44 protein-coding genes and 1 tRNA gene (2 of these 45 cut by a window edge) are annotated in these 57,671 nt (G+C 37.5%); 22 read left to right on the top strand and 23 right to left on the bottom strand.

All coding sequences use genetic code 11. The features are described from left to right. The 5 genes from uvrA to WH188_RS22175 all read left to right on the top strand — a co-directional run. A protein-coding gene (uvrA, locus tag WH188_RS22195) for an excinuclease ABC subunit UvrA (RefSeq protein WP_339424665.1) crosses the window boundary here: on the top strand, positions 1-1,937 show its 3' portion. Its footprint begins 865 nt before the window's first position; only the last 1,937 of its 2,802 coding nucleotides appear in the window; its start codon lies off the left edge, out of view; it ends in the stop codon at positions 1,935-1,937. Positions 1,938-1,970: 33 nt separating this feature from the next. Continuing rightward, the gene (pafA, locus tag WH188_RS22190; RefSeq protein ID WP_339424664.1) at positions 1,971-3,611 is read left to right on the top strand and encodes an alkaline phosphatase PafA; all 1,641 of its coding nucleotides are present in this window, start codon (positions 1,971-1,973) and stop codon (positions 3,609-3,611) included. Positions 3,612-3,775: 164 nt separating this feature from the next. Then, a complete protein-coding gene (locus WH188_RS22185) occupies positions 3,776-4,225 on the top strand; it encodes an RrF2 family transcriptional regulator (RefSeq protein ID WP_021190852.1) in 450 nt (149 codons plus the stop codon). Between the two features lie 145 nt (positions 4,226-4,370). Next, positions 4,371-7,151, top strand: a complete 2,781-nt coding sequence (locus tag WH188_RS22180; RefSeq protein WP_315400095.1) for an outer membrane beta-barrel protein — start codon at positions 4,371-4,373, stop codon at positions 7,149-7,151. 1 nt (position 7,152) lies between these two features. After that, entirely contained in the window at positions 7,153-7,944 is a 792-nt protein-coding gene (locus tag WH188_RS22175; RefSeq protein WP_339424663.1) for a GLPGLI family protein, read from the top strand. 47 nt (positions 7,945-7,991) lie between these two features. On the opposite strand, the gene metG is transcribed toward WH188_RS22175, so the two are convergent. Further along, entirely contained in the window at positions 7,992-10,061 is a 2,070-nt protein-coding gene (gene metG / locus WH188_RS22170) for a methionine--tRNA ligase (RefSeq protein ID WP_339424662.1), read from the bottom strand. Positions 10,062-10,160: 99 nt separating this feature from the next. Between metG and WH188_RS22165 the strand changes: the two genes are divergently transcribed. Both WH188_RS22165 and WH188_RS22160 read left to right on the top strand, forming a co-directional pair. Continuing rightward, positions 10,161-11,066 (top strand): S66 peptidase family protein, encoded by a 906-nt coding sequence (locus WH188_RS22165; protein ID WP_339424661.1) that lies wholly within the window; start codon positions 10,161-10,163, stop codon positions 11,064-11,066. 5 nt (positions 11,067-11,071) lie between these two features. Next, on the top strand, positions 11,072-11,479 hold the full coding sequence (locus WH188_RS22160; RefSeq protein ID WP_208700623.1) for a DoxX family protein: 408 nt from the start codon (positions 11,072-11,074) through the stop codon (positions 11,477-11,479). A gap of 83 nt (positions 11,480-11,562) precedes the next feature. Here the strand turns inward: WH188_RS22160 and WH188_RS22155 are convergent, their stop codons facing one another. Next, positions 11,563-14,073 (bottom strand): family 20 glycosylhydrolase, encoded by a 2,511-nt coding sequence (locus WH188_RS22155; protein ID WP_339424660.1) that lies wholly within the window; start codon positions 14,071-14,073, stop codon positions 11,563-11,565. Between the two features lie 126 nt (positions 14,074-14,199). Between WH188_RS22155 and WH188_RS22150 the strand changes: the two genes are divergently transcribed. From WH188_RS22150 to WH188_RS22140, 3 genes are all read left to right on the top strand, one after another. Then, positions 14,200-14,271, top strand: a tRNA-Glu gene (locus WH188_RS22150). Positions 14,272-14,602: 331 nt separating this feature from the next. After that, complete coding sequence (locus tag WH188_RS22145; RefSeq protein ID WP_339424659.1) at positions 14,603-16,573, top strand: beta-N-acetylhexosaminidase family protein; 1,971 nt, start codon at positions 14,603-14,605, stop codon at positions 16,571-16,573. A gap of 379 nt (positions 16,574-16,952) precedes the next feature. After that, positions 16,953-17,141, top strand: coding sequence for a hypothetical protein (locus tag WH188_RS22140; protein WP_132843451.1), 189 nt, complete (start codon positions 16,953-16,955; stop codon positions 17,139-17,141). A gap of 487 nt (positions 17,142-17,628) precedes the next feature. On the opposite strand, the gene WH188_RS22135 is transcribed toward WH188_RS22140, so the two are convergent. From WH188_RS22135 to WH188_RS22100, 8 genes are all read right to left on the bottom strand, one after another. After that, complete coding sequence (locus WH188_RS22135; protein ID WP_243656052.1) at positions 17,629-18,867, bottom strand: thioredoxin family protein; 1,239 nt, start codon at positions 18,865-18,867, stop codon at positions 17,629-17,631. Positions 18,868-19,333: 466 nt separating this feature from the next. Further along, a complete protein-coding gene (locus tag WH188_RS22130) occupies positions 19,334-20,695 on the bottom strand; it encodes a Gfo/Idh/MocA family protein (protein WP_339424658.1) in 1,362 nt (453 codons plus the stop codon). Positions 20,696-21,042: 347 nt separating this feature from the next. Then, positions 21,043-22,008 carry a SphA family protein gene (locus WH188_RS22125; RefSeq protein WP_339424657.1) on the bottom strand — a complete coding sequence of 322 codons (966 nt, stop codon included), beginning with the start codon at positions 22,006-22,008 and terminating at the stop codon, positions 21,043-21,045. 27 nt (positions 22,009-22,035) lie between these two features. Then, positions 22,036-23,760: an amidohydrolase gene (locus WH188_RS22120; protein ID WP_339424656.1), complete on the bottom strand. Its 1,725-nt coding sequence runs from the start codon at positions 23,758-23,760 to the stop codon at positions 22,036-22,038. Positions 23,761-24,001: 241 nt separating this feature from the next. Next, positions 24,002-25,447 carry a TolC family protein gene (locus WH188_RS22115; RefSeq protein ID WP_339424655.1) on the bottom strand — a complete coding sequence of 482 codons (1,446 nt, stop codon included), beginning with the start codon at positions 25,445-25,447 and terminating at the stop codon, positions 24,002-24,004. Continuing rightward, the gene (locus WH188_RS22110; RefSeq protein ID WP_132843457.1) at positions 25,440-28,607 is read right to left on the bottom strand and encodes an efflux RND transporter permease subunit; all 3,168 of its coding nucleotides are present in this window, start codon (positions 28,605-28,607) and stop codon (positions 25,440-25,442) included. Before WH188_RS22110 ends, WH188_RS22115 begins: the two co-directional genes overlap by 8 nt. Positions 28,608-28,628: 21 nt before the next feature. Continuing rightward, entirely contained in the window at positions 28,629-29,717 is a 1,089-nt protein-coding gene (locus tag WH188_RS22105) for an efflux RND transporter periplasmic adaptor subunit (protein WP_132771647.1), read from the bottom strand. A 165-nt stretch (positions 29,718-29,882) separates the two neighbouring features. Continuing rightward, positions 29,883-30,278 carry a hypothetical protein gene (locus tag WH188_RS22100; protein ID WP_168127929.1) on the bottom strand — a complete coding sequence of 132 codons (396 nt, stop codon included), beginning with the start codon at positions 30,276-30,278 and terminating at the stop codon, positions 29,883-29,885. Positions 30,279-30,615: 337 nt separating this feature from the next. On the opposite strand from WH188_RS22100, the gene WH188_RS22095 reads away from it, so the two are divergent. Beyond that, positions 30,616-31,728, top strand: coding sequence for an MBL fold metallo-hydrolase (locus WH188_RS22095; RefSeq protein ID WP_339424654.1), 1,113 nt, complete (start codon positions 30,616-30,618; stop codon positions 31,726-31,728). A gap of 2 nt (positions 31,729-31,730) precedes the next feature. Here the strand turns inward: WH188_RS22095 and WH188_RS22090 are convergent, their stop codons facing one another. Then, on the bottom strand, positions 31,731-32,969 hold the full coding sequence (locus WH188_RS22090; protein WP_339424653.1) for a glycosyltransferase: 1,239 nt from the start codon (positions 32,967-32,969) through the stop codon (positions 31,731-31,733). A gap of 282 nt (positions 32,970-33,251) precedes the next feature. Between WH188_RS22090 and WH188_RS22085 the strand changes: the two genes are divergently transcribed. The 4 genes from WH188_RS22085 to WH188_RS22070 all read left to right on the top strand — a co-directional run bounded on the left by WH188_RS22085 (position 33,252) and on the right by WH188_RS22070 (position 38,540). Continuing rightward, the gene (locus WH188_RS22085; protein WP_339424652.1) at positions 33,252-35,846 is read left to right on the top strand and encodes a phosphatidylglycerol lysyltransferase domain-containing protein; all 2,595 of its coding nucleotides are present in this window, start codon (positions 33,252-33,254) and stop codon (positions 35,844-35,846) included. 64 nt (positions 35,847-35,910) lie between these two features. Then, positions 35,911-36,537: an AcvB/VirJ family lysyl-phosphatidylglycerol hydrolase gene (locus WH188_RS22080; protein WP_339424651.1), complete on the top strand. Its 627-nt coding sequence runs from the start codon at positions 35,911-35,913 to the stop codon at positions 36,535-36,537. Positions 36,538-36,836: 299 nt separating this feature from the next. Continuing rightward, positions 36,837-37,874 carry an LLM class flavin-dependent oxidoreductase gene (locus WH188_RS22075; RefSeq protein WP_339424650.1) on the top strand — a complete coding sequence of 346 codons (1,038 nt, stop codon included), beginning with the start codon at positions 36,837-36,839 and terminating at the stop codon, positions 37,872-37,874. A gap of 84 nt (positions 37,875-37,958) precedes the next feature. Continuing rightward, positions 37,959-38,540 (top strand): tRNA-(ms[2]io[6]A)-hydroxylase, encoded by a 582-nt coding sequence (locus tag WH188_RS22070; protein ID WP_021189384.1) that lies wholly within the window; start codon positions 37,959-37,961, stop codon positions 38,538-38,540. A 58-nt stretch (positions 38,541-38,598) separates the two neighbouring features. Here WH188_RS22070 and WH188_RS22065 read toward each other — a convergent pair whose 3' ends face one another. Beyond that, positions 38,599-39,081: a GNAT family N-acetyltransferase gene (locus WH188_RS22065; protein ID WP_132771642.1), complete on the bottom strand. Its 483-nt coding sequence runs from the start codon at positions 39,079-39,081 to the stop codon at positions 38,599-38,601. A gap of 323 nt (positions 39,082-39,404) precedes the next feature. On the opposite strand from WH188_RS22065, the gene rlmN reads away from it, so the two are divergent. Both rlmN and WH188_RS22055 read left to right on the top strand, forming a co-directional pair. After that, positions 39,405-40,469, top strand: coding sequence for a 23S rRNA (adenine(2503)-C(2))-methyltransferase RlmN (rlmN, locus tag WH188_RS22060; protein WP_021189386.1), 1,065 nt, complete (start codon positions 39,405-39,407; stop codon positions 40,467-40,469). 131 nt (positions 40,470-40,600) lie between these two features. Next, positions 40,601-41,296, top strand: a complete 696-nt coding sequence (locus tag WH188_RS22055) for a ComF family protein (protein ID WP_208700529.1) — start codon at positions 40,601-40,603, stop codon at positions 41,294-41,296. A gap of 72 nt (positions 41,297-41,368) precedes the next feature. Here the strand turns inward: WH188_RS22055 and WH188_RS22050 are convergent, their stop codons facing one another. After that, positions 41,369-41,752, bottom strand: a complete 384-nt coding sequence (locus tag WH188_RS22050) for a VanZ family protein (RefSeq protein WP_132771640.1) — start codon at positions 41,750-41,752, stop codon at positions 41,369-41,371. A 180-nt stretch (positions 41,753-41,932) separates the two neighbouring features. On the opposite strand from WH188_RS22050, the gene WH188_RS22045 reads away from it, so the two are divergent. The 3 genes from WH188_RS22045 (at position 41,933) to WH188_RS22035 (ending at position 46,510) form a co-directional block, all read left to right on the top strand. After that, positions 41,933-42,286 (top strand): PadR family transcriptional regulator, encoded by a 354-nt coding sequence (locus tag WH188_RS22045; protein WP_132771639.1) that lies wholly within the window; start codon positions 41,933-41,935, stop codon positions 42,284-42,286. Between the two features lie 12 nt (positions 42,287-42,298). After that, positions 42,299-43,987, top strand: coding sequence for a PspC domain-containing protein (locus tag WH188_RS22040; protein ID WP_339424649.1), 1,689 nt, complete (start codon positions 42,299-42,301; stop codon positions 43,985-43,987). A 123-nt stretch (positions 43,988-44,110) separates the two neighbouring features. Beyond that, a complete protein-coding gene (locus tag WH188_RS22035; protein ID WP_339424648.1) occupies positions 44,111-46,510 on the top strand; it encodes a TonB-dependent receptor domain-containing protein in 2,400 nt (799 codons plus the stop codon). A 353-nt stretch (positions 46,511-46,863) separates the two neighbouring features. Here WH188_RS22035 and WH188_RS22030 read toward each other — a convergent pair whose 3' ends face one another. Continuing rightward, positions 46,864-48,300 carry an MFS transporter gene (locus tag WH188_RS22030; RefSeq protein WP_132771636.1) on the bottom strand — a complete coding sequence of 479 codons (1,437 nt, stop codon included), beginning with the start codon at positions 48,298-48,300 and terminating at the stop codon, positions 46,864-46,866. 596 nt (positions 48,301-48,896) lie between these two features. Between WH188_RS22030 and WH188_RS22025 the strand changes: the two genes are divergently transcribed. Then, the gene (locus tag WH188_RS22025; RefSeq protein WP_339424647.1) at positions 48,897-50,198 is read left to right on the top strand and encodes a UDP-N-acetylmuramoyl-tripeptide--D-alanyl-D-alanine ligase; all 1,302 of its coding nucleotides are present in this window, start codon (positions 48,897-48,899) and stop codon (positions 50,196-50,198) included. A 67-nt stretch (positions 50,199-50,265) separates the two neighbouring features. Here the strand turns inward: WH188_RS22025 and folP are convergent, their stop codons facing one another. The 4 genes from folP to WH188_RS22005 all read right to left on the bottom strand — a co-directional run bounded on the left by folP (position 50,266) and on the right by WH188_RS22005 (position 53,041). Then, positions 50,266-51,111 carry a dihydropteroate synthase gene (gene folP, locus WH188_RS22020; protein WP_339424646.1) on the bottom strand — a complete coding sequence of 282 codons (846 nt, stop codon included), beginning with the start codon at positions 51,109-51,111 and terminating at the stop codon, positions 50,266-50,268. Between the two features lie 97 nt (positions 51,112-51,208). Continuing rightward, positions 51,209-51,616: a DUF4920 domain-containing protein gene (locus tag WH188_RS22015; RefSeq protein ID WP_339424645.1), complete on the bottom strand. Its 408-nt coding sequence runs from the start codon at positions 51,614-51,616 to the stop codon at positions 51,209-51,211. 7 nt (positions 51,617-51,623) lie between these two features. After that, a complete protein-coding gene (locus WH188_RS22010) occupies positions 51,624-52,202 on the bottom strand; it encodes an L-threonylcarbamoyladenylate synthase (protein WP_132771632.1) in 579 nt (192 codons plus the stop codon). Positions 52,203-52,222: 20 nt separating this feature from the next. Continuing rightward, positions 52,223-53,041: a 2,3,4,5-tetrahydropyridine-2,6-dicarboxylate N-succinyltransferase gene (locus WH188_RS22005; protein WP_132771631.1), complete on the bottom strand. Its 819-nt coding sequence runs from the start codon at positions 53,039-53,041 to the stop codon at positions 52,223-52,225. A gap of 115 nt (positions 53,042-53,156) precedes the next feature. Between WH188_RS22005 and WH188_RS22000 the strand changes: the two genes are divergently transcribed. After that, complete coding sequence (locus tag WH188_RS22000; RefSeq protein ID WP_021191880.1) at positions 53,157-53,570, top strand: RNA-binding S4 domain-containing protein; 414 nt, start codon at positions 53,157-53,159, stop codon at positions 53,568-53,570. A gap of 38 nt (positions 53,571-53,608) precedes the next feature. On the opposite strand, the gene ytxJ is transcribed toward WH188_RS22000, so the two are convergent. From ytxJ to WH188_RS21975, 5 genes are all read right to left on the bottom strand, one after another. Then, on the bottom strand, positions 53,609-53,941 hold the full coding sequence (gene ytxJ / locus WH188_RS21995) for a bacillithiol system redox-active protein YtxJ (protein WP_132771630.1): 333 nt from the start codon (positions 53,939-53,941) through the stop codon (positions 53,609-53,611). A 1-nt stretch (position 53,942) separates the two neighbouring features. After that, the gene (locus WH188_RS21990; RefSeq protein ID WP_208700514.1) at positions 53,943-54,686 is read right to left on the bottom strand and encodes a hypothetical protein; all 744 of its coding nucleotides are present in this window, start codon (positions 54,684-54,686) and stop codon (positions 53,943-53,945) included. Between the two features lie 200 nt (positions 54,687-54,886). Further along, positions 54,887-55,375, bottom strand: a complete 489-nt coding sequence (gene ribH / locus WH188_RS21985) for a 6,7-dimethyl-8-ribityllumazine synthase (protein WP_021191877.1) — start codon at positions 55,373-55,375, stop codon at positions 54,887-54,889. A gap of 235 nt (positions 55,376-55,610) precedes the next feature. Continuing rightward, positions 55,611-56,288 carry a tetratricopeptide repeat protein gene (locus WH188_RS21980; protein WP_132843478.1) on the bottom strand — a complete coding sequence of 226 codons (678 nt, stop codon included), beginning with the start codon at positions 56,286-56,288 and terminating at the stop codon, positions 55,611-55,613. 79 nt (positions 56,289-56,367) lie between these two features. Next, positions 56,368-57,671, bottom strand: partial view of a polysaccharide biosynthesis protein gene (locus tag WH188_RS21975; RefSeq protein ID WP_132771627.1) — the 3' portion only. It continues 622 nt past the right edge of the window; 1,304 of the gene's 1,926 nt are visible here — the last part of the coding sequence; its start codon lies off the right edge, out of view; the stop codon is at positions 56,368-56,370.

Genomic DNA, 57,671 nt, shown 5'->3' with positions numbered 1-57,671 from the left:
GTTGTGAAGGATATGGGAAAGTGATTGGTATTGATCCAGATCTTGTTATTCCTGATAAAAGCCGATCGGTATATGATGGTGCTATCGCACCTTGGCGAGGTGAGAAAATGGGCGAATGGTTACAGGCACTGATCAAAGTTTCGTTAAAGTTTGACTTTCCTATCCATCGTTCCTATTCTGATCTAACAGCGGCACAAAAGAAATTGCTGTGGACGGGTAATAAGTATTTTTCAGGTTTAAATCAATTTTTTCAAGAGCTTGAAGAACAGACCTACAAAATCCAATATCGGGTCATGTTATCCCGCTATCGTGGTAAGACAGATTGTCCAGAATGTCACGGTTCCCGTCTTCGTCAGGATGCAACCTACGTAAAAGTTGGTGATAGATCCATTACAGATATCGTACTGATGCCTTTGGATAAAGCATTGGAGTTTTTCAAAGGATTAGAACTAAAAGGGAATGATCTTTTAATTGCGAAGCGGTTATTATCTGAAATTGAAAGCCGGTTACAGTTTTTATGTGATGTAGGATTGAGCTATTTAACTTTAAATCGCTTATCCAACTCTCTTTCTGGTGGTGAATCGCAACGTATCAATTTAGCGACTTCTTTAGGAAGTTCTTTGGTTGGGTCAATTTATGTCTTGGACGAACCGAGTATTGGTTTACACCCTCGCGATACACAAAGGCTTATAGGTGTTTTAAAATCGCTAAGGGATATTGGTAATACAGTCATTGTGGTCGAGCATGAACAGGAAATGATGGAGGCTGCCGATTATCTGATCGATATAGGTCCGGAAGCAGGAATAAATGGAGGTGAATTGGTATTTGCTGGTCACTACGATGATATCATTAAAGATAAAAAAAGTTTAACAGGACGTTATTTAAGCGGACAAGATCAGATCGTCATTCCGGCTCAACGTCGTACATGGAACAATTCCATTACCGTTAAAGGAGCGCATGAAAATAACCTGCAGGGTATCGATGTGACTTTTCCACTCAATAATTTTACTGTTGTCACCGGTGTTTCCGGTTCTGGGAAAACATCACTTGTAAAACGGATTTTATATCCGGCTCTGCAAAAAGCGATCGGGAATTATTCCGGTGAGCAGACAGGAGTTTACGATGGAATTGAAGGAGATATTGATCGCGTTGAACAAATTGAAATGGTTGATCAGAATCCGATCGGTCGTTCTTCACGATCCAATCCGGTTACCTATGTAAAAGCTTGGGATGAAGTTAGAGCTTTATATTCAAATTTACCGGCTGCTAAAGCTGCAGGACTAAAACCCGCCGCCTTTTCATTTAATGTGGAGGGTGGTCGATGTGACGTATGCCAAGGCGAGGGAGAGGTCAAGATTGAGATGCAATTTATGGCCGATATTGTGCTGCCTTGTGAAGCGTGTGAAGGCAAACGATTTAAACAGCATGTACTTGATGTCCAGTATAAAAGTAAGTCGGTTTCAGATGTTTTGGAATTGAGTGTTGATGAGGCTATTGTTTTCTTTGCTGATCAACCTAAAATCTTATCTAAACTTCAACCTTTACAAGATGTTGGACTAGGTTATGTGAAATTGGGACAATCATCGAGTACACTATCTGGTGGAGAAGCACAGCGTATCAAACTGGCTTCATTCTTAATTAAAGGAAATAATAGTAAGAAAACCCTTTTTATATTTGATGAACCAACAACAGGTCTCCATTTTCATGATATTAAGAAGCTCTTGAAATCGTTTGAGGCACTGATCAATTTAGGGAATAGTATTTTGGTTATCGAACATAATATGGATATGATCAAATCGGCAGATTGGGTGATAGATATCGGTCCTGAAGGGGGAGATAAAGGAGGGAAATTAGTTTTTGCAGGACTTCCTGAAGATTTGGTCAAATGTAAAGATTCTTATACAGGGCAATATTTACAGACTCATTTAACGAATTAATTTTACATTTATAGCCTAAACAAAATAAAAGACATGATTAAAAAAATGTTAATAATGATGTGCGTAGGGTTGAGTAGTTTGACAACCTTTGCACAGTCGCCAGAACGTCCGAAATTAGTCGTGGGTCTTATGGTTGACCAGATGCGCTGGGATTACCTGTACCGATTCGCTGAACGTTATGGCGAAGGTGGTTTCAAAAGATTGTTGAATGAGGGATTTTCATGCGAAAATACGCTGATCAATTACATTCCAACCTATACTGCTATCGGCCATAGCTCTGTTTACACAGGATCAGTACCTGCTATACATGGTATTTCAGGCAATGATTGGATTATGGAGCAAACTGGTAAACCAATGTATTGTACTCAGGATGACAATGTTGTTGGGGTAGGTACAACAGAGGCTGAAGGAAAGCAGTCTCCACGCAATTTACTTGCTTCTACGATTACAGATCAATTGAAATTAGCAACCAATTTTCAATCAAAGGTTATCGGTATTGCAATTAAAGATCGTGGCGGGATTCTACCTGCTGGTCATTTTGCTGATGCAGCCTACTGGTTTGAATCTAAGTCCGGTAATTGGATTACGAGCAATTTCTACATGGATAAATTACCAAACTGGGTAACAGATTTTAATAAGAAAAAACTTGCTGAAAAATATTTAAAACAAGATTGGAAACCATCTTACCCGTTATCGACCTATACTTCAAGTATTGCTGATGATAATATTTATGAAGGAAAATTTGCTGGAGAGGCAAGTCCAACTTTACCAAGAGCAACTTCCAAATTGATGGCTACTGAAGGGTACGAGTTGATTAAGACGACGCCTATGGGAAATACCTTGACTTTAGATTTAGCTAAAGCGGCTATAGAAAATGAAAAACTTGGAAATAACCCAACGAAAAGTACTGACTTTCTTTGTGTAAGTTTATCTGCTACTGACTATGTGGGCCATCGTTATTCCCTTTCTTCTGTAGAAATTGAAGATATCTATTTAAAGCTGGATCATGAACTTGCGGATCTCTTCAACTATTTGGATAAATCAGTTGGTAAAGGTAATTACACATTCTTTTTAACAGCAGATCATGCCGCATCTTATAATTCACGTTATTTCATGGACATGAAAGGGAATGGGGGATATTTTCCAGGCAGACAGATCTTAACAGCATTGAATGATAATTTGAAAACTAAGTTTGGTCAAGAAAAATTGGTTAAGAGTCTAATGAACTATCAAGTACATTTAGACAATGAGAAGATTGAAACTTTAAAACTAGATGAAGAAGCCATCAAAACGGATATCATCAAGTATTTGAAAAAACAGGATGGTGTTGCATTTGTTTTTGATATGTCCAAAGGTGATGTTCTTCAAGCTCCTCTAGCGATCCGCGAAAAAGCAATTAACGGATATCATATGAAGCGAAGTGGTGTTATTCAGATTGTTGTTGAGCCACAATGGTATGAGGGATCTCCTCGTTCTACAGGTACAACGCACGGTACATGGTCAAGCTTTGACTCGCATATACCATTAGTATTTATGGGATGGGGTATCAAACATGGCGTTTCTAATAAAGCTGTAAACGTTACTGACATTGCTCCAACTTTAGCCGCGTTGTTGCATGTTATGGAGCCAAATGGCAGTATCGGTACCCCTATAGTAGAAGTGTTAGGACAGTAATATCGCTTTTAAATGCTATATTACAGGTAAAATTTGTTAGATTTCTGCTATATAAATTTACTGATTGAAGAGAAGAGGGTGGTAAAATTGTTTTATAAGCAATGCAATAAGATTGTAAATAAAACAATTTTATCTAAGTTTGTAGATAAAATTGAATAAATAATATGCTTTCTAAAAAGACAAAATATGCCATTAAAGCCTTAATGGTTTTAGGTAGGAACTACGGTAAAGATCCCATGCAGATTGTAAAAATTGCAGAGGAAGAAAACATTCCGAAGAAATTTTTAGAACAGATATTGTTGGAAATGCGTAATGCAGGGATTTTGTATAGCAAGAAAGGTGCAGGAGGGGGTTACAGTCTAAATAAAGCACCAGAAGATGTTTATTTATCTCAGGTGATGCGATTGATCGACGGACCTATTGCCTTGTTGCCATGTGTCAGTCTCAATTTCTATCGTTCATGTGATGAATGTACCACTGAGCATGCCTGTGGTATACGCGACACTTTTGTTGAGGTTCGTAATGCAATGTTACAAATACTAAACGATACGAGTGTTGCGAGTCTAATAAACAAGGAAAAACAATTAAACCTAGACACTACAGAAGATAGCTAGATAAATTAAACTTTTTACTGAAAGGGCCGAATTATTTGATTAATTCGGCCTTTTTTATTTTTAACGAAAATTTAACAAAAAGCATACGACTTTATCGTATTAAAACTATATCTTTAGTTTTTAATATCATTATAAACCGAACCTAATGGCCAAATTCTATTGGAGCATATTATTACTATGCTCATTTATGCTGACCAATGCAACACATGCACAAACAAAAGTATCGGGAGAGATTGTAGATTCGAAGGATGGGGGGAAACTTGGTAAAGCGGCTGTTGTATTATTAAATGCGAAAGATTCCGTTCTTGTCAAGTTCGTGAGAACAAATGAAAATGGATCCTTTTCCTTTCCTAAAATTGATACAGGAACTTATCGGTTCATTGTCTCCTTTCCTCAATATGTGGATGTTGTCAAAGATGTCACTGTTGGTCAAGAGCCCATTGCTTTTGGAACTATTAAACTATCAAAAGCAGCATTGCTTTTGGAAGAGGCACAAGTGACAGGTAGAATCCCTGTTGTCATTAAAGGGGATACCATTGAATATGATGCAGGAAGCTTTAAAGTCGAAAAAGATGCTAAAGTGGAAGATCTTTTAAAAGTCTTGCCTGGTATGACCATGGATGCAAACGGAAAGATTACGGCTAATGGAAAAGAAGTGAAGAAAGTATTATTGGATGGAGAGGAGTTCTTTGGTGATGATCCGACGCTCATCACCAAAAATATTCGGTCTGATATGGTCAGTAAGGTACAGGTGTATGAAAAGAAATCAGACCTGGCAGATCGCACAGGTGTTGATGACGGCGAACGCACACAGACTATTGATATCAAGTTAAAGGCCGATAGTAAGAAAGGAATGTTTGGGCAAGCTACCGTTGGTGGAGGTACCGATAACTACTATGGGGGCAAAGTGATGGTCAATAAATTTAAAGGGAGCCAGAAAATAGCTGTTTATGGTATTGCTGCCAATGATGGTATGGTGGGACTTGGATTTGAAGATGGACAGAAGTATGGTGTAGGGAGTAGTAATGTGGAAGTGATGGACGGTGGCGGTATTATGATTTCTGGTGGAGATGGTTCAGAGGGAGGATTTGATGGAAGGTTTTATGGAGGCGGAGTACCCAAAGCATTAAATTTTGGAGCAAGTTACTCTGATAAAACTGCAAATGATAAGCATAAAATCAATGTCAATTTTAAACGCAATCAGCTTAATGTAACCAATACGAGTACTTACTCTGCCCAAAATAACCTTCCTGAACAAGCACGTATTGATAATTCAGTAACGAGTTCGGACAATGAGACCAAGACAAATGGAGCAAACCTAAGGTATGATTATAAATTAGATTCCTTAACCGATATGACTGTGAAAATGGGTTTCAATAAATCGCAAAGAGATAACTTTTCAGAAACATTTGCGGATCAAAAAACTTTGGAAGGGCAGGGAATTACGGAAACATATTCTAAGAATAATTCAAGAACTGAGCAGGATCAATTAAATCTGAATCTTTTGCTAACCCGCCGTTTTAAGAAGGTAAGAAGATCATTGACTTTAGCGGTCAATACCAATACCGATCAGAATAATAGCAATACAAATTATTTTTCTAGTGCATATCTTTTTAAAGATGACCGTACAGATACGATAGACCAGTTTAAAAGAAATAAAAATAAGAATACCAACTTAGGAGCATCATTGACTTTTACAGAGCCTTTATCTAAAAAATTGACAGGATCTATTGGATATTCATTTTTAAATAATCGATCGGAGACTCTAAATCAATCTTTTGATAAGGATTCAATTACAGGTGAATATACTGTGCTCGATCTGGCGATACTCAATGATTTTGATTTTACAAGTACAAAAAATGGTTTAAGTACTTCACTCAATTATAAAGACAGTAAGTTAACGGTCAATCTAAGTAACCAATTGGATTTTGAAGATGTGAAGCGTGAGTACAATAATTTAACAACTGTGCTTCAGCGCAATCAAACTTCTATACGCCCGACCTTATCGGCTAATTATAATCTTACAAAAAGTAAAAGTGTTTATTTAAGATATTCAGGAAGAACTATTCAACCCTCACTGACTCAAATAGAACCTTTAAAGCAAAACTCACAACAATTGGTGACATACCTCGATAATTTCGATCTAAAGGCTGGTTTTAGTAATAATTACTCTGTAGAATTTAATTCTTATAAGCAACTTAAGGATCAAAGTATCTATGTTTATTTGAATGGTTCTCAAGGAATCAATAATATATCCACTAAGGTAACTTATTATGAAGATGGTCGTCAGGATATTCAGTCTGTTAATATTGATAAGGCTAACTGGAGTATATATGGCGGATCTGGATATCGTTTTGTCGTGCATAAAAAATGGGGACTGAATTTAAACCTTGGCGCGAACGTACAGTACAATAGTCAATATAGTTATCTATCACTTGGAAAGGGAGAGCCTAGTTTAAATCAGAATGAAAGTTGGAGCTTAGCTCCGAATATCGGATTTAATCGTTCTAAGGCTAATAAGTTAGATTTTTATCTATCAGTTAGTCCAGGCGTTGAAAATTTAAGTTCATCCTTACAACCTGAGTTAAGCAGAACATCTTTTAAAATGAATACGTTTGGTAGAGCCACTTATTATTTACCAAAAGAGTTTAAAATATCGATTGAAGGCCGTCAAAACTATCAAAGTGCAACCCAGACATTACAATCTATAAATATCGTTAATATGAATGGTTTTATTTCGAAAAAATTCTTAAAGGACAAATCTTTAGAAGCACAACTTTTTGTAAATGATATCTTTAATAAGAATAGTGGTATTAACCGGTATCAGAGTGGGTCTTCTTTTATTCAGTCCAGTAATGAGGTATTGCGCCGCTATGGAATGTTGAAGGTGATTTATAATTTTACAACCATGAAAGGAGGAAAATAAAATGAAAAAATATATTGTATCAATGTTTTTAATTATCGGATTTATAACAAATGTGTCCGCTCAATACGCCTTTTTTCCCAGTAGTGGTACCGTAACTTTTGAACGGAAATTCCATTTACATAACTTTCTAAAACGTAATTTTTTAAACAAACCTGATCTCAATGGTTGGGATAAAATCAGTGTTGAGCAGGCGATGAAATCTGGTCCCGCTGAGATGATTACGCATCATAGTCTAAAATTTTTTGATGATGAAACAGTCTTTGAGACTATTCAAGAGGATTACCCGCCGAATTATCGTAATTACTCCTGGTACAGTCCGTTTATAAGTGATTCCAAGACCTATATCAATGTTAAAAATAATAGTTTCTTAAAACTGCTTCCTTTTGGAGATGAAGAATTATTAATGAAAGATTCATTGCCTAATGTGAAGTGGAAGTATACGGATGAGTACAGAAATATCGCAGGCTACGATTGTCGTAGGGCGAATGGTATTATTCAAGATTCAATTTATGTGGTGGCATTTTTTGCAGGACAGATTCCCAGTCCAACAGGTCCAGAACTTATTCATGGTTTACCTGGGATGATTTTGGGTGTATCCATTCCGAGCATGAACATTAATATTTTTGCAACAAAGGTTGAATTAACCAATACTCCAGTTTCCAATGTGCTGACCAAGAAAAAGAAAGTGGTAGCGGAGCCTAAGACTGCGATTGTCGCAAAACTAAAATCTTCAGTTTATGATTGGATGGACGAAAAGGAATTCAATAAAAAGCTGAAAGCGATATTATTTTAAACAAGAAAGGGAACTCATCGTTCCCTTTCTTGTTTAAATATAGCTCCTTATCGAATGGTACTACCCGGTTTGATTGCTGAGATTGGATTTACAAAATCCAAACGGCCATCAGCATCCTCAGCCATTAAGATCATCCCTTGAGAGGTGATACCTTTGATATCGCGAGGCTCCAGATTCACTAAAATAGATACCTGCTTACCGATGATTTCTTCCGGAGAGAAGAATTCTGCAATCCCAGATACAACCGTACGTTGATCGATACCAGTATCAATTTTGATTTTTAATAATTTCTTTGTTTTAGCGACTTTCTCTGCTTCTAAGATCGTACCCACACGAATATCAAGTTTCGTAAAATCTTCGAAAGCAATATTTGCTTTAGCCGGTTCAGTTTTCACATTTGCTGCAGCATTTGCAATTTTTGCCTGAGCCAATTTATTTAATTGAAATTCAACCTGCTCGTCTGTGATTTTTTCGAACAATAGTTGTACTTCACTCAATTGATGACCATCAGCAATTAAATCTGCTTTACCTGCATTTGTCCAATTTGTACTTGGGAAATCAAGCATTTCGAAAAGTTTTGTAGCAGTTTTCGGAAGGAAAGGCTGTGCTAATACCGCTAAGTTTGCGACTATTTGTGTGGCCACATTCAGAACCGTTTTTACACGTTCCTCATCCGTTTTGATCACTTTCCAAGGTTCTTCATCTGCTAAGTACTTATTTCCCAAACGAGCAACATTCATAAACTGTGCTAATGCCTCGCGGAAACGATATTGCTGTATAGATCCGGTGATCGCATCAGGGAATTTTGCTAATTCAGCAAAAACATTTTGATCAACTTCATTTAACGGAGAACCACTAACTACTTTGCCATCAAAATATTTGTGTGAAAGTACCATGACACGGTTGACAAAGTTACCAAAGATAGCAACCAGTTCATTGTTAACTCTAGCTTGGAAATCCTTCCATGTAAATTCACTATCAGATGTTTCAGGAAGAATAGAAGTCAATACATAACGTAATTCATCTTGTCTACCCGGAAACTCTTCTAAATATTCATGTAACCAAACAGCATGATTACGAGAGGTCGATAATTTGTCGCCTTCAAGATTTAAGAATTCATTTGCTGGTACGTTATCCGGTAAAATATATTCACCATGTGCATGTAAAATTGCGGGGAAGATGATACAATGGAATACGATATTATCTTTTCCGATGAAATGGATTAAGCACGAGTCATCTTCAGGATTTTCTTGTTTTTTCCAATAATCTTCCCAGTTTTTACCATGATCAATAGCCCATTGCTTGGTAGCAGAAATGTAGCCTATCGGAGCATCTAACCAAACATAAAGTTTTTTACCAGCAGCCTCTTGAAGCGGAACATCTACTCCCCAGTCCAAATCGCGGGTCATCGAACGAGGTTGTAAACCCGATTTTAACCAAGATTGGCACTGACCAAAAACATTTGATTTCAAAACGTCTTTTTTACCTTCGATCAACCATTTCTCTAACCAAGGTTGGTATTTATCTAGGGGTAAGTACCAGTGTTTTGTTTTTCTTAATACCGGTGTTTTTCCGCTCAATGTCGATATTGGATTGATTAAGTCTGTTGGACTTAACGAAGTACCACATTTTTCACACTGGTCACCATACGCACCTTCCGACTTACAGTTAGGGCAGGTACCAACAATATAACGATCAGCTAAGAATTGATGAAAATCTTCATCATAGTATTGTTCCGAGAATTTCTCAACGAATTCACCTTTATCGTACAAATTCGTAAAGAATTCTTGAGACAACGCATGGTGGATAGGTTCGGAAGTGCGGTGATAGATGTCAAATGCAATACCGAACTCTTCAAAGCTCTCTTTAATTTGTGAATTGTACTTATCAATAATTTGCTGCGGTGTGATACCTTCTTTTTTTGCACGGATGGTAATCGCCGCTCCATGTTCATCAGAACCACAGACATAGACAACGTCTTTATCGTTGAGACGTAAATAGCGAACGAAAATGTCGCCAGGAATATATGCGCCGGCCAAGTGACCAATATGCAAAGGACCATTAGCATAAGGCAATGCAGATGTAATGGTGTAACGTTTTTTGGATAAATTACTCAATGCTATACAGTAAATTAGTAGTTAGCGAAATAAAAAAACACTATAAATGTTTGTTTCTTTGACAAAGATAATTCAATTTGCGGTATTAAAATAAAGATTATGACGAAAATACCTGAATTTCTTAAAGCAGGCGATAAAGTCGCAATTGTCTGTCCTGCAAGTTTTATTCGTGGAAATATAGATGCCGCCGTTAAAATTTTGGAATCATGGGGCCTGGAGGTCCTTTTGGGAAAGACTGTCACAGCCGCTTACCATCAATTTGCAGGCGATGATCATGAAAGAGCTGCCGATTTGCAATGGGCTTTGGACGATGAGTCTATCAAAGCTGTTTTTGCGGCAAGAGGTGGATACGGCTGCGTGAGGATTATTGATCAACTTGATTTTTCGCTTTTTCAAAAACAGCCTAAATGGCTTGTTGGGTTTAGTGATATTACTGTTTTACATAGTCATATTCAACAGGAATTTGCTATTCCTACCATACATGGGCAAATGCCAAAATCTTTTGAAGCAGGTACCAAAGCATCTTTAGATACATTGAAGGCCGCTCTCTTCGGGCAGTCGGTAGATTACAGCTATGAGCAGAAAGAATTTCCAAATAGAGTAGGAGAAGCAACTGGAATACTTGTTGGAGGAAATTTAGCTATTTTACTATCCGTACTGGCATCGGAGTCAGATGTCAATTACGATGGTAAAATCTTGTTTATCGAAGATGTCGGAGAGACTTTCTACAGTGTCGACCGTATGTTATGGGCATTGAAGCGGGCCGGGAAATTTAAAAAATTGAAAGGCCTGATTGTCGGCGGTTTTTCCGGAATGAAAGATGCTGATCCTTCATTTGGACAGTCTGTCTCTGAAATTGTGATGGACAAAGTAAGGGATGCAGATTTTCCAGTAGCATTCGCTTATCCTGCCGGTCATATTGATGATAATCATGCATTAATTTTTGGGAAGAAGGTGAAATTAAAGACCACAAAAAATAAGGTTTCATTAACATATATCGATTAAATATTATGGCACTATTTCAAAATTTAGGAAAATATAAAGATTTCGGTTTATTGATCATGCGTGTTGGTTTAGGCGTGATGATGATTGTCCATGGTTTCCCAAAAATGATGGGCGGAGTAGAGACATGGACTAAGCTTGGGGGTTCTATGGGAGTATTAGGCATTCATTTCTTACCCATTTTTTGGGGATTTATGGCCGCAGTTGCCGAAGGAGTAGGAGGTCTGTTTTTATTGATCGGCCTTTGGACTAGACCTACTTTACTTTTTTTAGCGTTCACGATGATTGTTGCGGCTCTTGTTCATTTCGGAAAAGGAGATGGCATTAAAGGAGCCTCTCATGCCATTGAATTATGCTGTGTTTTTATTGGTCTATTATTTATCGGTCCGGGAAAGTATTCTGTTGATAAGAAATAAGACAGTTGAACTTATTGTAATAAGAGAAGAGGCTTAACACATCATGCGTTAAGCCTCTTCTTTTGTTCTGTGAACGTTCTATTTTAGTATGTCGAAACAATCCCCAAGTCTCCGATCTGAGTGATTACTCTAAACTTGTAGGTCGACTTGCTATTAAAAGGAATAGCTCCTTTATATTCTTTTGATTTTAAAGTAGGTTCCGTGTTATCTTCACTGTAGTAAATTTTAAAACCTGGGTAGTCGGTGTTGGCTGTTAACTTTCCATCGATCAATTTTACTCCGACAGCAGGTACACGATAATGATACCCTTTATTTAATTTATCTAATTTCTTCAATTCATCATTACCTAACTTCTGCATAAATCCAGCATAGCTTTTTTGGTAAGTCTGATGATCAAAATTTTCGCCATTTTCCCAGCTTTGTTCCGGAGCCCATCCACGATCGGCAACTGCCAATAAGCGTGGAAAAATCATTTCTTCAAGACGCGTATCGTTATTTATTTTTTCAGACCAAAGTCCAGCTTTAACACCCAAGAAGTTTGCTTTGCCTTTTTCCGTTAAATGCACCTTATTTTTTGCGAAATCTTTCGGTAACTCGTTTCCTGAATTGTCTTTGAACAGGTTAATAAAATAGTTTTCCGGAGCAAACGAGTATGTTTTGTTAATATCAACCAATCCTACCCAGCTATGTCCCGGCTCAGCAAAGTTATGGTCCCAGGTCATGTCCAGATAGTTGTTATAGGCAGAAGTAAAGACAACTTTGTAACCTGCATTCGCTAGGCGGTACGCTAAATCTTCCTGTCCACCACCGATCAGGTTATTCCAGACGTTTAAGTTGATGTTATGGTCTGCTAGTGCTGGATTTACATCCATTCCCTTTCCGAAATTTTTCATCCCCATTTCTTCCCAGCCCGACATGATCAAACCTTTAGAGTGGCATAATTCATTAATACGGTTAATGTAATATGGCCACACATCATGTACGGATGTGATGTTATTTTCTTTCATGAAAGCTTCGATCTTCGGAGATTTTTCCCAGACGCCAGCAGGCGTTTCATCACCGCCTAGATCGATGATCTTTAAAGGTACTCCGGCTTGTTCATGCATTTTTTTCACTTCATCGATTACCTTACTTAAGAATTGGTACGAAGAAGGTAAGGCAGGATTTAAAACGTTGTCGTTCCAGTTCTGTGCAGAGTTGTATACCGATAGGTCTTCCGGATCATGTAATAAATATTCTTCCGCACCTTTAAGGTCTCCTGTTTTTTTAAGTTTATTGTATCGCGCTTCCATTGATTTTATAGCAGCACGTGCATGTCCAGGAGTTTCAATTTCTGGAATGACATCAATATGTCTTGCGGCTGCATAACGTAAAATCTCGATATAGTCCTGCGTGCTTAGATATTGTTTTTCTTTTGCTACCGCTCCAGATCCATAGGCCGGTTGTATGGCTTTTCCATCTTTAAAGTTGGCAGAGCGTACACTACCGACCTCAGTCAATTCAGGTAATCCTGGAATTTCTAAACGCCAGCCCTCATCATCGATGAAGTGGAAGTGAAATTTATTCAGTTTGTACTGCGCCATTGCATCCAAAATACGAATTACCTCAGCTTTGCTATGGAAATTACGTGCCACATCCAGCATGAGACCACGATACGGGAAACGGGGCTGATCTTTTACCTGAGCATATGGGAAATTCAATGATTTATTCGTCGTGCTCCATGCTGCGGCAGGAATTAAAGATTTTAATGACTGTAAGCCGTAGAATGCACCCGTTGCGGTACTTGCTTTAATTTCGATTCCTTTGCTATCAATATTCAATGCATAAGCCTCATCTTCAAAGCCTGCAGTTTTAACGATCTTGATTTGAGCGTCTTTACTCGTGCTTTTCTGTGCCTGTATTCCTGTTTGTTCTTTTAAGAACTGTATGAATAAACCCGCTTCATTATTAAAATCATTATCGCTATTGATTGAAACGGTATTTGTCAATTTAAATGACTTTGTTTTATCAAAGCTTGCTTGCGCCGGTAGCGGAAGAATATCCTGCTGTGAGCCTTTAGAAAGAAGCTCATTGCTCGCAAACTTCTGCTCTAAATAGGCTTTACGCTGTTCTGCTGTAAAGGTATTGCGTTGTGCTTCATAGTTTTTGATGTCCGCATAGGTGTCTTTACCATCATAGCTTACGTAAAGCCCGATTGGTCCATCCGTATAATTTATCAGGCCACCGAGTGTTGTAAAATTGATTTCAATGGTATCTTTGGGCTGTAGTGTTAGATTGTTTTTTGCAAATTCGATCTGGAATAAATCTCCATTACGATGTGACAATTTAAAACGGGAATCAACAGATTTTGCATCTATTCCACGGATGAAATTAAACCATAGTGACCAATCTTTAAGTGCAATTTGCTGACTGTCTGTATTTTTAATGATTAATTTTGACGTAGGGTTCTTCTTTAAACTTATTCCTGTTGGAACTTCCCAGCGTACAGAAATCTTATTTTCAATGTTTGCAGGAGACTGGGCAAAGAGATTTGCTGTCAATAATGCCATTGTAGTAGACAGCCAAATGGACTTTTTATACGGTTGATAACTCATGAATCTATAAGTTGTTTAGTTTGTTGTGTGATCTAAAGATACAATTTTTAGAGAAATAAATAATTTTTCATTTTTATTTTGAAATATTCAATAACCTTTCTATATTTGCACACCGAAACACAAAAAGGCCCGTTCGTCTAGGGGTTAGGACGTTAGATTTTCATTCTAGAAACAGGGGTTCGATTCCCCTACGGGCTACAAAAAAGCGACTTCAAAAGAGTCGCTTTTTTTATGCGCTTTATTTGGCATATGTCCTATTTTATGCCAAAGTATTTTGTGTGATTTCTATAAATTAATACCCTATTTAATTCCATTTTTTTCATCAATTAATCTATCCCCAAAGAAGCAGATGTAGCATCTTTTTATTCTCTATCTGTGGCATCGTTGTCATACTAATCAATTTAAATTTAAGATGTGCGTACGGGGAGTTTGATTATGTAATAAATCACATACATGGAAGTTATATGGGTGAATTATATTATTTTTGGAATTTATGCTATTAATTAGCATAGAAATTAAACTTAATTTAATGATGAATAAAAAAATTATATATGGTTTATTAGGGGCAGTTATTTTAAGCGGAAGTTTAAAATTGGGGTATGCTCAGCAAAAGAATTTTGAAACCGCTACGGTATCAACCCTTCCTTCTATATTTCCCTCACCTGTGTTTATGGAACTTCAAGGCGAGAGTTTTCCTCTTGGACAGACCATTACTTTAGTCGCATTACCAGAGGTTAGTGAATATACTAAGACCACAGTAGTGAAGATGCTGAACAAGGCAGGAGTCAAGAATGTGAATACAACCCAAAAGATTCCAAAGTCAATTCGAGGTACAGTAGTGGTTCTGGGGGAGAGCAAAAATGGAGACGGAAAATCTCTTATTAGCAACAACCAGGCAATTTTAGATACTCATAAAGAAGGTTATGTAATTTCTAGTGGAAAAAAAGATCAAGGTTTTTTAATTTCATTAATGGGGCATGATGCGCATGGTCTATTTCATGCCACACAAAGCTTCGCACAGTTAATCACAAGCGCTTTCTTTCCATCACTATTGATTCAAGATTATCCAGCTCAGCCTATCCGCGGTTCGGTGGAAGGTTTCTACGGGAAACCCTGGACTATGCTAGAGCGCGAGCAACATTTATTATTTTTATCCTCTGTTAAAGCCAATACCTACGTATATACGCCAAAAGATGATCCTTACGCTAGAGATAGATGGAGAGAGCCTTATCCAGCAGACACATTATCAGAACTTGGTCGTATAGCAAAGATTGCAACCAATAATCATATCAACTTTGTTTATGCAATATCGCCTGGTCCAACGATTTGTTTTTCATGTAAAACAGATTTTGATCTGTTAAAAGACAAAGTAAATGCGTTAAGAAGCGTGGGTGTGCGTAGTTTTTATTTGGCATTAGATGATATTGAATATCAAAAATGGAATTGTAATCAAGACTCCATCACTTTTGGAAAATCTGGCCCCGAAGCTGCCGCGGTAGCACAATCTTCATTATTAAATAAATTGCAGGACTATATCAAGGGAGTAGATCCTGAGGCGCCAAATTTAATTATGGTTCCCACCGAGTATTATGATGCCAAAGAAACCCCATATAAAGCCGCATTACGTAAAAATTTAAATCAAGATATCGTTGTTCAATGGACAGGAACAGATGTCGTTCCGCCATCAATTTCAATAAATGATGCAAAAGCGGCTACTAAGGTTTTTGGAAAACCAACATTGCTCTGGGATAATTATCCTGTAAATGACTATGCAGAATCTAAAGGAAGGCTTCTTTTAGCACCATATGATAGAAGGGAAGCAGGGTTATCAAAACAGCTTGCCGGCATTTTGTCCAATCCAATGAATCAGGAAGCTGCTAGTAGAGTGGCAATATCGGGAGTGGCTGCTTTTGCCTGGAATGATCAAGATTACGATGCTTCTCGTACTTGGACATTTGCTGCGCGTCAATTAGCTGGAAATAATCCAAAAACCACTCAGGCATTATTGCTGTTTTTCGATACCCAGCACTTAGCCCCAACATTTGGAACACACCCTTGGCAAGTGCAAGCACCAGCATTAAAGTTAATTTTAGATAAGTTTAGAGATGCTGTTTCTTATGGTAATAAAGATAACCGTGCGCAGGCTATTAAAAGTCTAATAAATCATGCTCATGAATTTAGAAATGCTCCAAATATTATTCGTTCAGGAACAATTGATAAGGGTTTTGTCCGTGAAGCTGGACCATGGTTAGATGCGATGGCAATATGGGGAGAGGCTTTAGAATCTGTTGTCTTAGGTTTGCAGGAGGTAGAAATGGGTAAAAGCAATAGTATCAGTTATTTTGATAAAGCTCAAGAACTCGCTAAAAGGGCTGCTGCTATTCCATCAACACCAGGTGCGACTCGCTTTGAAGGGCCAGTTAAAATTGCAGACGGAGTATTGGATGTATTTATTAAAGATGCACCCAAATTACTTTATATAGCAAAAGGTAGTAAGTAGATCATACTTTATGTTCACTATTTCACGCATGTTCACGTTCCATGAACATGTGTGAAATAGTGAACATTTATTTGTTTTATCTTTCTCATGGGGCATTTACCGGCCATTGGAATAACTCTTAAAAATCTTATCAGAAGTCAATTTGTGGAAAATGAGGCAGTTCTAACAAGTATTCCCTGAATTTGACTAATTTTATACGCAGCGCGTAGCGAATCTTAGCTGGACAAATAATCCGTTTGATTATGCGTATCGATGAACCCAGCGAACGGAACTATTATATCAAGGAGGCCACAGGTGAAGAATAAACTAATGATGACTTGACAACGAGATGTTCAGTAATTAAACTGCGATAATAAAGAGTCTGGTTAAGTGCCAAATAATGAAGAATTGGCGCATTCCAAGTAAGCTAGGAAGTCGTCAGTTTTATGCTTTGTGTGCAACGGAGCATGTCTTCGCGCTATGGCGTAGCGGTTTCGACGATGGAGAAAAGCATTTATACCTAGGTCGATGTGATTTAGAGGGGCGGGGAAATGGCTTGGACACTCGGGGAAATGAGAAACACTGGTGACTGTGTGGCTTCGCAATATGTCTAAGAGTTTTTGAGGTTCATGAAAGCGGGAGGAGGAAGGACTAAGTGATTCACCGAGATGACGGATTAATATGGATACTCGGGAAAATGCATCGGAATGGTGGCTGTATAATTTTGCCACGTGGCGAAATGGTCAAGTGCGTCCGGAGATTCCTTTCGCCATACCGCGAAATTGACCATGGAATTTTTTTATGAAAAGTTTTTTTTCTAAAATCTCATGATATAAATAGTTATTCGGAAGTAGACTTCATCTCAAATATTGACAAAGAAAATTTAGATTGCATATCTTTTTTTTGATGATCCTTACCTCGATTTTGGGTTTCAATTGGATTATTCAGAGTGATAGATGAATGCAATACTCATTTAACTTTTTGATAAGCAAATAGTTGTAAGCTAATTATTCCTATTGAAATAAAAAAGTCCAGATCAACTTCGTCGATCTGGACTTTTTGTTTTGGGATATTGTTTATTCCCAAGTTTTTTCGCCTTTTTTCATTTTTTGAAGCGTTGCTATATAATCCTCTTTTTTATCGTTTGCAGTCAAAAGTGATATCGCTTTCTCTTGTGTTTTGATTGCTTGATCTTTGTCACCTAGACGATAAAGAAGGTTGGCAAAGGTATCTAGATACATCGGTGTATCTTTTTCTTTCTCTAGTGATAATTTGCTCCATTCTGAAGCCGCTTTTAAACAAGCTGGGTCATCACAGTTTTCAAAGATAGACCAAGCCATCTGGTTTAATTCCATTGCTGTGACCGTCGAACCGTATTTGGCAATATACTTATTAAAACTATCTCTCAATCCAGGATAGTTTTTAGTATAAGAGAAATAACGCGGTTGCATTTCCAAACTCGTTTTTTCGGTATTGACTGTAGGGTATTTCTGAGCCAGTTCTTTTTCTATAGCAGCAAAATCTACATCTTCCTTAGCCAGTATTTTGGTATTGACAGCTTCACTGATCAATAGCTTACCTAAGAAATCATTTGCTTTAACCTTCTCGCTGATGGCATCAAACTTGGTTGGGTTATCTTTTATTAAGTTAAATGCTTTCGAATCCTTAATGCTCGCAGAAGAAATCAATAACTCTAAATTGTCTTTTGTAAAGAGCTGATCTGTTGATAGCGAAGATAATACAATGCTCTCAGCCTTTGCCTGTGTTTCTTTATCATAAGCTTCTTTTGCCACTTGGGCCATAGCTTTTGCAATCGTTGTATTTTGTGGATCAGCATTGAATTTTGCCAATAGGGTTTCATACTGGGTATTCGGATCCAATGCCTTTTGAGCTTTAGCAATAAATCCATCCGCATCACCGCCCCCTACAATTCGGTGTACAAGCTTGCCTTTTGAATCAAAGATCAAGAAAGTAGGATATGCTACTACTTTATAATCTTTGGCAAAACGATCTGCTTCCGCGTACCAGGATTTTACTTCTTGATTATCCCCTTCGGTCTTATCCATTTGGATTTTGGCATTGATAAATTTGGCGTTGAAGAAATCACCTACCTTCGCCTGTGGGAAGATTGTGCTTGTCATGTACTTGCAGGGGCCACACCAAGTGGTGAAACAATCGACAAAAATAAATTTGTTTTCCTTGGCTGCCTTTTCTTTAATTTGATTCCAATTGAGACCATGCTCAAATTTAACACCCTTGCTCTGAGCGAATAGTAATGATGGAACCAAGAATAACATTAAAATTAATTTTCTCATAATCAGTTGATATTTATATGTGAATTTACTGAAATAAAAGCTTATCAAAAAATATTACAAAAAATCTTCAGAACCCGTAGAACCGAAACGGCGGATTAATCAATAAGTCAATGCTCGGAATATCATAACCCAATTAATAATGGTCAGTTCCCTGAATTTGACCAATTCTCTACGCAGCGCGTAGCGAATCTTAGCTGGACAAATATCCATTTGATTATGCGTATCGATGACCCCAGCGAACGGGACTATTATAAAGGGGGCCACAGTTGATATACACTCACTATTCTCACCAATCGTTCATCTGAAAAGAATTCCAATTTGATCATTGATTCATATAGAATAATCCCTTAGTACTAATTATGAGTCAATACTTTTTTTTAGTTTCAATAAGCAAAAAAATATTTGATGATTATTAAGATTTATGCTAATATACAATTTGAGTACACCAGTTTTCTAAGTTTAAGATTTATCCCAAAAATGGATGTTTCCAAGGTGCCCGGTAAGGTCTTCTTAATAATTTGGTTGCTTCAGGATCATCAATACATTTTTTTTTAATAGGGTCGTAGACCAATGGTCTGTTCAATAACATGGATAGATTGGCCAGAATACAACTTGCCGTTGAGATATGTCCTTCTTCAATATCAGCAATAGGGAGATGGTCATTTTCAATCGCAGATAAAAGATTCAGCATATGTTGACGGGTAGCAGGAGCGGTGTGCAGTTCGATTCTGGGTTCATTGAGATCTGCTGGAAATTTTTCTTTCTCATAAACCACATCCATAGCAATGCGCTCTCCTTTACCAACTGGAATAAACTCATATTTCATGACACTGCCTTTTAAAGTACCTTTTTCTCCATAGATAACAAATGCCCAAGGGTATCCTGGATCTGCAGGAGTTCCCCAGGACCGCATCTGCCAAACGCAATTTAAGTCAGGATATTCAAATATAGCAGTCTGTGTATCCGCAATATTGGATTTTCCGCCTTTTTGCACAAATATCCCGCCTGTTGAAGTAATCTTTTCCGGCCATTTAAGTCCTAAAAGCCAACGAACAGTGTCGAACATATGCATACCCATATCGCCGGTAATACCATTACCATACTCCATGAAAGTGCGCCACCAGCCACCATGTGGTAAACCATCATAAGGACGCAATGGAGCCGGGCCTGTCCACATTTCATAATCCAGAAAGTCAGGAACAGGTTCTACTGCAGGATTTCCATTTTTACGCATATGATAATAACAGCATATCTCGACATGTGATATTTTACCAAGCAGTCCTTGATCTATGATGTTGTTTTTAGCATCTATAAGGTGGGCTGTACTTCTTCTCTGTGTACCTACCTGTACTTTTTTATTGTGTTTTCTTGCTGTGCTTAGTATCGCTTCGCCTTCCAGAACATCAATACTAATGGGTTTTTGGAGATAAAGATGTGCACCAGAACTTATTGTGTCAATTGCTTGTTGCGCATGCCAGTGATCGGGAGTTCCGATGAGTACCAGATCCAGTTTATGTGCGTCGAGCATTGCTCTGTAATCATTGTAAAGTTTTGGTACTTTTCTGGATATTTGGCGTTCACTGATCAATTTTCCAGCTTCTTCCAGATGTTTGCTATCCACATCACAGATTGCTACAACATCAATATCGCGTACCTGCATGAGTCTAAATAGATCGCTTTTCCCGTACCAACCTGCTCCAATCAATCCGACCCGCATATTTTTAAGTGTACTTGCAGAGGAAACCCCTTTTGCTTGTAGAGCAGATAAAGTTAAAACAGCAGTAGCACCTTGAATAAATTTTCTACGGTTCAGGTTGAAATCAGGCATAATTTGTTGGTTTATGGTTTATTAAGAGAAAACAAAGAACTGGTCAAAATGTTTATTTTATTATTAATTCGCAATAAATTACAACATTCTGCGATCTCTAATCCGTCCATTATATATGCGTGTAAAACCAAATATAATCTTAGTCTATGTTTTAATTAATTAGTCTCTTTGTTCCCTGTGGAGCATGATAAGAAGGTATAAAATTGATTACGTTTTTTAACGATCAAGAGTATATTAATAAAAAAGGTTGAACGGGATAGAAATTACCTGTTCAACCTTTTATTCAATCACTTTTTTGCAAATAGATCCTTTAAAGCGATAATATCGTCAATCTGAATTCAAATTATCTAGTGAGATGCACTTTTTGAAGGTATTAAAATATTAACACCAGCCTGTACAGCCATACCTCCGAATCGGCTTTCTGTTGCAAAGTTCTGGGTTATACGTGCCATTGCTCCAATTTTTTTAGGTACAATCCAGTAGGAAACAAAGCCACCAACTCCTGCTGTCTGATCTGATAAGAAACTACCTTCAGTTCCTTTATCATCTGAAACCTGTTTGGTGTAGTGCCCGAATACACCAACTTCATCGCCACGGCTGTTGAGCAGATAAGAACCTCCGAGATCGACAGTTAGATGGCTTCCCTCTTTGAAGTCAGTATCTTTTTGCCATTGATTGATCTCGAAGGTTGGCGCAATACTCAGATTGATTTTGGGTTGCGGTTTGTATTGTAATGCCCCTCGAATATTGTGAGACCAGTAACCATGACCGCCGTTGTCTAAACTATTGGGTTCATATTTTCCGGTGGGAGCCCACACGCCGTAATTTAACGCATATTTGAATTTTCCATCTTTCCATGAGAGCCAGATCGGCTGGATATACATATCACCAAAACCGAGACTTTTATTTGTGAAATTATAACGGCCAGCGCCTGTCTGTTGCGAATAATAATCTAAAGCAATACTTGCCGTGGGGCTATTAAGGGTTGGAATGATCATCATTCCCCAGTCTGCATTTAAGATTTTACCTTTGCCGCCATAAATAGCCATTAAGATAAATGAATGGGTCTTGACATTTTGCTCGATATTAAGAGTCGTCGGATTATTAGGTGTCGGATTGATCAGCTGATCCGATTTATTCCCCTGCTTATTATAATAGTTCATATTGGCATAGCCATACCATACTGGAATGATAAAGCCCGCATGTGGGGCAAAATAATCATTTGGATTAAAGGATGAACCATTGTAATGTCCTTGAGCAAAGCTACTGGTACTCACAAATAGCAACAGTAATAAATTGATTATTCTTTTCATTGGTATAAGTTTTCTTAATATGCGTAGCTATCGTTTAAATACTGTCTTACCTTCCTTGATTGTTTCTAAGACCTGAACAGAGCGTAATTCTTTCGGATCAATGGTCAAAGGATCTTTATTTAAAATAACAAGGTCTGCAAGTTTTCCTGCTTTTAATGAACCCTTTATATCCTCTTCTTGGTATTGATAAGCGGCATTGATGGTGATCGCTTTTAACGCATCGATAACCGGAATACGTTGATCTGCACCCAGGACCATACCTGAACGTGTTATTCTATTAACAGCAGAATACACACCTGTTATCAGATCCGGTGGCGTGACAGGAGCATCGTGGTGTATGGTAAATGTAATCCCGGCATTTTTTGCAGCATTTGCAGGACTTATAAAAGCAGCTCTTTGCGGACCGAAGACACTGTTGTAGTGCCAATCACCCCATAAATAAACATGTCCAGAGAAGTATGAAGGTATGACACCCACTTCTTTAATTTTCGCAATATGGTCAGGTCTACTATTTTGCACATGAATGAGTGTGGCACGGATTTCCGGTTTATAAATCCCTTCTTCTTTTAATTTTCCTATTACACGCAGTGCCTGATCAATAGCAGCATCTCCGTTCACATGTAGCTGGGCGGTGATGTTTTTTGAGAAAATCGTTTTTAAATCTTCATAAAGAACTTCATCCGTAAAAATTGGGAAGCCTTTATAATCTTTGTTTTGTCCTTCAGGAGGAACTAAGTAGGGTTGTGTCAACCAAGCTGTTTTACCTTGTGGAGAGCCGTCATCCGAAAATTTGAAACCTCCAAATTTGAGGTTATTTTCATATTTCATGTAATGTGATAAAAATGATTCCCACTCCTTTTTGTTGGCTTCAAAATCAGGAAAATAAACGATATCTGCCTTTATTAGCTTCTTGGCCGCTGCTTCTCGAAGTAAGGTAAGTCCTACACCCATAGTTCGGCCATCACATATCGTGGTTTGTCCATAACTAAACCATTCATCCTGCGCCGCTAAAAAATCTTTAAGGGACTGTGATAAACCATCTGTTTCGGTCGGTTTTGGTAAAAGTGAGGTTAACTTTATTAGTGCCGTGAAACTGGCATTTTCTTCCAATTTCCCATTTAGACGATGGGTTTTCGGATCGCGGCCATAATGTCCTCCCTGCGGATCTTTAGCATCTTCAGGAATCTGTAGTAACTTGAACATAGCCGTATTGATAACGCTGGCATGCCCTGAAGTGTGAATCACGATTATGGGATTTGTTGTACTTACAGCATCCAGCTCAGCACGTGTCGGATGTCTATGCTCACTAATAATCGCGTCGTCATATCCATTCCCCATCACTGGAGTAGTTGGATCCAGCTGATGTTTTTTGATATAATCCTTTAGTGTGGTCTGCAGTTCTGCAATACTGTTTACTGTACCGTAAGGAGTTGGAGAAAGGTCAACAGCCTGAGACATGCCTGCTCGCGAAGTAACATGACTATGTGCATCAATAAATCCGGGCATCAACGTTTTGTTTTCTAAATCTACTTCAGCGGTTTTAGAACCAGCATAATTCATGGCTTCTTTCTTCGTACCTGCAAAAAGAATTTTCCCATCCTTAATAGCAAGCGCTTCCACTTGAGGATTACCGTCTTCCATGGTTAAGATCGGACCTCCGTAATAGAGGATGTCCGCATCATTCTTAGTGCTTTTACAACCTGTAATGATCAAAGCAAAAAAGATGATGTTTATATTGTATTTCTTCCACATAGCGTTAGTATTAGTAAATTAACTTTTTCTAAACCTTTATTGAATTTAATCAATAGTTTCTACTATAAACTGTTTTTTGCTTTTAAAGTTTTAAAAATTATGGCTGAAGCACAATAAAACAGCGTCGTAGTTGGAGAAGAGAAGAGGCTCTTAATTTCATGATAAAAAACTATAAAGCAAAAGGGCCTACAGATTAACTGTAAGCCCTTCAATGTCTGCTTTTTTACCTTAAGTATTCTTCTTATTTCCACCCCCCGCCAAGGTCACGGTAGGTATTTGCGACAGTATTCAACTGATCTTTTTTTGTTTTAATCAGCTCTAACTTTGCTTCTAATGCATCTCTCTGGGTCATCAGTACTTCGAAATAATCAACCCGGGCAGATTTAAACAAATCATTAGAGATATCGTTTGATTTTGTTAAAGCGTCTACCTGCTGTGATTTAAGATCATAGCTTTTTTGCAGATTGCTGATCTTGGAAAGATGGTTTGAAACCTCGGCATAAGCACTTAATATCGTCTGCTGATAGTTGTACATTGCTTGTAGCTGCAGTGCACTAGCCTTGCTAAATTCAGCTTTAATACCATTTTTATTGATCAAAGGCATAGCAAGTTCTCCAGCAAGCGAATATAACATAGACTCCGGCATTTTTACAAAATAGGAGGGTTTGAAGGCCTCTAAACCTAAAGTTGCAGAAATGTTAAAAGAGGGATAGAATTCTGCACGGGCAACTTTAACATCCAATTTTGCAGCCGCTAGATCCAATTCTGCTTTTCTGATATCTGCTCTATTGGCTAATAACTGGGAAGGAATACCACTATGAACCGCGGGTGATATCATCGTTAGAAAGCTGTTCTTATCCCGTGGGATCTTTTGCGCAAAGCGTCCCAATAAAAGATTAACCCTATTTTCAGTTTCCTGAATATCCTGCTTGATCTCGTACGCTAAGCTTTGCGAATTGAGCATTTCAGCTTTGAATTTCTGAACCGCAAGTTCGGTTGATCTTGCGGCCTCTTTTTGTGCTTGGATAACTTCTAGTGCACTCTTCTGGAGCTTGATAGTTTCCTGTACCACATCGAGTTGGTTATCTAACGCAAGTAACTCGTAGTAGCTGTTGGCCACTTCAGCAACTAAATTGGTCAAAACAAAGTTTTTCCCTTCTATTGTCGAGAGGTAGCGTGCTATAGCAGCCTTTTTTTGATCATGCAGTTTACCCCAAATATCTATCTCCCAGTTTCCGGTAAGAGCAGCTTCATAATTCATGAGCGGATCAGGGAATTTCTTTCCGGGTGCGATATCAGTACTCGCATCCCCTGCACCCTGACTTGTATAGCGTCCAACTTTTTCGACACCGCTTCCGATTCTCGCTTCAACAGTAGGAAGTAATTGTCCCTGTTTAAACCGAACTTCGCTCTTCGCAATTTCTATCTCTTGCAAAGTGATCATAAGCTCCTGATTGTTTTTCAAAGCTGTATCAATCAGACTGCTCAGGTAATGATCTGAAAAGAAGTCACGCCATGGCGTAACAATCATGTTTGAACTGTCTTGAGATGAAGCTGTCGAGTCATTAAACGCTACAGGAAGTACCTTGTTCTCTTTTACAATTGGAATAGCGGGTACTTTACAGCTTGCGACTATAAAGCACAAAACGGCTATTCCGATCCACTTTCTTATCTTAATATTATACATTGTGATCGATTTCTTCTGATAATGGATTCTCGTCTTCGTAAGACGTTAATTTACTTTTCGACGCAATTTTTCCGAAAATATAGTATAGTCCAGGTATGATGAGTAGACCAAATACGGTTCCTATGAGCATACCGCCGGCGGCAGCACTTCCTATGGTTTTATTTCCAATAGCTCCAGGTCCTGTAGCAAATACCAGCGGAATAAGACCCGCAATAAATGCAAAGGATGTCATCAAGATCGGACGGAATCGCACCCCAGCTCCCTCGATTGCCGCAGCAAGAACCGAACTGCCGGCATTGTGCTTTTGTACCGCAAATTCAATGATCAGTACCGCATTCTTACCGAGCAAACCAATGAGCATAACCATGGCTACCTGCGCATAAATGTTGTTTTCAAGACCTAATACTTTCAGTAAGAAGTATGCGCCAAAAATACCTGCAGGTAAAGAAAGTACAACTGCAAGTGGTAAGACAAAGCTTTCGTACTGCGCTGCTAAGATCATGTAAACGAAAGTAAGACAGATCAGAAAGATATAGACAGCTTCGTTTCCGCGGGAAACTTCATCTTTTGAAATCCCTGCCCATTCAATACCGTATCCTCTTGGAAGGGATGCTTTGGCTACTTCAGTAACAGCCTTAATCGCCTCACCACTGCTATATCCAGGGGCCGCAGAACCGCTGATCTCTGAAGAGTTGTACATGTTGTGTCTTGTAATTTCGGAAAGACCATATACTTTTTCCAATGTCATAAATGCCGCATATGGAACCATCTCATCCCGATTATTTTTCACATACAGTTTCAGGATATCATCCGGCTGTGCGCGATATTGCGGCAATGCCTGTACCATGACCTTATACTGCCGATCATATTTGATAAAACTGGTTTCGTAATTACTTCCTACCAATGTGGATAGTGTACTCATCGCATTGTCGATCGTAACTCCTTTTTGTTCGGCTTTTTCGTTGTCGATATGCAACATAAACTGAGGGAAACTAGCGCTGTAAAAGGTAAAGACAGATGCCAGTTCGGGGCGTTTACTCAATTCTTTTACAAGATCTTTACTTACGGTTTCCATTTTTTTGAAGTCACCAGAACCTGCTTTATCCAAAAGGCGCAATTCAAATCCACCTGCGGCACCGTATCCGGGTACTGCCGGAGGTCCAAAAAATTCAATTGTAGCTCCGGTAATATCTTTTGACTTTTCTTCGAGTTCGTGCATCACGTCCTGAACAGAGTTTTTACGGTCTTCCCAACTCTTTAAGTTGATCAGACAGGTTCCAGTATTAGCTCCGGTACCTTCAGTTAGAATTTCATAACCCGCCAGAGAAGAAATCGATTTTACACCTTCAATCCCCATACCTATTGCCTGAAGTTTTTCGGCAATTTGATTGGTACGTTCTAGAGTAGAACCCGGAGGAGTTTGAATAATGGCATAAAACATGCCTTGATCTTCATTTGGAATGAAGCCAGAAGGTAGGCTATTGTTTAAAAAGAAGATCGCAGAACAAAATGCTGCCAAGAGTACGAATGTGACCAGTCTTTTATTAACAATTTTACGAAGTAGATCTTGGTAACGATTAGCTCCTTTTGTGAAAAGATTATTGAAGCTTGTCAAGAACCTATTTAATGGCGTTTTTTTCTTTGGATGTCCATGTTCATTTTTTAGGATCATGGCGCAAAGCGCAGGTGTAAGTGTTAGCGCAACCACACCAGATAAAATAATGGCTGTGGCCATGGTAATGGAGAACTGCTTGTAAAAGATACCAACAGGTCCTGACATGAATGCTACTGGAATAAATACTGCCGCCATAACAAGTGTGATCGCTACGATAGCCCCGCTTATCTCATGCATCGCTTCTTCCGTCGCTTTGAGAGGTGACAGATTTTTTTCCTCCATCTTGGCGTGTACAGCCTCAATGACGACAATGGCATCATCAACCACAACCCCAATAGCCATTACCAGTGCAAATAGGGTAATGAGATTGAGGGTAATTCCAAACATGGACATAAACGCAAATGTGCCGATCAAAGAAACTGGAACTGCCATGGCAGGAATAAGGGTAGATCTCCAATCTCCTAAAAACAGAAATACCACAATACCAACGAGGACGAAGGCCTCAAGAAGGGTATGGATGACCTTTTCAATTGATGCATCCAGAAATTTGGAAACATCATAACTGATCTCGTAATCCATGCCTTTTGGAAAGCTCGTTTCTTTGATTTCTGCTAATTTGCTTTTTATGTTTTTAATAACATCACTCGCATTACTTCCATAAGACTGTTTAATAACAATAGCTGCGGAAGGTCTACCATTTAGCGTAGAATAGATATCATACATCGAGCTTCCAAATTCGACATCAGCAACATCTTTTACACGCAGTACTTCACCGCTAGGATTTGATTTCAGAATGATGTTTTCATACCCCTCTTTGGTATTGAAACGTCCTGGATATTTGAGTACATATTCAAATGCTTGTGATCTCTTTCCAGAGCTTTCGCCCGTTTTACCAGGAGAAGCTTCCAAACTTTGTTCATCAAGTGCTTTTAATACTTCATCAGCAGATATTTTGTAAGCGAGCATGCGATCTGGTTTTAACCAGATACGCATGGCATATTCTCTGTTACCTAGAATGTCGGCAACTCCAACACCATCAATCCGTTTCAGCTCGGATAGGATATTGATATCACCGTAGTTGAAGAGGAAGTTTTGATCGGCTTTGGGGTCCTTACTGAATAAATTGACGTAGACGAGCATGTTAGACTCTTCACGGGTTATTTTTACACCTTCGCGAACGACTAAAGGCGGTAATTTATTGATAACAGAGGAAACCCTATTTTGTACATTGACCGCAGCGAGATTGGGATCTGTTCCCAGGTTGAAAATAACCTGAATAGAAGCCTCTCCGTCATTACCTGCATCTGAGGTAATGTATTTCATGCCGGGTACACCATTGATCGCACGCTCTAGGGGGATCAACACCGATTTTACCATCAGCTCGCCATTTGCTCCGGGATACTCCGCCGTTATGTTTACTTTAGGTGGAGAGATGGACGGAAACTGCGTGATGGGCAGTTTGAGCATCGACAATATTCCAAGAAACACAATGATCAAGGAAATGACGATGGACAGAACTGGTCTATGAATGAATTTATTAAACATCGTTAATTTTTTAGAGGTGAATTATTGAGCGTGTATTTGCAAATGGGACATAACCTCCTGCGGCGCTACAAATTCGAATTTTATCTTATCGTCATCTTTAACCTTTTGAACGCCATCGATCAATATTTTATCTGTGGGCGCTAGTCCCGAAGAGATAACATACAGATCAGGAAGGTCATTGCTAATGGTGATGTTTCTAGATTTAACAACTCCATTTTTGTCAATGACAAAGACATAGGTTTTATCCTGAATCTCATAAGTAGCTTTTTGTGGGATTATCAAGGCATGTTTTAGCGGTACAAGCATTTGTACACGCCCTGTCTCGCCGTTTCTAAGAAGTTTATCTGGATTTGGAAAGCGTGCCCTAAAAGCAATACTTCCTGTTTCATTATTAAATTCGCTCTCTATGGTTTCTACTTTTCCTTTGTATTTCAGTAACTGATTGTTTGCAAGAAGTAAATTCACTTCATTGTTGGCTCTATTTTCCGTATTCGTCTGGTAGTCGAGGTATTCAGATTCCGATACATTAAAATAAGCATACACCTGACTGTTGTCGGATAAACTGGTAAGAAGTTCACCTTCGTCGACCAAACTACCAAGCTTCAAGGGAATCCGGTTGATGGTTCCTGCGAAAGGAGCTCGAATCTCGGTTGCCGTTACATGAAGTTTTGCCAATGACATTTCTGCTTTGGCCTGATCAACTTTCGCTTGTGCCAACGCTAATTCATTTTTAGAAACGATGTTCTTATCTGCTAATGCTTTCGTATTTTCAAGTTCTATTTCTTCCGCTTTAACTTGTGCCTGCGTTTTGAGATACTCAGCTTCGTAGAATTTAGGCATTATTTTAAATAAAAGCTGACCCGCTTGTACAGTCTGGCCTTCATCGACATAAATCTGTTGTAAGTATCCTTTTTCAAGACCTCGGATCTCGATATTACGGATCGATTGAATCTGGGAGACATAGTTTTTAGAGAGGGTGGTATCAATTAATATTGGATTGGTTACTTGATACTGGACGTTCTCAATCTTTTCTTCTTTTTTTTGGGAACAGCTTGTTAGGACCAATAAGGCATACAGACCTATAAGCATGCCTGTGCTAATTCTTTTCATGGATGAAATAGTTATTAATATATTGTAATAAATTGGGTAATATTCCAGGACGGAAGAGGCTCTTCAGAACACAATGCTAAACAACAGTACAGATAGCGATTGGAAAATATACCATGCTATGATGCCTATTTAAGCTATTTTTTTAATGCTGAAGAGTGGGAGATATCACAGGCGAAGGACGCGCTGTAAAATGTATTTGTTTGTAGAAGTAAAATGCTGTGTCTTAAAAACCGATAGGAGGTTCTTTAAATTTTTAAGAACAAAAATCAGTGCCAGTGCATAACTGAGCAAAGCAATGTTTTTGAAAACAGTAATCGTATGCGATTCAAAAACAAGTTCATCTTCGACATCATCTTCTGTCATTTCATATGTGCGTTCATTTAACGCTTTACTGAAGATAGAATGGATATGTGAACTTTTTATTTTTGTTTCAGGAGACTTACCTAGGAAGGAAGAAACAGACCCTGTGCTGCTATGAAAATGACTGTTGGTCAAAACAATTCCATCTCCCTGTAATAGGAATAAATTGAAGATCAGGACCAGTAAATACAGCGCTCTCATATTTGCGGTAAAAGTAGTATCAAGAACGACATGTTACACCATATTAACACTTTTTAACTGTCAGCTTTTTGTAAAAATATAATCATATGATTTCGAGATAAAGTATAATGTTGGGTTATCCGTTTAATATGCTGTGGGATTTTATTCATGATATCAAGTCAAAGATTGAATTTCAGATTCTATATTTCCGCTTTATCATCATTCTAGATCGTGGTAGCTGGATTTATAAGTGGATCACGATCATGACTTCAAATAAGGAAGTTTCCAGTAAATGAATTTGTATCGTGTCATTTAATAATAACAGTAAATAATACAAATTTATCTAAGTTTGGTTGAAATGAAGATCGGTAAACGTTTAAAGATAGTTCTTGCTAGTGTAATTATATTAATTGTAATGGGTAATGTTTATTTAATGAGGCCTCTTTTTGGAGGAAAAATCACCGGAACACGTCTGGAACGTGTGATGAAGTCTCCGAATTTTAGGGATTCGCAATTTCAAAATTTGGAACATACTCCATCATTGAAAGAGGGCGAGAGCTTTATCGGAGCGATGTATGCTTTTTTATTTAAAGATCGTGCTATTCGAAGCCCTAAGATGCCACTTCCGGTTATGAAGCAGGATCTTAAAAATTTACCCGATGCAGATTTGCTTATCTGGTTTGGACACTCTTCTTACCTCCTGAAGATTGACGGTAAGATCATTGTTGTAGATCCCGTCTTTTCGGATAATGCTTCTCCTGTTCCAGGGAGCAATAAGCCATTCAATCTAACGTATGTTTATCAGGCTGATGATTTTCCGCCGATTGATCTTTTGTTAATTAGCCATGATCATTATGATCATCTGGACTATAAAACCATAATACAGTTACGTTCAAAAATTAAAAATGTGATCTGTGGGCTTGGTGTTGGCGCTCATTTCGAGCGATGGGGATTTGCTGAAAATAAGGTTACGGAATTGGACTGGTATGATGAGACATCTTTTGAAAAGGAGTTTAAGATAGTTGCCACACCTGCACGTCATTTTTCAGGAAGAAAGTTTAAGCGTAATACAACACTTTGGACATCATTTGTTTTACAGACAGAAAAGTATAAGCTGTTTTTAGGTGGAGACAGCGGCTATGGGAAACATTTTAAGACTATCGGCGATAAATATGGTCCTTTTGATTTGGCGATCCTGGAAAATGGTCAGTATAATGAAACATGGCGTTATATCCATTCCATGCCCGACGAACTTTTAAAGGAGGTTGTTGATCTTCAGGCTAAACATTTTCTACCAGTACATTCTGGCAAGTTTGCATTGGCACTGCACGACTGGAAGGAACCGCTTTCTCTGGTCAGTAAGTATGCGGAAGAAGCAGATATTCCTGTGTTAACACCCAAAATGGGAGAGGTTGTTTATTTGCAACAGCTAGATAAACGATATGATAAATGGTGGGAAGGGCTTAAATAAGCTTATTTCTTATTCTTTTCAGCTATCCACAAGGATAAGTATTTCGTGCTTAATAAAGAATGGTGGAGCAGCAACTGTCCCATAAAATTCTGCTGTCGATGGGCCTGAAGCTGTGCTTTGATGAAACGGATGGTCATTAGAAAATCGTCTTCGAACCTCGTGCGTGAATAGCGCTGATTAATGATGGTGATACCGTTTTGCTGTGCTTCTAACCAGATTGTTTTATTGTTATATAGTTCGATTGCTTTTTCAACAAATAGTTGCGGTTCATTTGCGATAAACCCGTTCCATGGCAGGTCTCCCGACATTGCTTCAGCTCCAATAGTTGTTGTAACGGAGGGGGTTCCTGTTTGCATAGCATCTATAAATTTACCTTTAACACCGGCGCCAAATTGAATAGGAGCTAATAGGACACGGTGTCTGGACATGGTGTCTTGGGCATGGTCTGCTCTTCCATGAACAAAGAATCGTTCCTTAGGATTGTTAAGTTGAAGTACCTTTTGACTTGGATAGGCACCGTAGATATTCAGACTTACTTTAGGAAGCTGCTTCCTGAGCAAGGGCCAAATTTCGGTTTTTAAATACTGTACGGTGTTCCAATTCGGCTCATGTATAAAGTTGCCGATAAACATAAAGTCAGCACGGTTTTCATAAGTCTTCCAGCTCGCTATACATGCTTCATCAATTTCTTCTTCCAAAAAGGGGAGGTAATAGAGGGTGGATGGATTGATCGCAAACTGATTCGTCAATAATTGCATCTCAAGTTCGGAGATAATGAGCGAGATATCCGAGCGTAAGATTGCGGCAACTTCCCTTTTCGCAATATCGGAATACAATAAGGTTTGATCAAACTGTTCGCCATTTTTAGCATTGGACTGGCGGGCGTGTCTTAAGAAGTGTAAATCTTCGGTATCGAGTATTCTGACAGCATCTGGACACTCTTGTGCTACTCGCCAGCTGTATTGCTCCTCGGTCATAAAGCGATCAAAAACAACAATATGAGGTTTAAGATCTCGAACGAAATCGTTGAAGCTAGCATCATTGAGTTTGATCTCCACTTCATTAATACCCATAGCGACTAGATCGGCACTATATGGAGATTTAGATGCGGCACTTGCAAAGGTGATGGTGTTATCATTTTTTTGAAAACTTTTTAGTAGCTGTACCATACGAAATCCAGCCGCAGAAGAACTTGGTTCCGGCCAGACTAAACCTATAAAAAGAATTTCTTGTTTTTCCATCGATGGAAATTTACGTAAAAAGCACAATACTCTATTCATTATATTTTCAATTGCTTGTTTTTCATCTTGTAATATTATTTACAAAAAGAAACTTAGCTCAAAAGGATAATAAAAGGATGGTGTTGAATACATTTTTTTCTACAATTTGATTCTTGCCGTTATCAGGCTATCTGTTGTGATATGGAGATAAATTTATCTACGTTTAAAACAATGGTCACAATTTATTTATTTAAAGAGGGTAAATACTCGTTATATTTATCATAGATAAAATAGCATACTCATATGAAGAAATCATTGCTAAGTGGTATCCAAAAGCTGTCTCCAATAACGTACTGGAAGGAGCTATTGGCTATTTTTATTGTATTGTTGGCCTTTGTTTTTTTTAGAAGCGAGCGTAAAGAAATAGCCTCCATAGGTCCCCAGCTGGCTTCAGCAGATTTTAATTGGTTAATAGTTGGGTTTGGAATCACTTTATTATATATTTTGTTACAAGGAGTGATGTATATTTTTAGTTTCGGATCTATCGGATTGAAACTGAATCTATGGGATGCGGTTGAACTCTTTTTAAAAAGGAATCTACTGAGTGTATTCCTTCCGGCCGGAGGGGTCAGTTCATTGGCCTATACCACTTCGCAGTTACGAAAGAAACAACTTAATTCGACCAAAATTCATCAATCAGGCGCCATATATGGGTATGTCGGGTTACTGACTGTTTTTATTATTGGTGTCCCTATTATTCTGTATACTGTTTTTGATCATAAAAACTTTGATAATGCTTGGATATCTTTGGTCGTACTTGGTTTGTTACTCGGTTTATCCTTTCTGTTTTTCTGGTCGATTAGAGTAAAAAATGGATTGTATAGATGGCTGGAGATTAAATTTCCGAAGCTGATCGATAATATTCATGAGCTGTTTTCGGCACATATTCACAAAGGATATCTATGGATGACCATTCTGGTTTCTGTCGCTATTGAGTTCTGTGGTATTGCCCATGCATTTATTAGCATGTATGCGCTGCAGACACATGTTTCGTTTGAAGCTGCAGCTGTGGCCTATACCATTACAGTCGTTCTGATGATGGTTTCTCCCTTTTTGAGAGGTTTAGGCGCTGTAGAATTTACGATGTTATATATCTTTACTTCTTATGGTTATAGTAAAGAAGAAGGCTTAGGGCTGACAATTATCTATCGGTCATTTGAATTTTGGTTGCCCTTAATTTTTGGGGTTTTTTCTTTTATCTGGCGTGGAAGGCAGATCATAGCACGAATTTTACCCGCCATTGCCATTTTCTTTTTAGGGATCATCAACCTCATCTCGGTAGCAACCCCGCCACTCGTGGAACGGATGCGGCTTGAAAAATATTACCTTCCTATCGAAGCGATGCATGCATCTAAGTTGATGGTATTGGTTTTAGGACTTGGGTTGATGGTGAGTGCCGCTTATCTGATTAAGGGCTACAGATCGGCTTTTTGGATTGCTCTCATATTTTCTTTTCTATCCTTACTAGGACATATTGGTAAGGCACTAGATTATGAAGAAGCATTGGTGTCCTTGTTTATTATTGTTTTACTGGTTACGAACCAAAAGCAGTACCGGATTAAGACCAATAAAAATTGGATGCGTATCGGTTTTGCCACCTTTTTCATTGCCTTGACAGGGGTGTGTTTGTTTGGGTTTGTCTGTTTTTATGTGATTGACAAAAAGCATTTTGGCGTTGATTTTACCTGGCAGCAGTCTATATATCATACCATGCAGAGTTTTTTGTTATTTAATGACGAACTCAACCCGTTAACAACTTTTGGTCAGGAGTTTTTGAATATTACACACTTTCTGGGTCTATTTTCATGGATGTTGTTGATCTATACTTTCTTGTGTCCTAGGATTATTCATGAAGAAGATCATGAGCAGAACGTGCTGGATAAGGCGAAGCTTTTACTCAAATTGTATGGAGGGTCGCCGATGGATTATTTCAAAATTGCTCCAGATAAACAATTGTATTTTTCTGAGCGGACAGATGGTTTTGTCTCTTACCGTATCAGTCAGGCTTTCGCGATTGTTTTAGATGAACCTGTATGTGCATTTGACGATAAAGATGAAGTAATTGCAGAGTTCGAACTTTATTGTACCTCTTTGGGGTTAAAGTCCGTGTATTACCGCGTTGATGAAAACAGCTTGCCTTATTTTCTGGAGCTTCGAAAACGGAAGATCATTATAGGGCAGGAGGCCTTGATGGATGTTGCATCATTTTCTTTAGAAGGTAAGAATAGAAAATCGCTTCGAAACTCTTTAAATAGCTTAGAAAAAAAAGGGTATGCGACTGTTTTGCTAACCGCCCCGCATTCGGATGCTATTGTAGCTGAACTGAAGGCAGTTTCTGATGAATGGCTTACGGTGTTCGATAAGAAAGAAATGATCTTTTCGCAAGGACAGTTTGATGCAGCAGCAATTGCTGAACAAGATGTTATAGCGGTAAAAGATGATCAAAATAAGATTGTCGCCTTTTTGAATATTATACCAGATTTTACTGAAGGGGAGTGTACGTATGATCTTATCCGTAAAGTGGAGCATGCTCCCGGAGGATGTATGGATGCTCTAATTATAAATCTGGTTGATTATGCCCGGAAAAAAGGTGCTAAATATATTAATCTGGGAATGGTACCGATGAGTGGTATTGAATCTCCAGATAACCCTGCAGAGCAGATTATGAAATTTGCAGCCGACAAAGTGGGCTCTTTTAAACACTATCAGAGTTTGAGAGATTTTAAAGAAAAGTATGCGACGATCTGGGAAAATAAGTATTTAATTTTTGGCAATGATTTTGACCTATTACAGTTGCCTCAAGCTTTGTCTAAAGTAATGAAGCCAGATAATGAATAGGATACAGATGGTACGCAATAAATTAGGGTTATTTATCCTCTTGTTTTTGTTAAAATTAACAGTAATGGGACAGCAGAAAGATATCCCGCTTAAGATTTGGAACAATAATGCGAATAGCCCTATTGTCCTTTATCTAAGTGGTGATGGTGGTCTTAATAGTTTTTCAACGAGTTACTGCGATCTCTTGGGGAAACAGGGATATACAGTTGGAGCTGTAAACTCGAAGAGCTTTTTTTGGGATAAGAAATCCGCAGATCAGATTGCGAAGGAACTAAGCAGCACGCTTGAAAAATTATTGGTAGGTAAAAAGAATCACCTCGTTTATTTTGTCGGATATTCCTTTGGTGCGGATGTTATTCCTTTTTTGGTTAATAAATTAACCGCAGAATGGAAGGAGCGATTGCAGGCTGTGGCACTTCTGGAACCATCAACTTCTACAGATTTGGAGATTCATGTTTCAGACCTGTTTGGGAGGAGCGAGGTTAAAAGAAGTATGGATGTTGTTGCCGAGATCAATAAAATGGTCAATGTTAGAACGGCTATTTTGCTTGGTGAAGATGGAGTGAGTTTCCCGATTAAGAATATTCGGTTAAAAAATTTAGAAACTATTTATATGAAAGGGAATCATCATTTTGATGGTCATGTGGCAGATGTCGTAAAAGCAACAGTAAAGCATTTTGCATTAAAGTAATCTGTCTAAAAAATGACTTATAAAATGGTTATGCTTATTCACTTTTTTATGTGTTGTCGCTGAAATGGATTCACAAAGATTGTTCTGCGATCTTCTTTAAAGGCATGGTAGTATTATTCAGTTAGCTTCTGGATTCATTTGTAGTTGATTGTTGAACATGTACGCTCATTTTCTTTTAGTTTGATGGCTGTACTGTCATCATGTTTTCAAAAAAGTATTTTCTAGTTTTTTCTTGTTGTAGATCAATTTTTAAGAGATAGAAAATTGATAAGTTTGTTTAATCTTAAAAAAAGAATAATATGGAATTAGGAATAGGAATGTTTGGCGATTTGCATATTGATCCCAAAACAGGGCAAATACAATCTTCACAGGAAAAGTTACATCAGATTATTGAACAAATAAAATTGATGGATGAAGTAGGGCTGGATTTTTTTGGAATGGGTGAGCACCACCGTCCGGACTATGCTGTTTCAGCTCCAGAAATTATATTAGCGGCAGCCGCTTCTGTTACTAAAAATATAAAATTAGGGAGTGCAGTTTCCGTGTTAAGTTCTGCAGATCCTGTTAAACTTTTTCAAGACTTCGCGACAGTTGATGTTTTATCAAATGGACGTGCGGAGATTATGGCAGGTAGAGGATCATTTATTGAATCATTCCCTTTGTTTGGTTATAATTTAAATGATTATGGAGCATTATTTGAAGAAAAATTGGACCTATTGGTCAAACTAAATAATCAGGATACGATTAATTGGACAGGTAAATTTCGTCCCACATTAGTAAATCAACAGATCTTTCCAAGACCTGTTCAACCTAAATTACCAATTTGGGTTGCGGTAGGAGGTACAACTTCATCTGTTATTCGCGCTGGGAAATTAGGTTTACCCGTTATGTTTGCTATTATTGGAGGAACGTACGAAGCTTTTAAGCCACTGGTAGAAATGTACCAACAAGCTTATGCCGATAACGGTCATGATATGGCTAATTTTCAGGTAGGTGTACATATGCATGCTCTTTTTGGGGATCATTCACAACAAGTTGCAGATGCTTACTATCCTATTTATGCAGCACAAATGAACCGCATAGGCGGCGATCGTGGATGGCCACCATACCAACGGACTCAATATGACTTTGGACGTTCACCACATGGTCATTTAATTATTGGAGATGCGGACTATGCTGTAGATAAAATCTTAAAAATACAGGAATCTTTAGGTTTGACGCGCTTTTCTGCACATATGGATGTTGGTGCACCAAATCATATTGATATGATGAAAGCAATTGAGGTTTTTGGAACAAAGATCGCTCCTCAGGTTAGAGCTGCCCTTAATAAGGGATAATAAGACCTTGGTTAAAGTAGTATTCAACATTTTTATATCGGAGAGATATGCTTAACTTTGTGTTTTAAAAATAGAGAGGACAAAATGTTAGGATTGAAATTGTTAACGGATCCGAGGTGGGCAAATATTGCAGAAGGAAATTTAGAAGAGATTCTGACTGATCATGCTTGGTGCGAGCAAAAGGCAGCTTCAAATGCTATTTCATTAATTATGTACAATTCGGAACATGAAGAATTGGTGCATGAATTGACAGCGATTGCTATTGAAGAAATGCAACATTTCCAAATGGTCATTGATATTATTAAAGAAAGAGGTTATACGTTGGGTAAAGAACGTAAAGATGATTACGTGGGACAACTGATGAAATTCAATAAAAAGGACGGTTCCCGTAACATGGCTTTTATAGATCGTTTGTTATTTGCAGCCATGATTGAAGCTCGAAGCTGTGAACGCTTTAGAGTATTGTCTCAAAATATAAAGGATGAGGAATTAGCGAAGTTTTATCATGATCTAATGGTTTCTGAGGCGAATCACTATACAACGTTTCTTAATTTCGCACGTCAATTCTCAACGGATGTCGATGTTGATAAGCGTTGGAAAGAATGGTTGGAATTTGAAGGAAATTTGATCCAATCGTATGGAACGAAAGAAGCCATACATGGATAATAAATAGTAATCTATTGTGCAAGAGCCCCATTTTTCTAATAAAAATGGGGCTCTAAGTTTATATTAGTGCTGACCGCCGCTCTAAAATGCAGTTGTCCATCCAAATTCCCTTTAGCTGGGCCGCTTTTTGCTGCGTGCCTAATAATTTAAATCCGAATTTTTTGTGCAACAAGATACTTTTATCATTTTCAGGAAAAATAAAGGACATGATCGTCCATATGCCCGCGTTTTCAGAAGTGTCAATAATATGCTGCATCAATACTTTGCCAATTCCTTTGCCTTGATGACCCTGATCGATATAAATACTTAATTCGGTTACACCATGGTAGCCTGTTCGCTGTAGTACAGGAGATAATGCTACCCAACCGATTATAGTATTGTTCTCAATGGCAACAAAGCGCATATTTTCGAGATGATCTTTATCCCAATCTTTCCAAGAACTAGTTTTTGTCGCTAAAGTGATGTTTCCTGCATCGATTGCCTGCTGGTAAATGCGGGCAACATCGGGATAATGCTTGTGTTCTAGTTTCTGTATTTCCATCTGTAGCGTGAGCTTAAGGTATTATATTCTAATACTTCTTTTGAAGTTGATCAAAACTGATGATTCAAAACTAGGAAAAGTTTTGCATCCATTCGAGCGGGAATGTATATTTTATCTGTGATCTAAATCTCGTATGCACACATTATAAACTTGTTTTTCATTTAGTTAAGAAGATTTTTTTTTAAAGTTGGTCAAGAACGATGTTGGCTCCGTTAACATTTGTATCCCGTTGATAACAAGTAATAATTTATAATTCAGCGAGTTCTGATTTTTATGACATTATAAAAATAAGTTTTTTATAGAAATAACCTTACCTTTGCGCTGTGACTGAGAAAAGTAAAATAATTGATATTCGTAGTCTGTCGATAGATCAGATTAAAGAGAAGCTTACTGAAATGGGTGAGCAAGGGTTCCGTGCAAAGCAAATTTACGAATGGATTTGGGCAAAATCCTGTGTGGATTTTGATTTGATGAGCAACCTAAGTAAACCTTTAAGGGAAAAGCTAAAAGAGAATTTTGTTATTCGTGCTGTTAAAGTCAAACAATCACAGGTCAGTTCTGATAGAACGATCAAAAGTAGTTTTACTTTGTATGATGGAAATGTGATTGAGGGTGTATTGATCCCTGCTCCAGAACGTATGACTGCTTGTGTGAGCTCTCAAGTTGGATGTAGTTTGACCTGTAAATTTTGTGCCACGGGTTATATGGATCGTAAACGTAATCTGAATGCAGATGAAATTTATGATCAAGTTGTTTTGATCGCAAAACAAGCCGAAGAGAAATATCAGCAACCATTGACCAACATTGTTTATATGGGGATGGGTGAACCACTCTTGAACTATGCGAATATGATGAAGTCGGTAGAGCGTATTACCTCGCCAGATGGATTGAATATGGCGGCAAAACGGATCACAGTTTCTACCGCTGGTATTGCTAAAATGATTAAAAAATTAGGGGATGACGAAGTCCGATTTAATTTAGCATTGTCTTTACATGCCGCAAATGATAAGAAGCGTAATGAGATCATGCCCATCAATGAGCAAAATACATTAGAAGCATTAGCAGATGCATTGAAGTATTTTTATGCGAAGACAAAAAGCCCAATAACCTTTGAATACATCGTTTTTGATAATTTTAATGATGAGCTCGAGGATGCTAAAGAGTTGGCAAGATTTTGTAAAAATGTTCCTTGTAAGGTTAATATTATTGAATACAATCCTATTTCTTTAGCAAGTTTTGTCAATGCCGATGCCGATAAGATTGAGGTATTTGCTAATTATCTGAAAAATCAAGGTATTATAACAAATGTTCGTAGAAGCCGTGGTAAAGATATTGACGCCGCTTGTGGTCAGTTAGCAATTAAAGATAAAGAAGCTCAAGAAGCTTAATAATAAGGGATTAGACTATACCTCTTCTCAATATACTAATTGATGATAGAGACTGTGATAAATTTGTTTTATTTATAATTTTAATTGTAAATAGAACAAATTTACTTAAGTTAGTATAGGCATAATCAAAAATGAGAAACCAATTATTTCTTTATTTATCAGACTTTGTAGCCTTATTTTTCCCAAAAATTTGTGCAGGCTGTGGCCATGTTTTAGTTAGTCAAGAAAGGTATATCTGTACTTCTTGTCTATTTCATTTACCTATCACAGATTTTCATTTAGATCTTAATAATCAAGTTGCGCGCCAATTGTGGGGAAAATTTCATTTTGAACATGCCTCGGCTCTATTTCTGTTGCGGCAGGACTCGCGGGTAGAGCGGATACTTTATCAAATCAAATATGCCAATCAACCTCAACTTGCATATTTCCTTGGAAGGAAATATGGTGAGACGCTGTCTAACAGTCACACTTTTCAGGATGTTGATGTCATTGTGCCCGTTCCTTTGCATAAAAAGAAGTTGAAGAAAAGGGGGTATAATCAATCCTTTTATTTAGCAAAAGGTCTTGGTATTGCATTGTCAAAACCCGTTTTGGAACATGGATTAACGCGAGTTGGCGAAGGGACAAGTCAAACTAAAAAATCAAGATTGGAACGATACGACAACGTTCAAGATGTGTTTTTTTGCCCAGATGAAACTATTTTAGCAGATAAACATGTGCTCTTGGTAGATGATGTACTGACCACAGGAGCTACATTAACCGCCGCCGCGGAAAAACTTATTGCGGCGGGTTGCCGGATTTCTGTTCTGACCTTAGCGAGGGCTTAGCATACTTCAGATAACTACTTCACAGTTAATTTCTAAACAGTATCTGATCTAGAATGTTAAATATTTGATCTGTTACTTTTTACGTCTCACGTAAAAAAGCAAGTAAGCAAAACCCGACATACCAATGCCTACGCTATCTGCAAAGAGATCCCACCAATCACCAGATCTATAGGTGAATATATACAATTGCAATGCTTCAGTCAGTAAGGCGAAAAGGATACCTAAAATACTTACGACAATAACGGGAAGCCATTTTGTAGGGCGACCTTTGAACTGAACCAATACACCATTATAAATTAACGTACAAAATACGAAAAACATACCTGCGTGAACGAGCTTGTCCATCCCCGGATAGGAAGGAACTTTCTCAAAACTTTGTCCTGGCATACAACACAGTGCTATAACCACTACAGCCCAAAGCATTACCCACTTATAATCTAATAATAATCTTATCATGCACTCCTTATAATCAATTTTCGTGCTAAAATAGTGATAAATATAAGAAAAGTGAAATAATGTATTTAGACGTATATAAAAATTATTTATCTGATTTACAGTGTTTTAATTTTATTTTTGAAATTTATATAGTACTATGTATTGCATAGTACATAATAAAACATATATCTTTGTATTGTTATGATAGCTGAAAATACACAAATACAGATGCGGAAAGGAATACTGGAATATTGTATTCTTTCTATTATTTCCCGAGGGGAAATATATGCATCGGATATCATCAGCGAACTGAAAAAAGCACAGCTCTTGGTTGTAGAGGGAACTTTATATCCTTTGTTGACTAGGCTTAAAAATAACGGTTTGCTGAGTTATATATGGAAGGAATCAACTTCTGGACCTCCACGTAAATATTATGAAATCACAGCAGAAGGAATACAGGTTCTTGAGCGATTGGATGTTACATGGAAAGAACTGGTTTTTGCAGTGGAGACATCTCTAGCGGACAGAATTAATACAATTGACAAATCAATATAACCTATAAATACCATGAACAAGACTATAATTATCAATATAAATAGTATCGTTTTTCATATAGAAGAGGACGCATATGATGTGTTGCGCAATTATATGATTGATATTAAAAAGCATTTCGGAAGTTCGGAAGACAGCAAAGAGATTTTGGAAGATATCGAAAATCGTATTGCAGAGATGTTTACAGAGAAGATTCAACTTGGAATCAAAGAAGTACTGAATATGGATGATGTCAATGCCGTCATCGCACAGATGGGAAGTGTGAGTGATTTTGAGATCAACGATACGGATCAACAGTATTCAGATCAAAAAACAAATCAGGCATACAGCACTTTTCGTACGGGTAAAAAGTTGATGCGTGATCCAGAAGATAAGGTAATCAGTGGTGTGTGTAGTGGTCTGGGACATTATTTTGGCATAGAGGCTCGATGGATTAGACTTTTATTTGTGTTATTCGTTGTAATCTTCGGTTCAGGATTTCTGGTGTATATTATCTTGTGGATTGTAATGCCAATCGCAATTACCAGAGCAGATCGTATGGAAATGCGCGGAGAGTCGCCTAATATCCAGAATTTTAAACGAAGTTTTGAAGAGGAATTGAGCGGTCTAAAAGAGAATTTTTCTGGTGCCGGCAACACATTCAATAGAGGTGTAGAAAATGCTGGAACAGCATTTGGAGAGATCATTAAAATCTTTGCAAAAGTGATCGGTCTGATCGTTGCTTTTTCAATAGGCTTAAGTTTAATATCGCTGTTAATTGCCTTGATCTTTTTTAGCTTGGGTATAGCAGGCGTAACGGACCGAGGGATTATTGAACCGTTAAATTTGATCGATCCTCAGCAGGCTCCATGGGCATTAACGGCAGCATTCTTGGCTATTGCAATTCCATTTGCAGGTTTATTTTACCTCATTATTCGCTTGTTGTTTGACCGCAAGCCGATGAATAATTACTTAACGACTTCTTTATTTCTAGTATGGTTAATTTCTTTAGGTAGCATTATCTATTATGCAGGTTCGGTGGCTAAAGATTTTAGAGAAGAAAGTATGATCGTAGAAGAAAAACCTTTGGCTCCAAGATCTATCTATCGTATCAATGCCCGTGATGTGCGTGTCATCAAAATAAATGGAGATCACGGCCGTTCAAATCTAAAAATCAGAGGTACTAACTTATCCGAATATCTTCAGGATGATATCCGAATTCGATTTGAAAGGGTAGATTCAACGCAAATGCCTTATATCAAATATGAGTATTCTGCAAAAGGAGCTAATTATAATTTGGCGACTAAACGTGCGTCTGCAATTAATTATAAAGCGGTTCAGGATAGCGCGAACATTATTTTTGATAGCCACTTTAAATTAGGTGAGAAAGAATTGTATAGAGATCAAAAAGTGAATGTTACGATCTACCTTCCAGTTGGTGCAAAAGTAATGCTGAACAGGGATTTAGAGCGCAATTATGCAGATATATCTTACTGGGAATGCTATGAGCGTTATGAAAATGATGACATTAAAGAAACGGAATGGGTAATGACAAATCTGGGTTTGAAATGTGCTCTACCTGAAAAATCTGAATTTGCACCTGAAGCGGAAGATGAGACGGATGAAAATGTGGTAACTGTAGATACTGCAGTTAGCAGAAAAGATACCATTATCAGTATTTCTCCTACTGGTGTGGTGGTTGAAACAAAAGGAAAGAAAAAATAAATAATAGGTGCTTAGCACCTATTATTTTAATAAAACTCGCAAACTGTAACATTATACGATAACCGCATACTAATTATTCATTACACCTATTTTGAATATAACAACCTAAACAATACAATGAAAATGAAACTATTATTAACAATCTTATTTGCAATCAGTAGCCAACTGCTTTGGGCTGCTATTGGAATATCGGGTAAGATCGTAAATGAAAAAAATGAACCCATGGGCGCAGTTACAGCCTATCTGATCAATAGTACTAATGATATTATCTTAAAAACAGCAATTACGAAAGAAGATGGGCAATATGCTTTTGAAAATGTTGCTGCAGGATCTTATTATGTGGAAGCAAGAATGATCGGGTACAGTGTATCCCGATCTGCAGTTATTGCTTTTAATAAAACACAGCAACAGATTGCAGATTTGAAATTGAGTCCCAGTACAAATGCTTTAGCTGAGGTGACGATCGAAGGCAAGAGGCCATTAGTCGAAAATAAACAGGGGAAATTGATTTTAAATGTCGAGAATTCGCCTTTAGCTGCGGGTAATAATGGACTCGATATCGTACAGCGCGCTCCTGGAGTTAGTTTGGACAACGACAATAATCTGCAGTTAATGGGGCAGTCTGGAGTAAAGGTTACTATCGACGGCCGACAAACTTATATGACTGGAGAACAATTGACTACGCTTTTGAAAAGTACTGATGGAAATCAGATCAAATCTGTTGAAGTAATCAAATCACGTAGTGCGAGGGACGATGCAGAAGGTGCTGTGGGAACGATCAATATCGTGATGAAAAAAAATAAGATGGAGGGATTTAATGGTAATTTCTCTGCCACAGCAGGATTAGGACAGAAGTTTAGAGGTAATTCGGCCTTATCTTTAAATTACAAAAAGAATAATACAACCTATTTTGGATCTTATTCTTATAGTGATGATAAATATGTCAACAGACTAAATATAGAGCGTATCATTTCTAATGACGGCATCGAGACTTTATTTGATCAAAAATCAAATCTGCATATTAAAGATCGTACGCATACATACAAATTTGGCATAGAGCAGAAAACTTCCGATCGGAATGTGATGTCTTTACAATTTAACGGAAGCAATAATGTGGAGCTTAATGATAACGATAGTAAATCTCTCATTGGACCTTTAACGACAATTGATTCTACGTTGATCTCTATGACACAGTTCAAAGAGGGTTTTAATCGTTATTCACTTAATTTCAATAATGAGTTTAAGATCGACTCGACAGGTAAAAAATTGGTACTGGATTTAGATTGGAGTAAATTCAAAAATAGTAAAAAGGCTGATTATGATAATAGATTGTTTAATCAAAACGATCAATTGATACGTGATCCAGAACTATTGCGAAGTGAGATGCCAATTGGAATTGATATATACGTCGCAAAACTGGATTATAATCAACCGCTGAATAAAACCTCGAATATAGAAACCGGTGTGAAGTATTCAAATGTGAAATCTGATAATAATCTTCTGTTTGAAGAGCAACTGGATAATGTCTGGACAAATATCGTCAATAGATCAAATCATTTTGTTTATAAAGAGCAAATTGCCGCAGGTTACTTTGATTATGATAACCAGATCGGTAAATGGGGTATTAAGGCCGGTTTAAGAGGGGAATATACACTGTCTGATGGACACTCCATTACAGAAAATAAACAGGTTAAACGTAATTACTTTGATCTATTCCCTTCAGCTAATTTGAGTTACGATGCGCATGAAAACCATATTTTCTCTTTGGGATATTCACGTAAGATCACAAGACCTAATTATCGACAACTCAATCCTTTTGATTACTTTATCGATAAGTACACTTCTGAGCGTGGTAATCCTTACTTAAATCCACAGTATGCAAATGAGTTGAATTTGAATTATACTTTATATAAGAAATATACGGTTACATTGGGTTACAATGCGCAGACCGATGCTATCGTGGAAAGTATGGGCCAAGATTCAATTAAGAAAACAACTTGGGTAACGCGTGAAAATCTAGGAAAAAATAATTCGGCATTTTTGAATTTAAGTATGCCAGTTCAGATTGCAAAGTTCTGGTCTTCCTACAACAATATCACGGCTGTATACATGAATTTTGACGGAGCTATTGCAGGAGCGGTGGTTAACAATTCAAGTTTCCTTTTTCAGGTGAATTCAATGAGTACATTTAAGCTGTCACCTTCATTGTCTGCAGAGATGAATCTACGCTACTTTTCACCTTTTACTTATAACATTTATAAATTGGAAAGTCGTTGGGATGCACAAATTGGCTTTACTAAAAACTTTAAAGACAAAAGAAGTTCGCTTAAACTCGCAGTCTCCGATGTCTTTAATACCAGTAATCAAAACCTATCAACGAATTTCTCATCTTTCAATACAAAGATTCGACAGAATCAGGACCGAAGAGTGGCACGTTTAACCTACTCTTATAAGTTTGGAAATTTGAAAAATGTGACTAAGAAAAAGAGCACGGATAATGAAGAAAAACAGCGTGCCCAATAATAGATAGTTTCAATGTTTATGTAATATGTTGACCGTAAGTATGAAAATACTTGCGGTTTTTTTTGCAATATCATCACTCAGATCATACTTGTTTACAACAGTATTCGGATAATCTCACTATTTTATCTCGCTATTAAATATAAGATGGCTTGCTGCTATTTTGAGAGAAAATTAATGAGCAGCTGTGTGCTTGATACATGGTCAATTTGAGATCTGTATGGAGTTCGTGTTCGTAGACTTATTCCAGACCGAAAAAAATACAGGAGGGATAGAATATCCCTCCTGTAAATAATATGCTAACGTTGAAGTTACGGAGTTTCCTTCGATGTTGATTCCACTGTTTGTGTTATTTATTATAATTCTACAATTTTCATTTTAGGAACTAACGCTTTCATTCCTGCCCACGCAATAAGATAAGCGACCGCACAAAATGAGAAGATAATGAAATATCCAGCTGGTTCACCTTCAAATCCCATGAATTTCAGTTGAGTTTCTTTAGCATAGTCAAAAAGAACACCTGATATTTTATTAATAATAAAGGCTCCTAAGCCTCCTGCTAATCCTCCGATACCGGTAATAGTGGCAATAGCTTTTTTCGGAAACATGTCTCCAACAGTAGAAAAGATATTTGCAGACCAGGATTGGTGTGCAGCACCAGCAATTCCAATAAAAATGACAGGAACCCAATAGGAGATATAACCTAAGGGCTGTGCAAATAAAACGATCAAAGGAATAAATGCGAAAATTAACATCGCTTTCATTCGACCTTCATACGGATTCATGCCCTTTTTTTCGACAAATAGGGTCGGAAGATAACCTCCGTAGATTGAGAATAAAGTAATGATGTATAAAACAAAAATTGCTAATTGTCCTTCTGTATCAGATGATTTTATATTATAAACAGCACTTAAATAGGCAGGCATCCAAAATAGGAAAAACCACCAGACACCGTCTGTCATAAATTTTCCAAAGGCAAAAGCCCAAGTTTGTCTATGTTTAAAACACTCCAAAAAAGATACTTTTAATTTCTCATTAGATTTTTGTTCTTCGGTATGATGAGCTGAATCCTGTAGAATATAGCGCAGCTCACTTTCATTAACCTTAGGGTGCTCTTCTGGTTTTTTGTACATGAATACCCAAAATCCCATCCATACAAAACCCAAAGCACCAATAATAATAAAAGACATTTCCCATCCATAATACTTTGCAATGGTTGGGATCGTGATGGGGGCCACCAGTGCACCAATAGTCGCACCGGCATTAAATATACTGGTCGCTAAAGCCCGGTCCTTTTTTGGAAAGTACTCTGCAGTTGCCTTTATGGCGGCAGGAAAGTTTCCAGCTTCACCTATTGCTAATACAAAGCGGGCAAAAATAAATAGGGTAACACTCGTACTGATTACTAAACCGACATCATTAATTGTTCCAATTACTGCTTTAGACTCCTCAAAATTTAGAAACCAGTTACCTGTTAACTGGCCCGCAGTAGCGATACCACAAAAAGCATGAATAATAGCACCAACTGACCAAATGCCGATCGCCCAAAGAAAGCCTTTTTTTGTATCCATCCAATCGACAAACCGACCTGCAAAGAGCATACTTACGGCATAAAAGATTGAGAAAAGTGCTGTTATATTACCGTAGTCATTGTTTGTCCAATGAAATTCAGGGCTTATAAAATCTTTCCATGTTAAGGATAAGACTTGTCTATCTAAATAATTTATCGTGGTGGCAAAAAATAGGAGAGCACAAACACTCCAGCGGTACTTTGTTGGTTTATTATTGTTCATATTTGGTTTACTCTATTCTTTCTATTTTGATAATAGAAATATAAGTTTGTTGTTACTGTAACTTTATGAATCTATATGATCATCTTTATGCAACTGGATCAGTGCTGTATGTGTCGAAGAATTATAATAGATATATTTTAAAGTTAATGCTTATAATAATAGGTAGAGCAAAATCAGCATCTTATTTTTACGCAAACGTTTTCAGAGATTGATTAGATTTATACCAGCATTTTGTGCCTAATGGTAAAAACAGGAAGCATGATCAGCTGTTGTCTTACGGTTGCGTACTATAATTGTGTCAATCCATCTGGATCATTTCGTACATCCTCATTTTCACTGTTATATCAGCATAAATTATAAGGAATCAGTTGACATTCCCATTAATTTCCAAAATAGTCCCACAATACTCATATATGTAATTATTTGGATCTCCATCTTTTGAGTATGCGCATGTTTATGCTGCAATTAGCTCAATAGCCTACGTTGATTGGGATTAAGGATTATTTGAAATTTTTGTGCTGATTTATAGAACTCTAAATTATTATATTTGTTTGATGATTGCTACTATTGAGGTAATCAAGTAAAAGTTTTTAAGAATGGAACTGCAAGCACTGTATAACTTATTCAAACAACACCCCAGTGTATCCACGGATACACGAAATATTCTACCTGATTCGATTTTTTTTGCTTTAAAGGGATCAAATTTCAATGGAAATGAATTTGCGGAGCAAGCCTTGATTTCGGGTGCCGCTTATGTCGTCATTGACGAAGAGAAATATAAAAAAGATGATCGATTTATACTTGTAGAAGATGCTTTAGAAACTCTCCAAGCGTTAGCACATGTTCACCGTAAACAATTGAATATTCCTTTTATTGGTGTAACGGGCACTAATGGTAAGACAACGACGAAAGAGTTGCTGCATGCCGTTCTGTCCAAAAAATATAAAACTTATGCTACAAAAGGAAATTTAAATAATCATATTGGTGTTCCATTGACTTTGTTGGCGATAGACGATGATATTGAAATTGCAATCATCGAAATGGGAGCTAATCATATTGGTGAAATTGATTTTTTATGCAGGATTGCCGAACCCACTCATGGTCTGATTTCAAATGTAGGTAAAGCACACTTAGAGGGATTTGGTTCCTTTGAAGGGGTAAAGAAAACAAAAGGTGAACTCTATGACTGGTTGGAAGCTAATCAAGGAACGTTATTTCTACAGGGAGATAATCCTTTTCTTAAAGAAATGGCTGAGCAACGGCATATTGATAAAGTGGTTAAATATGGTTTTTCCGAGTCAAACGCTATTATTGGAAGCCTGATTAAAGCTGATCCATTATTGCAGATTGAATGGCATCTTCAACAATCTGAAGAGATCTTTCATGCCGATACGCAGTTAGCAGGTTCTTATAATACGGAGAATTTTTTGGCGGCGATAGCTCTTGGACATTATTTTCATGTGCCTCTTACCCTTATCAATAACGCTATTTCAGAATATAAACCAACAAATAACCGTTCTCAGATAACAAAGACAGATCGTAATACAGTGATCTGTGATTATTATAATGCTAATGCAACGAGTATGGAAGCGGCATTAACAAATATGCGTATCATTGAGGCTACTCATAAAGTTGTTATACTGGGAGATATGTTTGAATTAGGTGAAGAATCTTCTCATGAGCATAAAAAAGTGGTGGAACTATCGAAAACCATTTCTGGAGCGCGTTTGATCTTTGTCGGTAAAGCATTTTATGAGCATCAAGATGTTGATGGAGAATTTTTCGAAACAACAAGTGATGCGAAAGCCGCTTTATTGAGCAATCCGATTTCGCATGCAACCATATTACTGAAAGCATCCCGTGGAATGGCTTTTGAAAAGCTGATGGATGTTTTATAGATTTTTGAAAAGATATTAGAAAATAAAAAGGAGCTGATCGGTTCCTTTTTATTTTCTAATCAATTTACTATTGAAATAATAGATCGACAATCTGTTTGGCTTCTTTGACATCATGTACACGAAGTAACTGTACTCCCTTACTGAGGAGAAGTGTATTGAGAACTGTCGTTCCGTTTAGCGCTTCTTGTGGAGTTAGACCAAGTTTTTTATAGATCATTGACTTTCGGGATATACCACCAAGTATAGGAAGCCCATAATAGTGAAGTTCATCTACCCGATAAAGCAACTCGTAGTTTTGTTCAATTGTTTTTGCAAAACCATAACCCGGATCGAGTATAATATCTTTGACGCCCAATTTTCTTAATGTAGCAATCTTCTCACCAAAATATGTAGCGACATCTGTGACGATATCCTGATAGGCAGTTAATTGTTGCATATTTTCGGGAATGCCACGCATGTGCATCAAGATATAAGGCACTTGCAATTTTGCAACTGTCGGGAACATTTCCGGATCAATTGTACCTCCGGAGACGTCATTGATCATATGTACGCCGCCATGTACGCAGGCCGCAGCAACATCGGCACGGAATGTATCTATTGAAAGTATCGCATCAGGAAATGTGTTTGAAATAGCGTGGACAGCAGGTAGTGCTCGATCTAGTTCCTCCTGTGAAGTAATTAACGTGGCTCCAGGTCGAGAGGAATAGGCACCGATATCAATGATGTCGGCTCCAGCATCTAAAAGGGCCTGAGTCTTGATCAGTATTTGTTCAATATTCTTATTATTTTGCCCACCATCAAAAAAGGAGTCCGGAGTAACATTTAAAATTCCCATGATGACGGGGCGGTCAAATGTCATGATGCGACCTTTTAAATTGATGGATTGCGCAGGGGTAGTTTTGATCATTTTCATCTTTTACAAATGTATCAAGCTTATTTAATAAATGCTAAAATTAAAAAGAGGTCAATTTTCGTTAATGAAAATGACCTCCTCTAATTTATTAAACGATCTATTTAACAACTAATACGCCATCAGCAACAAAAGTGATTTCGTTTGTCGTATCTTTTACTTTAGCATAACCATCTACAATCACATTTTTACCAACTAAATCAGCAGGTACAAAATAGCTGTAATCGGTAAAGCGTACTGTAATAGGCTCTTTGTCGCCCGTTCTTTGAAGTGTCAAGAAGCACCCTTTTTTGGTGCAGACCTGAACAACTTTTCCAGTGACTTTACCGGTGAATTTAGGTGATTTTTCTAATGATTTTTCTAGTTTGTCAACTGTAATAGCATTGGACTTATCCACTTTTTTACCATATTGTACACCAATTTCTGCAGGAGTAATTTCTTTTTGTTGAGCTTGGCCGTTCCAAGAAATACCAAAGGCTAAAGCAACAAGTAATAGTAATATTTTCATACTGATCTTATTTTCGTAGAAATTCAAACTTCCCGCTAGGATCTAACTTCATCACACTTGATGACTTCCCGTCACTTTTAGTATGTTGTCCAAACTGAACAACATAATCCACTTGATTTTTAATCTCTTCAGAGATATCATCAAAACATTTTGGTGAATCTTCGCCACTAATATTCGCAGAGGTAGATACCAAAGGTTTTCTAAAACGTTGTAAAAGCTGTTGACAAAAGTCGTGATTAACAATACGAATTCCGATTGAACCATCTTCTGCAATAACATTTGGAGCTAAGTTTTTAGCTCCAGAGTACACGATAGTTAGTGGTTTCTCTGTGTATTCAATCAATTGGTAAGCTACTTCTGGAATTTCAGTAACGTAACTTGCCAATTGATTGTCATTATGTAGTAGAATAATAAGGCTTTTTTCCTTTGCTCTTCCTTTTAACTGAAAAACTTTCTCCACAGCCTCAGGATTTGTGGCATCGCAACCAATACCCCAGATCGTATCTGTTGGGTATAAAATCAAACCGCCATTTTTGAGAACTTCTAAAGCTTGATTAATATCGTTTCTATCTACAAATTGACTCATTTTTTATTTTAATTAGGAAATTATACAGCTACGTTGTGATCACGTAAAGCATCATTTAAAGATGTTTTCTTGTCTGTAGACTCTTTACGTTTACCAATGATAAGTGCACAAGGAACTTGATATTCACCAGCAGGGAATTTTTTTGTGTAAGAACCAGGAATAACAACCGAACGAGCAGGTACATAACCTTTGTATTCTACTGGCTCAGGGCCCGATACATCAATAATTTTAGTGGATGCAGTTAATACCACATTAGCACCTAAAACAGCCTCAGTTTCAACACGGATACCTTCTACAACGATTGCTCTAGAACCAACAAAAACATTGTCTTCGATAATAACGGGAGCAGCTTGTACCGGCTCTAATACACCACCAATACCTACACCGCCACTTAAGTGAACATTTTTGCCAATCTGTGCGCAAGAACCTACAGTAGCCCAAGTATCGACCATAGTGCCTTCACCAACATATGCTCCGATATTGACATACGAAGGCATCAAAATTACACCTTTAGCTAGATATGCACCTAAACGAGCAGATGCTCCAGGTACAACACGAACACCAATTTCTTTGTAGTTCGTCTTTAATTTCATTTTATCGTAGTAAACGAATGGACCTGCAGAAGACTCACTCATTTCACGGATCGGGAAATATAAGATTACAGCTTTTTTTATCCAGTCATTAACATGCCATCTCGTACCGATTGGCTCAGCGACTCTCAATTCACCAGCATCAAGTTTTAAGATCACAGTACGAATTGCTTCCGCATATTCTTTATATTCTAGAAGTTGTCTATCCTCCCAGGCATCTTCGATAAGTTTTTTTAATTGTTCAGGCATCTTTTATAATTCAAAAATTATCAGTTCTTTTTATTGAAGACAAATATGTTAAAATTTGTTCAATTTATAATGGATAATGAGCAGATTTTAAGTCAATATGACTATTTTTGTACAAATGGCAACAGAAACTGAAAAACTTCGAATCGATAAATATTTGTGGTCAATACGTCTTTTTAAAACACGTAGTCTGGCTACTGAGGCCTGTAAGGCTGGGCGGGTAAAATTGAACGGGCAGAATATTAAGCCTTCCTACGTTGTTAAAGTAGGGGATATCTATCAGGTTCAAAAAGGAATCGAACGTAAGATCGTAAAAGTTCTAGGACTTCTTGAAAGAAGAGTTGATGCGAAGACGGCCGTACAGTTTTATGAAGATCAAACTCCGGAAGAGGAGACAACCGCTTATAAATCGGCATTCCATGCTCCAATTTTAACTCGAGATCGGGGAGCTGGCAGACCCACTAAAAGAGACCGTCGTGAGATTGATGATTTGAAAGAAGATTGGTGGGAAGATGATGGACAAAGTAAATAAATACATATAAAATAGAAAAAGCTACTTAGTAGCTTTTTCTATTTTATATAAGTGACAAGATCATCGAAATCAATATCTCCGTGCGATGCATTGAAAAGGCATGCTTTGCCTTTTATAATCAAGAGCTGCGGCGACTGATGTTCGATATGCCAAATGGAAGCAATCTGATTCGAAATTTCTCGGAAAGCTAATAAATCTAAATAATAAACATCGTAAGACTTATCTGTTAAATTAGCAAAGCGTTCAAAGTTTTTCTTCGCCATACCGCTAATGCCACAGGTAGTACTGTGTTTAAAAATTGCAGTGACCTGCTCACTACCCAATATTTCCTGTAGTTGGTCTAAACTATTAAGAGGAATCCAGTTAATCATATTATAATTCAGTAAATTTTGAAGCTTCTACGTGTTCGAATGTAGAAACAGTTGTAAATGTACAGCTTTTCTTTTTATTGTTTAGTGCGATAAACGAAGTTGGAAGCTTTAGGCCAGAACCCGCGTCTTTATATTGATCAACCTGATAATTGACCAGACTTATGGTGTTTTCAAAAGCTTTTATCTCACCCGTATTTTCATTGATGAGTAAATTTCCTTTTATAGGACCGTCATAGAAACTCCCATCATAGCTAACAAACGTGCTCAACAATTTCTCATTATTCAAAAGTTTTACTTTTATATCAGTGAAGTTTATACCTTTTAATTCTGTTATTAGCGGCAATAACAAGAGCTTTAGGTCTTCATTGACCTGCTGCTGAATGTCGCGTTGCAGAGCCGTCTCTATGGTTTTAATCTCAACAGCATTAACAAAGAGTTTAAGGGGCTGCTTGCGTTTGAAATTGAATAAATAAACCAGCTTCTCATTTTTTGTTGATTGTCCTTCAAAGCGGCATTCTCCAGTTTCTCTATTCCATAATAATGATCTGTCGGAAGAGCTGTTAAGCAGATTCGCATTATCATTCCCTGTGCAGGAGAATAAGAGAAATTTAGTATTCTGCCAGTTTTCAATTCCTCCTATGGAGGATTCCAGCTTCATTTGTATATTACTTTCTTGTGCTATTCCCAAGACAGCATTCATTTGCATGATGATGTATAAGAAAGCAATTTTTAGTATAGTCTTCATTATATAAAATATAGATCTTTATAAAAGATAAAATCGACTTCAATATCTTATACAAGACACTGAAGTCGATCAAATACTATAGTGATAACAATATTATCTTATTCTTGTTTGCATTTCGCTAGCCAAGTTTTGATCTGAATAGCTTTTGTCTGGCTCTCGTGTTTAGAGCTCTTATTTTTTTAAATTAAAAAAAAGACATATTAATACTGCGCACTAATATGTGCCATCTGAATAGCAGTGATTGCTGCTTCTTCACCTTTATTCCCATGCTTGCCACCCGCTCTGTCCAATGCTTGCTGTTGATTGTCAGTTGTCAATACCCCAAAAATAACAGGCTTGTTGTATTTTAATGCGACGTTACTGATGCCATTGGCAACCGCGTCACAGATGAAATCAAAATGACGTGTTTCTCCTTGAATCACACAGCCTAAGCAAATGATTGCATCAAATGAATCATCGCGTAACAAAATATCTGCACCCGTTATTAATTCAAAACTACCAGGTACTTCGATGATTTTTATATTTTCTTCTTGTGCTCCATGCTTTTCTAGACCAGAAATTGCACCATTTAAAAGAGCCCCAGTTATTTCCGCATTCCATTGTGCAACAACAATTCCAAATTTAAAAGGATTTGCGTTTGCAACTGTAATGTGTGAAAAGTCCGATAAATTTTTAATACTACTTGCCATATGTAGAACAAACTTAGATAAATTTGCTTAGAAACACAATATAATTGCGCTCATATCAACGTAAATTTATGCATTGGTAATTGTTTCCAGGAAATGCTTTGTAGTTATTTCAATTATAATTGGAGTGACGTTATTGCACCGTATTTTAGCTGTCATAATAGCTCATATGAGAATTATATAGCATAAAAAAAGGCTGCCTTTGGGCAACCTTTTTTTATGTGTATTTGAGTCAATTCTACAAATGTGCTTGAACACGACCGATAAGACCATCGATCATAGCTGCTTCTTGACTTTCAGGGAAATCAGTCTTTATTTTTTTATACGTTTCTTCAGCTTGCTTGAACTCATTCTGAGCTTCGTAAACTAAACCTAATTTTTTCAAAAATAATGGAGTAGTATAAGAGTTAGCCGATTTATCAGCTGCTTCTTTGTAAAATCCAGCTGCTTTCTTATAATCTTTCAATTCTGAATGTACGTCACCTTTCAATCCAGTAACCAATGGGTCTAGAATTGGACTTCCGGTTGCCGAATAATTTTCTAAAGCTTCGATCGCTTCATTATACTTTCCTTGACGTAAATATAAGCCACCTAGGTATGCATTTGCAATGTTTGCAGATTTTGTATTTGAATATTCATCTGCAATTTCTTTAAATCCTGCAAAAGAACCGTCTCCTTCAATAGCACGATTTTGTAATGAATCTATTGCAGCATATTCTTCAGCTTTAAATATTTCGTTCGCTGCTTTCTCAGCTCTCGGTTGTAGATAAAGTTTTTGATATCCAAAATACAATATAATTAACACAAAAATACCACCGACGATAAAAGTGATGCTTTTTTGATTGTCCTGAAAAGATGAACCTTGTGAAGGTTTATTCGCTTGTCCAGCGTTATTTTGGTTTTGATTTTTAGACATTATGATTCAATGAAAAAATATAGATTGCAAAAATACAATTTTACGGTAAATATGCAAGCTTTTGTAATTATAATAAACGTTAAACTCTATTAATTAAGTCTTTCTCTGCCTCAATTTCTTTATCTATCTGTTCGTAGATTGAATTTTGGCTTTTAAATTCTGGCACAATCCTTTTCATTTCTAAAACAACATTATGCTTATTTTGCTGTTTAATACCGGTTACTAAGTTCTCAAGGTGATGATTAACCTGTTGAAAATCGTTTTCCCGAACTTTTGCAATCATAATTTTTTTATGATGCGTTGGCATTGTGTTCTCTAAATCATTCAGAAGCTCCTCGTAAAGTTTTTCTCCGGGACGTAAGCCTGTGAACTTAATTTCGATATCTTGATTTGGAATAAAACCAGAAAGTTTGATCATTTTATTCGCTAATTCGATGATTTTAACAGATTTGCCCATGTCAAAAACGAAAATCTCACCACCTTCTCCCATCGATCCAGCCTCTAATACCAATTGGCAGGCCTCTGGAATTGTCATAAAATACCTCGTTATTTCGGGATGTGTAACGGTTACGGGACCTCCTTTTTCAATTTGATCTCGAAAACGTGGTATAACAGATCCATTTGAGCCTAATACATTACCAAAGCGCGTCGTAATAAACTTGGTTTTAGCATTGACATGCTCATTACTTTGTAAAAAGTGGTTGAAGGATTGGACATATATCTCAGCAATCCTTTTCGTTGCACCCATAATATTTGTCGGGTTTACCGCTTTGTCTGTTGACACAAACACGAATTTTTCCGCACCATATTCAACCGCAAGATTTGCGATATTTTTAGTGCCAACAACATTTGTGTGTACTGCCTCTAAAGGATGGTTCTCCATCATCGGAACATGCTTGTAAGCTGCAGCATGATAAACATAATGCGGTTTGAAAGTTTCAAACATGAGCTTCATACGGTCAATACTACGTACGTCACCAATAAATGAATGATAAACCTGTAATGGAAACTCGTCCTGTAAATCCAGCTGTAAGTTATGCAAAGGTGATTCTGCTTGATCGCACAAAATAATCATCTGTGGTTCAAATTTGCCCAACTGCCTCGCGATTTCACTTCCAATAGAACCAGCAGCACCGGTTACCAGAACACGCTTGCCTTTTAACTGATTTAAAATGTTGTCATTGCTTATCTTTATTGGAGCTCGTTCAAGGAGGTCTTCAATTTTTATTTTTTGAATCTGATTTGGATTTAACTCCCCATTCATGATTTTCTTGACAGAAGGTAAAGTCAATATGGTCACCTTCTTCTCAAGGCAGATGTCAATGATATCATTTTTAGATTCTAAGGGGATATTGTGAGAAGCAATGATGACCTCTTCAATGT

This window comes from Sphingobacterium sp. MYb388 (genome assembly GCF_037479535.1).
GTDB lineage: Bacteria > Bacteroidota > Bacteroidia > Sphingobacteriales > Sphingobacteriaceae > Sphingobacterium > Sphingobacterium anhuiense.
The sequence above is the reverse complement of the archived record's forward strand: the minus strand, read 5'-3'. Positions and strand labels throughout refer to the sequence as shown.

Coding starts and splice junctions, on each gene's coding strand:
- pafA (WP_339424664.1), top strand. CDS start 1,971: ATGATTAAAAAAATGTTAATAATGATGTGCGTAGGGTTGAGTAGTTTG.
- WH188_RS22185 (WP_021190852.1), top strand. CDS start 3,776: ATGCTTTCTAAAAAGACAAAATATGCCATTAAAGCCTTAATGGTTTTA.
- WH188_RS22180 (WP_315400095.1), top strand. CDS start 4,371: ATGGCCAAATTCTATTGGAGCATATTATTACTATGCTCATTTATGCTG.
- WH188_RS22175 (WP_339424663.1), top strand. CDS start 7,153: ATGAAAAAATATATTGTATCAATGTTTTTAATTATCGGATTTATAACA.
- WH188_RS22165 (WP_339424661.1), top strand. CDS start 10,161: ATGACGAAAATACCTGAATTTCTTAAAGCAGGCGATAAAGTCGCAATT.
- WH188_RS22160 (WP_208700623.1), top strand. CDS start 11,072: ATGGCACTATTTCAAAATTTAGGAAAATATAAAGATTTCGGTTTATTG.
- WH188_RS22155 (WP_339424660.1), bottom strand. CDS start 14,073: ATGAGTTATCAACCGTATAAAAAGTCCATTTGGCTGTCTACTACAATG.
- WH188_RS22145 (WP_339424659.1), top strand. CDS start 14,603: ATGATGAATAAAAAAATTATATATGGTTTATTAGGGGCAGTTATTTTA.
- WH188_RS22140 (WP_132843451.1), top strand. CDS start 16,953: ATGAAGAATTGGCGCATTCCAAGTAAGCTAGGAAGTCGTCAGTTTTAT.
- WH188_RS22135 (WP_243656052.1), bottom strand. CDS start 18,867: ATGAGAAAATTAATTTTAATGTTATTCTTGGTTCCATCATTACTATTC.
- WH188_RS22130 (WP_339424658.1), bottom strand. CDS start 20,695: ATGCCTGATTTCAACCTGAACCGTAGAAAATTTATTCAAGGTGCTACT.
- WH188_RS22125 (WP_339424657.1), bottom strand. CDS start 22,008: ATGAAAAGAATAATCAATTTATTACTGTTGCTATTTGTGAGTACCAGT.
- WH188_RS22120 (WP_339424656.1), bottom strand. CDS start 23,760: ATGTGGAAGAAATACAATATAAACATCATCTTTTTTGCTTTGATCATT.
- WH188_RS22115 (WP_339424655.1), bottom strand. CDS start 25,447: ATGTATAATATTAAGATAAGAAAGTGGATCGGAATAGCCGTTTTGTGC.
- WH188_RS22110 (WP_132843457.1), bottom strand. CDS start 28,607: ATGTTTAATAAATTCATTCATAGACCAGTTCTGTCCATCGTCATTTCC.
- WH188_RS22105 (WP_132771647.1), bottom strand. CDS start 29,717: ATGAAAAGAATTAGCACAGGCATGCTTATAGGTCTGTATGCCTTATTG.
- WH188_RS22100 (WP_168127929.1), bottom strand. CDS start 30,278: ATGAGAGCGCTGTATTTACTGGTCCTGATCTTCAATTTATTCCTATTA.
- WH188_RS22095 (WP_339424654.1), top strand. CDS start 30,616: ATGAAGATCGGTAAACGTTTAAAGATAGTTCTTGCTAGTGTAATTATA.
- WH188_RS22090 (WP_339424653.1), bottom strand. CDS start 32,969: ATGGAAAAACAAGAAATTCTTTTTATAGGTTTAGTCTGGCCGGAACCA.
- WH188_RS22085 (WP_339424652.1), top strand. CDS start 33,252: ATGAAGAAATCATTGCTAAGTGGTATCCAAAAGCTGTCTCCAATAACG.
- WH188_RS22080 (WP_339424651.1), top strand. CDS start 35,911: ATGGGACAGCAGAAAGATATCCCGCTTAAGATTTGGAACAATAATGCG.
- WH188_RS22075 (WP_339424650.1), top strand. CDS start 36,837: ATGGAATTAGGAATAGGAATGTTTGGCGATTTGCATATTGATCCCAAA.
- WH188_RS22070 (WP_021189384.1), top strand. CDS start 37,959: ATGTTAGGATTGAAATTGTTAACGGATCCGAGGTGGGCAAATATTGCA.
- WH188_RS22065 (WP_132771642.1), bottom strand. CDS start 39,081: ATGGAAATACAGAAACTAGAACACAAGCATTATCCCGATGTTGCCCGC.
- WH188_RS22055 (WP_208700529.1), top strand. CDS start 40,601: ATGAGAAACCAATTATTTCTTTATTTATCAGACTTTGTAGCCTTATTT.
- WH188_RS22050 (WP_132771640.1), bottom strand. CDS start 41,752: ATGATAAGATTATTATTAGATTATAAGTGGGTAATGCTTTGGGCTGTA.
- WH188_RS22045 (WP_132771639.1), top strand. CDS start 41,933: ATGATAGCTGAAAATACACAAATACAGATGCGGAAAGGAATACTGGAA.
- WH188_RS22040 (WP_339424649.1), top strand. CDS start 42,299: ATGAACAAGACTATAATTATCAATATAAATAGTATCGTTTTTCATATA.
- WH188_RS22035 (WP_339424648.1), top strand. CDS start 44,111: ATGAAACTATTATTAACAATCTTATTTGCAATCAGTAGCCAACTGCTT.
- WH188_RS22030 (WP_132771636.1), bottom strand. CDS start 48,300: ATGAACAATAATAAACCAACAAAGTACCGCTGGAGTGTTTGTGCTCTC.
- WH188_RS22025 (WP_339424647.1), top strand. CDS start 48,897: ATGGAACTGCAAGCACTGTATAACTTATTCAAACAACACCCCAGTGTA.
- folP (WP_339424646.1), bottom strand. CDS start 51,111: ATGAAAATGATCAAAACTACCCCTGCGCAATCCATCAATTTAAAAGGT.
- WH188_RS22015 (WP_339424645.1), bottom strand. CDS start 51,616: ATGAAAATATTACTATTACTTGTTGCTTTAGCCTTTGGTATTTCTTGG.
- WH188_RS22010 (WP_132771632.1), bottom strand. CDS start 52,202: ATGAGTCAATTTGTAGATAGAAACGATATTAATCAAGCTTTAGAAGTT.
- WH188_RS22005 (WP_132771631.1), bottom strand. CDS start 53,041: ATGCCTGAACAATTAAAAAAACTTATCGAAGATGCCTGGGAGGATAGA.
- WH188_RS22000 (WP_021191880.1), top strand. CDS start 53,157: ATGGCAACAGAAACTGAAAAACTTCGAATCGATAAATATTTGTGGTCA.
- ytxJ (WP_132771630.1), bottom strand. CDS start 53,941: ATGATTAACTGGATTCCTCTTAATAGTTTAGACCAACTACAGGAAATA.
- WH188_RS21990 (WP_208700514.1), bottom strand. CDS start 54,686: ATGAAGACTATACTAAAAATTGCTTTCTTATACATCATCATGCAAATG.
- ribH (WP_021191877.1), bottom strand. CDS start 55,375: ATGGCAAGTAGTATTAAAAATTTATCGGACTTTTCACACATTACAGTT.
- WH188_RS21980 (WP_132843478.1), bottom strand. CDS start 56,288: ATGTCTAAAAATCAAAACCAAAATAACGCTGGACAAGCGAATAAACCT.